General features: G+C 63.9%; 48 protein-coding genes (2 of these 48 cut by a window edge). 30 read left to right on the top strand and 18 right to left on the bottom strand.

All coding sequences use genetic code 11. The annotated features are described in order from the left end of the window. Positions 1 to 3,041: the 3' portion of a DNA polymerase III subunit alpha gene (gene dnaE, locus DL237_RS06955; RefSeq protein ID WP_119398334.1), read on the top strand. 466 nt of this gene lie to the left of the window's left edge; 3,041 of the gene's 3,507 nt are visible here — the last part of the coding sequence; the start codon falls outside the window, past its left edge; the stop codon is at positions 3,039 to 3,041. Positions 3,042 to 3,354: 313 nt separating this feature from the next. On the opposite strand, the gene DL237_RS06950 is transcribed toward dnaE, so the two are convergent. Next, positions 3,355 to 3,549: a SlyX family protein gene (locus DL237_RS06950; RefSeq protein ID WP_119398333.1), complete on the bottom strand. Its 195-nt coding sequence runs from the start codon at positions 3,547 to 3,549 to the stop codon at positions 3,355 to 3,357. 209 nt (positions 3,550 to 3,758) lie between these two features. On the opposite strand from DL237_RS06950, the gene hisS reads away from it, so the two are divergent. Genes hisS through hisG form a run of 3 tightly spaced genes read left to right on the top strand, consistent with a single transcriptional unit; the run spans position 3,759 to position 7,048 of the window. Further along, positions 3,759 to 5,243 (top strand): histidine--tRNA ligase, encoded by a 1,485-nt coding sequence (gene hisS, locus DL237_RS06945; protein ID WP_119398332.1) that lies wholly within the window; start codon positions 3,759 to 3,761, stop codon positions 5,241 to 5,243. A 3-nt stretch (positions 5,244 to 5,246) separates the two neighbouring features. Next, on the top strand, positions 5,247 to 6,356 hold the full coding sequence (locus tag DL237_RS06940) for an ATP phosphoribosyltransferase regulatory subunit (protein WP_119398331.1): 1,110 nt from the start codon (positions 5,247 to 5,249) through the stop codon (positions 6,354 to 6,356). Further along, entirely contained in the window at positions 6,353 to 7,048 is a 696-nt protein-coding gene (hisG, locus tag DL237_RS06935) for an ATP phosphoribosyltransferase (protein ID WP_119398330.1), read from the top strand. The genes DL237_RS06940 and hisG overlap by 4 nt, the downstream gene beginning before the upstream one ends. 323 nt (positions 7,049 to 7,371) lie before the next feature. Here hisG and DL237_RS06930 read toward each other — a convergent pair whose 3' ends face one another. After that, positions 7,372 to 7,800, bottom strand: coding sequence for a DUF1489 family protein (locus DL237_RS06930; RefSeq protein WP_119398329.1), 429 nt, complete (start codon positions 7,798 to 7,800; stop codon positions 7,372 to 7,374). 139 nt (positions 7,801 to 7,939) lie between these two features. On the opposite strand from DL237_RS06930, the gene DL237_RS06925 reads away from it, so the two are divergent. Further along, positions 7,940 to 10,228, top strand: coding sequence for an adenosylcobalamin-dependent ribonucleoside-diphosphate reductase (locus DL237_RS06925; RefSeq protein WP_119398328.1), 2,289 nt, complete (start codon positions 7,940 to 7,942; stop codon positions 10,226 to 10,228). A gap of 245 nt (positions 10,229 to 10,473) precedes the next feature. Here DL237_RS06925 and DL237_RS06920 read toward each other — a convergent pair whose 3' ends face one another. After that, positions 10,474 to 11,193, bottom strand: a complete 720-nt coding sequence (locus tag DL237_RS06920) for an SDR family NAD(P)-dependent oxidoreductase (RefSeq protein ID WP_119398327.1) — start codon at positions 11,191 to 11,193, stop codon at positions 10,474 to 10,476. 65 nt (positions 11,194 to 11,258) lie between these two features. On the opposite strand from DL237_RS06920, the gene DL237_RS06915 reads away from it, so the two are divergent. The 4 genes from DL237_RS06915 (at position 11,259) to DL237_RS06900 (ending at position 14,979) form a co-directional block, all read left to right on the top strand. Beyond that, positions 11,259 to 11,888, top strand: coding sequence for a TetR/AcrR family transcriptional regulator (locus tag DL237_RS06915; RefSeq protein WP_119398490.1), 630 nt, complete (start codon positions 11,259 to 11,261; stop codon positions 11,886 to 11,888). 111 nt (positions 11,889 to 11,999) lie between these two features. Beyond that, positions 12,000 to 12,524, top strand: coding sequence for a TetR/AcrR family transcriptional regulator (locus DL237_RS06910; protein ID WP_119398326.1), 525 nt, complete (start codon positions 12,000 to 12,002; stop codon positions 12,522 to 12,524). Further along, complete coding sequence (locus DL237_RS06905; protein ID WP_119398325.1) at positions 12,521 to 13,657, top strand: MFS transporter; 1,137 nt, start codon at positions 12,521 to 12,523, stop codon at positions 13,655 to 13,657. The genes DL237_RS06910 and DL237_RS06905 overlap by 4 nt, the downstream gene beginning before the upstream one ends. A 254-nt stretch (positions 13,658 to 13,911) precedes the next feature. Next, entirely contained in the window at positions 13,912 to 14,979 is a 1,068-nt protein-coding gene (locus tag DL237_RS06900; RefSeq protein WP_233544900.1) for a 50S ribosomal protein L11 methyltransferase, read from the top strand. Between the two features lie 754 nt (positions 14,980 to 15,733). On the opposite strand, the gene DL237_RS06895 is transcribed toward DL237_RS06900, so the two are convergent. The 3 genes from DL237_RS06895 to DL237_RS06885 form a co-directional block, all read right to left on the bottom strand. Then, positions 15,734 to 16,999 (bottom strand): MFS transporter, encoded by a 1,266-nt coding sequence (locus tag DL237_RS06895; RefSeq protein WP_119398323.1) that lies wholly within the window; start codon positions 16,997 to 16,999, stop codon positions 15,734 to 15,736. Between the two features lie 286 nt (positions 17,000 to 17,285). Beyond that, a complete protein-coding gene (locus tag DL237_RS06890; RefSeq protein ID WP_119398322.1) occupies positions 17,286 to 19,355 on the bottom strand; it encodes a methyl-accepting chemotaxis protein in 2,070 nt (689 codons plus the stop codon). A gap of 181 nt (positions 19,356 to 19,536) precedes the next feature. Continuing rightward, positions 19,537 to 20,400: a helix-turn-helix domain-containing protein gene (locus tag DL237_RS06885; protein WP_158585599.1), complete on the bottom strand. Its 864-nt coding sequence runs from the start codon at positions 20,398 to 20,400 to the stop codon at positions 19,537 to 19,539. A 181-nt stretch (positions 20,401 to 20,581) separates the two neighbouring features. Between DL237_RS06885 and DL237_RS06880 the strand changes: the two genes are divergently transcribed. From DL237_RS06880 to DL237_RS06835, 10 genes are all read left to right on the top strand, one after another. After that, positions 20,582 to 21,799, top strand: a complete 1,218-nt coding sequence (locus tag DL237_RS06880; protein WP_119398320.1) for an amino acid ABC transporter substrate-binding protein — start codon at positions 20,582 to 20,584, stop codon at positions 21,797 to 21,799. 65 nt (positions 21,800 to 21,864) lie between these two features. Beyond that, positions 21,865 to 22,734 carry a branched-chain amino acid ABC transporter permease gene (locus tag DL237_RS06875; protein ID WP_119398319.1) on the top strand — a complete coding sequence of 290 codons (870 nt, stop codon included), beginning with the start codon at positions 21,865 to 21,867 and terminating at the stop codon, positions 22,732 to 22,734. After that, positions 22,731 to 23,645 carry a branched-chain amino acid ABC transporter permease gene (locus tag DL237_RS06870; protein WP_119398318.1) on the top strand — a complete coding sequence of 305 codons (915 nt, stop codon included), beginning with the start codon at positions 22,731 to 22,733 and terminating at the stop codon, positions 23,643 to 23,645. Before DL237_RS06875 ends, DL237_RS06870 begins: the two co-directional genes overlap by 4 nt. Beyond that, positions 23,642 to 24,370: an ABC transporter ATP-binding protein gene (locus DL237_RS06865; protein WP_119398317.1), complete on the top strand. Its 729-nt coding sequence runs from the start codon at positions 23,642 to 23,644 to the stop codon at positions 24,368 to 24,370. Before DL237_RS06870 ends, DL237_RS06865 begins: the two co-directional genes overlap by 4 nt. Next, a complete protein-coding gene (locus DL237_RS06860) occupies positions 24,363 to 25,085 on the top strand; it encodes an ABC transporter ATP-binding protein (RefSeq protein ID WP_119398316.1) in 723 nt (240 codons plus the stop codon). Before DL237_RS06865 ends, DL237_RS06860 begins: the two co-directional genes overlap by 8 nt. Positions 25,086 to 25,097: 12 nt before the next feature. Beyond that, positions 25,098 to 26,546 carry an aldehyde dehydrogenase gene (locus DL237_RS06855; protein WP_119398315.1) on the top strand — a complete coding sequence of 483 codons (1,449 nt, stop codon included), beginning with the start codon at positions 25,098 to 25,100 and terminating at the stop codon, positions 26,544 to 26,546. Positions 26,547 to 27,538: 992 nt separating this feature from the next. Further along, a complete protein-coding gene (locus DL237_RS06850) occupies positions 27,539 to 28,864 on the top strand; it encodes a cytochrome c (RefSeq protein ID WP_199672009.1) in 1,326 nt (441 codons plus the stop codon). A gap of 19 nt (positions 28,865 to 28,883) precedes the next feature. Next, positions 28,884 to 29,357: a (2Fe-2S)-binding protein gene (locus DL237_RS06845; RefSeq protein ID WP_119398314.1), complete on the top strand. Its 474-nt coding sequence runs from the start codon at positions 28,884 to 28,886 to the stop codon at positions 29,355 to 29,357. After that, a complete protein-coding gene (locus DL237_RS06840) occupies positions 29,350 to 31,686 on the top strand; it encodes a xanthine dehydrogenase family protein molybdopterin-binding subunit (protein WP_233544891.1) in 2,337 nt (778 codons plus the stop codon). The genes DL237_RS06845 and DL237_RS06840 overlap by 8 nt, the downstream gene beginning before the upstream one ends. Positions 31,687 to 32,170: 484 nt before the next feature. Further along, on the top strand, positions 32,171 to 33,316 hold the full coding sequence (locus DL237_RS06835) for a diguanylate cyclase (protein WP_119398313.1): 1,146 nt from the start codon (positions 32,171 to 32,173) through the stop codon (positions 33,314 to 33,316). Between the two features lie 79 nt (positions 33,317 to 33,395). Here the strand turns inward: DL237_RS06835 and DL237_RS06830 are convergent, their stop codons facing one another. Then, positions 33,396 to 33,698, bottom strand: coding sequence for an ArsR/SmtB family transcription factor (locus DL237_RS06830; RefSeq protein ID WP_119398312.1), 303 nt, complete (start codon positions 33,696 to 33,698; stop codon positions 33,396 to 33,398). 198 nt (positions 33,699 to 33,896) lie between these two features. Here DL237_RS06830 and DL237_RS06825 point away from each other — a divergent pair, with 198 nt between their 5' ends. The 3 genes from DL237_RS06825 to DL237_RS06815 all read left to right on the top strand — a co-directional run bounded on the left by DL237_RS06825 (position 33,897) and on the right by DL237_RS06815 (position 38,009). Next, a complete protein-coding gene (locus tag DL237_RS06825) occupies positions 33,897 to 34,814 on the top strand; it encodes an MBL fold metallo-hydrolase (RefSeq protein ID WP_119398311.1) in 918 nt (305 codons plus the stop codon). Between the two features lie 180 nt (positions 34,815 to 34,994). Further along, positions 34,995 to 36,725: a SulP family inorganic anion transporter gene (locus DL237_RS06820; RefSeq protein WP_119398310.1), complete on the top strand. Its 1,731-nt coding sequence runs from the start codon at positions 34,995 to 34,997 to the stop codon at positions 36,723 to 36,725. A 162-nt stretch (positions 36,726 to 36,887) separates the two neighbouring features. Next, the gene (locus DL237_RS06815; RefSeq protein ID WP_199672007.1) at positions 36,888 to 38,009 is read left to right on the top strand and encodes an aromatic ring-hydroxylating oxygenase subunit alpha; all 1,122 of its coding nucleotides are present in this window, start codon (positions 36,888 to 36,890) and stop codon (positions 38,007 to 38,009) included. A 60-nt stretch (positions 38,010 to 38,069) separates the two neighbouring features. Here DL237_RS06815 and DL237_RS06810 read toward each other — a convergent pair whose 3' ends face one another. The 7 genes from DL237_RS06810 to DL237_RS06780 form a co-directional block, all read right to left on the bottom strand. Continuing rightward, complete coding sequence (locus DL237_RS06810; RefSeq protein WP_119398309.1) at positions 38,070 to 40,382, bottom strand: FdhF/YdeP family oxidoreductase; 2,313 nt, start codon at positions 40,380 to 40,382, stop codon at positions 38,070 to 38,072. A 315-nt stretch (positions 40,383 to 40,697) separates the two neighbouring features. After that, positions 40,698 to 42,002 (bottom strand): TRAP transporter large permease, encoded by a 1,305-nt coding sequence (locus DL237_RS06805; RefSeq protein WP_119398308.1) that lies wholly within the window; start codon positions 42,000 to 42,002, stop codon positions 40,698 to 40,700. Then, positions 41,999 to 42,514: a TRAP transporter small permease gene (locus tag DL237_RS06800; RefSeq protein ID WP_119398307.1), complete on the bottom strand. Its 516-nt coding sequence runs from the start codon at positions 42,512 to 42,514 to the stop codon at positions 41,999 to 42,001. The genes DL237_RS06805 and DL237_RS06800 overlap by 4 nt, the downstream gene beginning before the upstream one ends. Before the next feature lie 61 nt (positions 42,515 to 42,575). Further along, a complete protein-coding gene (locus DL237_RS06795) occupies positions 42,576 to 43,667 on the bottom strand; it encodes a C4-dicarboxylate TRAP transporter substrate-binding protein (RefSeq protein ID WP_119398306.1) in 1,092 nt (363 codons plus the stop codon). A gap of 26 nt (positions 43,668 to 43,693) precedes the next feature. After that, a complete protein-coding gene (locus DL237_RS06790) occupies positions 43,694 to 44,569 on the bottom strand; it encodes an amidohydrolase family protein (protein ID WP_119398305.1) in 876 nt (291 codons plus the stop codon). Continuing rightward, complete coding sequence (locus DL237_RS06785) at positions 44,566 to 45,063, bottom strand: MarR family winged helix-turn-helix transcriptional regulator (protein ID WP_158585598.1); 498 nt, start codon at positions 45,061 to 45,063, stop codon at positions 44,566 to 44,568. The genes DL237_RS06790 and DL237_RS06785 overlap by 4 nt, the downstream gene beginning before the upstream one ends. Positions 45,064 to 45,071: 8 nt before the next feature. After that, positions 45,072 to 45,866 (bottom strand): crotonase/enoyl-CoA hydratase family protein, encoded by a 795-nt coding sequence (locus tag DL237_RS06780; protein ID WP_233544890.1) that lies wholly within the window; start codon positions 45,864 to 45,866, stop codon positions 45,072 to 45,074. 100 nt (positions 45,867 to 45,966) lie between these two features. Between DL237_RS06780 and DL237_RS06775 the strand changes: the two genes are divergently transcribed. Next, the gene (locus tag DL237_RS06775) at positions 45,967 to 47,847 is read left to right on the top strand and encodes a feruloyl-CoA synthase (protein ID WP_119398302.1); all 1,881 of its coding nucleotides are present in this window, start codon (positions 45,967 to 45,969) and stop codon (positions 47,845 to 47,847) included. Further along, entirely contained in the window at positions 47,844 to 49,469 is a 1,626-nt protein-coding gene (locus DL237_RS06770; RefSeq protein WP_119398301.1) for an acyl-CoA dehydrogenase family protein, read from the top strand. The genes DL237_RS06775 and DL237_RS06770 overlap by 4 nt, the downstream gene beginning before the upstream one ends. Positions 49,470 to 49,577: 108 nt before the next feature. On the opposite strand, the gene DL237_RS06765 is transcribed toward DL237_RS06770, so the two are convergent. The 4 genes from DL237_RS06765 to DL237_RS06750 are packed head-to-tail and all read right to left on the bottom strand — an operon-like array spanning position 49,578 to position 51,796. After that, the gene (locus DL237_RS06765; RefSeq protein WP_119398300.1) at positions 49,578 to 49,901 is read right to left on the bottom strand and encodes a YciI family protein; all 324 of its coding nucleotides are present in this window, start codon (positions 49,899 to 49,901) and stop codon (positions 49,578 to 49,580) included. Further along, a complete protein-coding gene (locus tag DL237_RS06760) occupies positions 49,901 to 50,740 on the bottom strand; it encodes a class III extradiol dioxygenase family protein (protein ID WP_119398299.1) in 840 nt (279 codons plus the stop codon). The genes DL237_RS06765 and DL237_RS06760 overlap by 1 nt, the downstream gene beginning before the upstream one ends. Beyond that, positions 50,740 to 51,072, bottom strand: coding sequence for an extradiol ring-cleavage dioxygenase (locus DL237_RS06755; RefSeq protein ID WP_119398298.1), 333 nt, complete (start codon positions 51,070 to 51,072; stop codon positions 50,740 to 50,742). Before DL237_RS06755 ends, DL237_RS06760 begins: the two co-directional genes overlap by 1 nt. A 1-nt stretch (position 51,073) precedes the next feature. Beyond that, on the bottom strand, positions 51,074 to 51,796 hold the full coding sequence (locus DL237_RS06750; protein ID WP_119398297.1) for an alpha/beta fold hydrolase: 723 nt from the start codon (positions 51,794 to 51,796) through the stop codon (positions 51,074 to 51,076). Positions 51,797 to 52,024: 228 nt separating this feature from the next. On the opposite strand from DL237_RS06750, the gene DL237_RS06745 reads away from it, so the two are divergent. From DL237_RS06745 to DL237_RS06720, 6 genes are all read left to right on the top strand, one after another. Continuing rightward, a complete protein-coding gene (locus DL237_RS06745; protein WP_119398296.1) occupies positions 52,025 to 52,780 on the top strand; it encodes a GntR family transcriptional regulator in 756 nt (251 codons plus the stop codon). 254 nt (positions 52,781 to 53,034) lie between these two features. Further along, complete coding sequence (ligM, locus tag DL237_RS06740; RefSeq protein ID WP_119398295.1) at positions 53,035 to 54,441, top strand: vanillate/3-O-methylgallate O-demethylase; 1,407 nt, start codon at positions 53,035 to 53,037, stop codon at positions 54,439 to 54,441. Positions 54,442 to 54,710: 269 nt separating this feature from the next. Then, entirely contained in the window at positions 54,711 to 55,703 is a 993-nt protein-coding gene (locus DL237_RS06735; RefSeq protein WP_119398294.1) for a TRAP transporter substrate-binding protein, read from the top strand. A 9-nt stretch (positions 55,704 to 55,712) separates the two neighbouring features. Then, a complete protein-coding gene (locus DL237_RS06730) occupies positions 55,713 to 56,225 on the top strand; it encodes a TRAP transporter small permease (protein WP_119398293.1) in 513 nt (170 codons plus the stop codon). Then, entirely contained in the window at positions 56,222 to 57,526 is a 1,305-nt protein-coding gene (locus DL237_RS06725; RefSeq protein WP_119398292.1) for a TRAP transporter large permease, read from the top strand. The genes DL237_RS06730 and DL237_RS06725 overlap by 4 nt, the downstream gene beginning before the upstream one ends. A gap of 120 nt (positions 57,527 to 57,646) precedes the next feature. Then, a protein-coding gene (locus DL237_RS06720) for a methylenetetrahydrofolate reductase (protein ID WP_119398291.1) crosses the window boundary here: on the top strand, positions 57,647 to 57,671 show its 5' portion. Its footprint extends 884 nt past the window's final position; the window shows 25 of its 909 coding nt (coding positions 1-25); its start codon is at positions 57,647 to 57,649; its stop codon lies beyond the right edge, outside the window.

Here is a 57,671-nt window from a genome sequence, read left to right as displayed (position 1 = left end):
CGCAGGCCCTGATGCAGCGCCTTGCCGCGGCCTTTCCCGACCGCCTCTATATCGAACTTCAGCGCCACCCCGAGGAAAACGGCCAACCGGAAAAGGAACGCCTGACCGAACGCGGCTTTGTCGAGATGGCCTATGCGATGGACCTGCCCCTCGTCGCCACCAACGACGTCTACTTTCCGACCCCCGACATGTACGAAGCCCACGATGCCCTGATCTGCATCGCCGAAGGTGCCTATGTCGACCAGCAACAGCCGCGCCGCCGCCTGACCGCCCAGCACTACTTCAAGTCCCAGCAAGAGATGGTCACCCTCTTCGCAGACCTGCCCGAGGCCATCGAGAATACCGTCGAAATCGCCCGCCGCTGCGCCTTCATGGCCTACCGCCGCGATCCGATCCTGCCGAAATTCGCCGATGACGAGGTGCAGGAGCTGCGCCGTCAGGCCAACGAGGGGCTGCAACAGCGCCTCTCGGTGATCCCCCACGCCGTCACGGTGGAAGAGTACCAGAAGCGCCTCGACTTCGAGCTCGACATCATCGAAGGCATGGGCTTTCCCGGCTACTTCCTGATCGTTGCCGACTTCATCAAATGGGCCAAGGATCACGACATTCCCGTCGGCCCGGGCCGTGGCTCGGGGGCCGGCTCCCTCGTCGCCTATGCGCTGACCGTCACCGACCTCGATCCGCTGCGCTATTCCCTGCTGTTCGAACGCTTCCTCAACCCCGAACGGGTCTCCATGCCCGACTTCGACATCGACTTCTGCATGGACCGCCGAGAGGAAGTCATCCGCTACGTCCAGCAAAAGTACGGCCGCGACAAGGTCGGCCAGATCATCACCTTCGGTGCCCTGCTCTCCAAGGCCGCCGTGCGCGACATCGGGCGCGTTTTGCAGATGCCCTATGGCCAGGTCGACCGCCTGTCCAAGATGATCCCGGTCGAGGGCGTCAAACCCGTTTCCATCGAACAGGCCCTGATACAGGAGGACCGCCTGCGCGAAGAGGCCCGCAACGAAGAAGTTGTCGAACGCCTGCTGAACTATGGCATGAAGGTCGAGGGGCTGTTGCGCAACGCCTCCACGCACGCCGCCGGCGTGGTGATCGGGGATCGCCCCATCGACGAACTGGTGCCGCTCTACCAGGATCCGCGCTCGGACATGCCGGCGACCCAGTTCAACATGAAATGGGTGGAACAGGCCGGGCTGGTCAAATTCGACTTTCTCGGCCTGAAAACCCTGACCGTGATCCAGAACGCCATCAACCAGATCCACGCCGGGGGGCGCGATCTGCACACGGCCGCCGATGGCCGCCACCTCTACGACCCCGCGCCGGGCGGCGAGAACCAGATCAACCTGATCCCGCTGGATGACGAACGCACTTACGACCTCTATGCGCGTGCCAAGACGGTCGCGGTTTTCCAGGTGGAATCGACGGGCATGATGGATGCCCTGAAACAGATGAAACCGACCTGTATCGAGGATATCGTGGCCCTTGTGGCGCTCTATCGTCCCGGTCCCATGGAAAACATCCCGACCTATTGCGAGGTCAAGAACGGGCTGAAGGAAATCACCTCGGTCCACCCCACCATCGACTATATCCTGGCCGAAACGCAGGGCATCATCGTCTACCAGGAACAGGTGATGCAGATTGCGCAGGTCATGGCGGGCTACAGCCTCGGCGGCGCTGACCTGTTGCGCCGCGCCATGGGGAAAAAGATCAAGGAGGCGATGGACGCCGAACGCCCGAAATTCGAAAAGGGCGCGGCGGAAAACGGTGTCGACAAGAAGAAGGCGACCGAGGTCTTCGACCTTCTGGAAAAATTCGCCAACTACGGTTTCAACAAATCCCACGCCGCCGCCTATGCCGTCGTCAGCTACCAGACGGCCTGGCTGAAGGCGAACCACCCGGTTGAGTTCATGGCCGGGGTGATGAACTGCGATATCCACCTCACCGACAAGCTGACGATCTATTTCCAGGAGGTGAAGAAGGGCCTCAAGCTGCCTTATATCCCTCCTTGCGTGAACCGCTCGGATGCGACGTTCAAGGTCGTGGACGGGGCGCTGGTCTATGCCCTCGGCGCATTGAAAAACGTCGGTGTCGAGGCGATGAAGATGATCGTCGAGGGGCGCGCGGGCAAACCCTTTACCAACCTTTTCGACGTGGCCCGCCGGGTCGAGCTGAAAAAGGTCGGCAAGCGCCCGCTGGAAATGCTGGCCCGCGCCGGTGCCTTTGACGAGCTTGACCGAAACCGCCGCCGCGTCTTCGACAGTCTTGACGGGCTGGTGCAATATTCCGCCGCCTTCTGGGAACAAAAGACATCGTCGCAGGTGTCGCTGTTTGGCGAGGCGGGCGATGATCTGCCCGAACCGCGCCTGTCGCCCGTGCAGGATTGGCTGCCCGCCGAACGTCTGACCGAAGAGTTCAAGGCCATCGGCTTCTATCTCTCCGGTCACCCGCTGGATGATTACATGGGCGCGCTGAAACGCAAGGACGTGAAAACGCTGGACGAGGTCACGCGCCTTGCCGAAGGCGGGGCGATGGTCGCCAAGATGTGCGGCATCGTCACCGGCTGCCAGGAACGGAAATCGGCGCGCGGCAACCGCTTTGCCTTTGCGCAGCTTTCCGACCCGACGGGCGGGTATGAGATCACGATCTTCTCCGATACGCTTGAGGCCAGCCGCGATTTTCTCATCAACGGCTCAAAGGTCGTGCTGACGGTCGAGGCGACGCTGGAAAGTGACCAGCTCAAGCTGCTGGCGCGTGGCATCGTCCCGATGGACGGTGTCGTGGCCGATGCCGGGGCGATCGGGCTGAAGATCTACATGAACGAGACCCGTGAAATCCGTGCGGTGCATGACGTGCTGCTGCGCGCCTCCGAAACCATCCGCGGGGTGCGCAAGGGGCCGATCCAGTTCTGCCTGGTCAACTCATCCCTGCCCGGCGGGGGCGAGGTCGACGTCAAGATCAACGACGGCTTTCCGGTCACGCCCGAGATCAAGGGCGCGATCAAGAGCCTGCCTGGCGTGCTCTCGGTCGAGGAAATCTGACGGGCTGTCGCTGTCGCTGTTGCTGTCGCAATCACGGTCGCGATTACAGTGACAGTCGCGGACCAGCCGAGTCGCGGCCCTGCACGATCTGCCTCGGCGGCTCTGCCCGTGGCGCGCAACGCGCTGGCCTGTGCCGACGCGGTTGCGCAGGCCCGGCTGGCAGGGCGGCAAGGGCAGGGGACAGGACGGACCGGGCGGGCGCAGGACGGGCAAAAACCCTGAAGAAATAACCGTTCAGATACCGCTCGGATACCGTTCAGATACCGACGTGGGAATCTGGCGTTTTCAAAGGCTTAGGCGGGGTTCGGCGCGGTCAGTAATGCGGTGGCTTTTCCGACCCGGTAAAAATCGCCGCACCGCCCTCGGCCTCACGCGTCGCTTCGCGCTGCATCAGCATCTGCACCCGGCGCGTCAGCACCTCGATCTCGCCCTGCTGGCGCGCGACGGTATCGGACAGATCGTCGACCGCACGGATCAGATGCGCCAGCTTTTCTTCGATTTCCTGCATGGTCCGTCCTCCGGTTGGTGGCGCCGCAGCGGCGCAACGGGGCACATCTAGCATATGCGGGCCCGCCGTCGACCAGCCTTTGTGCTGCCCCGGCGACGCGGCGCCCGAGGGGGGTGGTTCGCAAGGGGCAGGGCGCTCTCAGCCACGCTTGCCCCCTTCGGCCCCATGGGCTATGCCCCGGGCGCACTCCAAAGGGCAAGGATCAAGCGATGGCCAAGGTGAAAAAAGCACCGCGTCCGAAGGCGGAGACCCCCAAGGGCTTCCGGGATTACTTCGGCACGCAGGTAACGGAACGCAGCGACATGCTGCGCACGATTGCCGGCGTCTACCATCGCTACGGCTTTGACGCGCTGGAAAGCTCCGCCGTGGAAACCGTTGAAGCACTTGGGAAATTCCTGCCCGACGTCGATCGCCCGAACGAAGGTGTCTTCGCCTGGCAAGAGGGCGAGGAAGAGGGCAACGGCGACTGGCTCGCCCTGCGCTACGACCTGACGGCCCCGCTTGCCCGTGTCTACGCCCAGCACCGCAACGATCTGCCCACCCCCTATCGCCGCTACGCGATGGGGCCGGTCTGGCGCAACGAGAAGCCGGGGCCGGGTCGATTCCGCCAGTTTTATCAATGTGATGCCGATACCGTCGGCGCGCCCTCCGTCGCCGCTGATTCCGAGATTTGCGCGATGCTCTCGGATTGTCTCGAAGAGGTCGGTATCCCGCGTGGTGACTACCTGATCCGGGTCAACAACCGCAAGGTGCTGAACGGCGTGTTGGAGGCCATGGGCCTGACCGATGACAGTCAGCGCGACGCCGTGCTGCGCACCATCGACAAGTTCGACAAGGTGGGTGAAAACGGCGTGCGCGCGCTGCTGGGCAAGGGTCGGCTCGATGCCTCCGGTGCGTATATCGATGGTGTCGGCCTGAGCCCGGAACAGGCCGAACCCGTGCTGGCCTTCCTGACCTCCAAGGGTGCTGATGCCTCTGAAACGCTGGATAATCTGCGGTCTGCCATCGGCACCTCTGAGGTCGGAGCGGAGGGTGTGGCCGAGCTGGCCGAGATGGCCGCGCTGCTGGCCGCCCAAGGCTACGGCACCGACCGGATCGAGATTGATCCGTCGGTCGTGCGTGGTCTGGGCTACTATACGGGGCCGGTTTTCGAAGCTGAACTGACCTTCGAAATGCTTGACGAGAAAGGCCGCAAGCGGCAGTTCGGGTCAGTCGCAGGCGGTGGCCGCTACGACGATCTGGTCAAGCGGTTCACGGGGCAATCCGTGCCCGCAACCGGGGTGTCCATCGGCGTCGATCGTCTGCTTGCCGCGCTGCATGCCAAGGGCCGCATCACTTCGGACGCGCAGGGGCCCGTCGTCGTCACCGTCATGGACCGCGAGCACATGGCGGACTATCAGTCGATCGTGGCCGAACTGCGCCAGGCAGGTATCCGGGCCGAGGTTTATCTGGGCAACCCGAAGAATTTCGGTAACCAGCTGAAATATGCGGATAAACGAGGATCTCCGGCGGCGGTGATCGCGGGAGGAGATGAGCGTGCGCGTGGCGTCGTGCAGGTCAAGGACTTGATTCTAGGTGCAAAAATCGCGGAAAACGCAACGCTGGAGGAATGGAAGGAACGCCCCTCGCAGTACGAGGTGCCGCGCGATCAGCTGGTCGCGAAGATCCGCGATATCCTGGCGGGGCAGGGCTGAGACATGGCCAACCGGACACCAGAAAAGGCGCAGGTGAAAGCCTGCGCGGCAGCCCTGCGCGAGGGCTTTGAAGCGGCGGGCGCCGTGCCGGTCGAGGCACCCGTGTTGCTGTCGGCCAGCGCGCTGCTGGATCTTTACGGCGAGGACATTCGTGCCCGCGCCTATACGACCTCCGATATTCTGCGGGGCGAGCAGATGCTGCGCCCGGATTTCACGGTGCCGGTGGTGCAGATGCACATGGCCCAAGGGGCCGAACCGGCGCGCTATACCTATGCGGGCGAAGTGTTCCGCCGTCAGGAAGAAGACGAGGCCCGCGCCAATGAATACCTCCAGGTTGGTTTCGAAATCTTTGACGGAACGGACCCTGCCGCGGCTGATGCCGAAGTTTTCGCCCGCGTGCAAAGCGCTGTTGCGCCGCTGAACCTGAAGGCGACGACCGGCGACATCGGCATACTGATGGCAGCGGTCGAGGGGCTGGAGACGTCGGAGGCGCGCAAGGCCGCGCTGTGGCGGCATATCTGGCGGCCCGCGCGCTTCAGGGCGCTGCTGGAACGCTATGCCGGGCGGCACCCGGTCCCCGTGGCGCGCAAGGTGCTGCTGACGTCTGATGATCCGTTCCGCAATGCGGGGCCTGAAATCGGCATGCGCAGCCGCGACGAGGTTGCCGCGCGGATCGAGGCATTGCGGGCCGATGCCGCGACGCCACCGATCCCGAACAGCGACGTGATGCTGATCGAGGCGATCCTGAAAGTGCGCGAAACACTGCCCTTTGCGTTGGAACAATTACGCGACATTGCCGTCGACATGCCCGCGATTTTGCAGGCGGTGGAACGGCTTGCGCGGCGAATGGACGCGATAGCAGCGCATGGGATCGACGTTCAGGCGCTGGAATTCGAGGCGGCCTTCGGGCGCACGCACATGGAATATTACGACGGCTTCGTCTTTGGTTTCGTGGTCGAGGGGCGGCCCGATCTGCCCCCCGTGGCGACCGGTGGGCGCTATGATGCGCTGACGCGGGTGCTGGGCCGTGCCGAGGGGCGCCCCGAAGGCATCCCCGCCGTGGGCGGCGTGATCCGCCCCGGCATGGTCGTGGAACTGGGGGGCTGGGCATGAGCATCAAGCTGGGCGTGCCGTCCAAGGGGCGGTTGATGGAGAAGACGTTCGACTGGTTCCGCGCCCGTGGCGTGGTGCTGGGGCGCGCCGGGTCCGACCGTGAGTACGCTGGAAAAGTCGAAGGTATCGAAGGGGTTGAGCTGGTTCTGCTGTCCGCCGGGGAGATTCCGCGCGAGTTGACGGAGGGTCGCATTCACCTGGGCGTCACCGGCACCGACCTGGTGCGCGAAAAGCTGGGGCACTGGGAACAGCGTGTCGAGGAAATGGCCGAGCTGGGCTTTGGCCATGCCGACCTGATCATCGCCGTGCCGCAGGCCTGGGTGGATGTCGATTGTCTGGATGATCTGGACGCGGCGGCAGCAGCCTTTCGGCGGCACCACGGGTTCCGTCTGCGAATTGCGACGAAATATCATAGGCTTGTGCGCGAGTTCCTGAAGGAAAATGGCGTCGCGGATTACCAGCTGGTCGACAGCCAGGGCGCGACCGAGGGCACCGTCAAGAACGAGACGGCGGAGGCCGTGGCCGATATCACCTCGACCGGCGAGACGCTGCGCGCCAACCATCTGAAGATCCTGTCCGACGGGCTGATGCTGAAAAGCCAGGCAACTCTGTTCCGGTCGCGTGCGGCAGCGATGGATGACGAGGAGCGTGCGGTGATGACGGCACTGGTGGCACGGCTGGGTCTGGACTGAGACCGCCAGCTTCGCAGGCCGCCGCCGTGGTTAAGCGTTCCTGCCGGTGGCGGACGGCGCGTCGGTGGGCCTGCGGTGCGACTCGGCTGATCAGCCTTGGTTAACAGGGAAAAGCGGTCGTTTTGAACGTCGGTATCCTGACGGTACATGGACGGCATGTGAGCGGTGCGAAAACACCGCATCCGGTAAATCCTAACGCACCGTGCGGTGCTCGCAGGGGCGGGAGGCGATAGAGGTTGGCGTCGTGGGTGCGAAGGGTCGGCCGGATCAATCGTGCAGCCGGGATCAGCCGCTACGGTGGCACGTTGTCGCCAGTGGCCGTGTCAGATGACGCCGATTTCCGCCAATGCCGCGTTCAGTTCGGGCGGCAGGGCGTCGTCGTCGGCGCGGGTGCCGGACAGATCGACAGGCGAATCCTCGGGCTTGAGATAGCGCCAGCCCTGAAACGGGCGCTTGGTCGAGGGCGCGACGCGGATCAAGTCCGGGTCCAGCACGATGGCGCAGCGGCGTATGCCGTCGCCCCGATCCGCCTCGTCCAGGCGCAAGATCCGCTGACGCGCCTGTATTTGCCCCTTGATCACCCAGTAAATGCTGCCACCATCAAGCAACTCCGCTTCGCGCTTGGGCCACATGCGGGTGACATGGCGGGGCAGGCCATCGGTGGTACGCGCCATTGCGGTGGTCTGCCACGCTGCAAGATCCTCGACGCTTTCGGTGCCGACGCTGAGCTTGATGAGGTTTGTATGAGACATGCGCATTTCTCTAGGGAAAGTATTGTTGTACACGGGGATGCGCAAAATGTGGTATGCTGCGTCTTGACCCGTGACCACATACGATACTAAACGCTGATCTTCGAATGCTCAACCCGCCCCTTCTGCCAAAGGAACTGCGATGACCCGCTTTGCCGCCCCGATTGCCGAACAAGTCTGGGATATGAAATACCGTTTCAAGGATGCGGACGGTGCGCCCATCGACCGCACCGTCGAGGACAGCTGGCGCCGCATCGCCCGCGCCCTTGCCGCCGTCGAGGAGGACAAGGAGACTTGGGAACAGCGATTCTATGGCGCGCTTGAGGATTTCAAATTCCTGCCTGCGGGGCGGATCACGGCGGGGGCGGGCACCGCGCGGCGCGTGACGTTGTTCAACTGCTTTGTCATGGGCACCGTGCCCGACAGCATGGGCGGCATCTTCGACATGCTGAAAGAGGCCGCGCTGACGATGCAGCAGGGCGGCGGTATCGGTTATGACTTCAGCACCATTCGTCCCAAGGGCGCGGATGTGAAGGGCGTGGCGGCGGATGCCAGCGGCCCGCTGAGCTTCATGGATGTCTGGGACGCGATGTGCCGCACGATCATGAGCGCGGGGTCGCGCCGGGGCGCGATGATGGCGACAATGCGTTGCGACCACCCCGATATCGAACAGTTCATCGCCGCCAAGAGCGACCCGGCCCGCCTGCGCATGTTCAACATGTCGGTGCTGGTGACCGACCCGTTCATGGATGCGGTCAAGGCCGATGGCCCGTGGGACCTGAAGTTCGGCGACAAGGTGTACCACACCCTGCAGGCGCGCGACCTGTGGAACACGATCATGCAGGCGACCTACGATTATGCCGAGCCGGGCGTGATCTTTATCGACCGCATCAACCAGGCCAACAACCTGGCCTATTGCGAGACGATTGCCGCGACGAACCCCTGCGGTGAACAGCCCCTGCCGCCCTATGGCGCCTGCCTGCTGGGATCGGTGAACCTGTCGCGGCTGGTCAGCGCCCCGTTTACCGAAAACGCCGCGCTGGATATCGAGGCGCTGGATGACCTGGTGCGCATGGCGATCCGCATGATGGACAACACCGTCGATGCCTCGGGTTTCCCGCTGGAGGCGCAGCGCCGCGAGGCCGAGGCAAAGCGCCGGATCGGTCTGGGTGTCACCGGCCTGGCCGATGCCCTGCTGATGCTGGGCCTGCGCTATGGCAGCGACGAAGCCGCGGCGCAGACCGAAGCCTGGTTGCGGGCGATCGCGCGTGCCAGCTACCTGGCCTCGGTCGATCTGGCCAGGGAAAAGGGTGCGTTTCCGCTGTTCGACAAGGACGCCTACCTGGCCTCCGGCACGATGCAGCAGATGGACGAGGACGTGCGCGACGCTGTCGCCGCCCATGGCATTCGCAACGCGCTGCTGACCAGCATCGCGCCGACCGGGACGATCAGCCTGTACGCGGGCAACGTGTCGTCGGGGATCGAGCCGGTGTTCGCCTATGAATACACCCGCAAGGTCCTGCAAAAGGACGGGTCGCGCACCGAGGAGAAGGTCGTCGATTACGCGGTGAAGATGTGGAAAGACCTCAAGGGCGACGCGCCCCTGCCGGATTACTTCGTCAACGCCCAGACGCTGGCCCCGCTGGAGCATGTCAAGATGCAGGCGGCGGCGCAGAAGTGGATCGATTCAAGCATTTCCAAGACGATCAACTGCCCCGAGGACATCGGTTTCGATGACTTCAAGGAGGTCTACATGGCCGCCTGGGATCAGGGCTGCAAAGGTTGCACCACCTATCGCCCGAACGATGTGACGGGATCGGTCCTGACGGTCAGCGAGACCAAGGAAGAGGCCAAGCCCGCCATGCCCGAAGAGGGGGGCGAGGTTGTCTACATGGACATGGCCGATCCGCTGGACCGTCCGCAGGCGCTGGAGGGCAACACCTACAAGCTGAAGTGGCCCGACAGCGAACATGCGATCTATATCACGATCAACGACATCGTGATCAGCGGCCATCGCCGTCCCTTCGAGGTGTTCATCAACTCCAAGAACATGGAGCATTACGCCTGGACCGTCGCGCTGACGCGGATGATCTCGGCCGTGTTCCGCCGGGGGGGCGATGTGTCCTTCGTGGTCGAGGAGCTGAAAGCGGTGTTCGATCCGCGCGGTGGTGCCTGGATCAAGGGCAAGTACATCCCGTCGATCCTGGCGGCGATCGGTGGCGTCATCGAGCGTCACATGATCGAGACGGGGTTCATCGCGGGCGAGGGGCTGGGCCTGAAGGCCGATCCGACCGCCTCGGTCGTCGGCCTGAACGCGGGCGGCACCAGCCACAACCGCGGCAAGGCCTGCCCGAGCTGCGGCCAGTACACCCTCCAGATGGTCGAGGGCTGCATGACCTGCACCTCCTGCGGTCACAGCAAGTGCGGCTGAAGATCTGGGGGGGGAGTCAGAGAAAGCAGATGAATGCGCAAACGGAAGCATAAGTCTGCGCAAGGGGTGTCAAGGGCGAAACGTACCACCTCGTGCCCTTCGGCTGCTCTCTGAAGGACGGTGATAGAGGCGCTGGAGCAGACGCTCCGGCGCCTTTTGTTTGCGTAGCGGCGCTCGGACCAGATGACGGACTGTCTGGTCGAGGTCGACAGCGCCTGCTTTGGGGCACTGTCAGTCGTGGGGGCTCACCACGGGGTCATGCCGTCCGGCTCGACGAACCGGCCGCTGTCTTCGCCGCCGAGCGCATATTGAACCGGCAGCCGCGCGCCTTCCTCGGGCGTCATGACGCCGAACCCGGTCAGGTCCGTCTTGACGAAGCCGGGGCTGACCGAATTTACCCTGATGCCGATTCCTTTCAATTCCTCGTGCAGTTGCACCGTCAGCATGTTCAGCGCGGCCTTGGAAGCGTTGTAACCGATGTACTGTTGCGAATAGTAGGTCGAGGTGGGATCGCCGTTCAAGTTCAGCGAGGCGAGCGAGGTCGAAATATTGACAATCCGCCCCTCGGGGGCGGCTTTGAGCAGGGGCAGCATGGCCTGGGTCACCGCCAGGGTGCCGATAAAGTTCACCTCCATCACCCGGCGGACCGCTTTGATCGAGGCCTTGCTGGGCACGGCATCGTCGAAATCGAAGATGCCCGCGTTGTTCACCAGCACGTCGAGCCGTCCGTGAACCGCCTGTAGCTGGGCGGCTGCTGCTGCGTGTGTTTCGGGGGTGTCGAGGTCGAGCGCCACGGTCGTCGCCGTCAGGCCGTGTTGCGCCAGCGCGGCCACGGCCCCGGCCCCTCGGGCGGCGTCGCGCGCGCCGATGACGACCTGCAAACCGGCCTCGGCCAGTTGTCGGGCGATCTGTAGTCCGATGCCCTTGTTGCCGCCTGTGACGAGGGCAATGCGTTGCTTTGTCATTTGTCTTTTCCTTTTCATCTGATGCCCTCAGGATATGAAGGAACCTTCAGCTTTTGGATTCGCATATGACCCGCGCCCCGAAGCCGGCCCTTAAGGCCCGCAAGACACCGATGCAGAGCCGTTCGCGGGTGACCGTGGACGCGATTTTCGAGGCGACCATTCAGGTTTTGCTGCGTGACGGGATGGGGGCGCTGACCACCACGCGGGTGGCCGAGCGGGCAGGGGTGTCGGTGGGAACGATGTACCAGTATTTTCCCAACAAGCAGGCGCTGGTCTACGCCCTGAACGAACGCTACCTCGACACGCTGGCGGGCCGGATCGAAGCAGTCTGCGCGCGGATGCAGGGTGCGCCGTTGGCCAAGATGGCGGAGGCGCTGGTCGACGCCTACTGGGCGGCAAAGACCGAGCGGGCAGAGGTGACGCGTGCGCTCTACCGTTCGGTGGTGGAGCTGGACAATGACGCGCTGCTCCATGCCTTTGCCGCGCGCGCCGATGCGGCCACCACGGCAATGTTCGCCACCGCCTGTGATGGCGCAGTCGAGGACGTGGACGCGCTGAACCTGACGCTGGCTTCGGTGATTTACGGAACGGTGCGCAATGCGTTCGAGCGGGGGCTGACGGACAGCGAGGCGCGCGTGCTTCGCGGCAATCTTGTCGCGATGTGCCGCGCCTATATCTGCACGTTCTCGGGCTGAGGCACGCGCGGTCCTGTCGCCGGGGCGGGGCATGAGATCTGCGGTCAGGGGTTGAAGTGTAAAATGATCATTTTACACTTGTTGGCAGGAAATGCTGACGGAGGCCGCACCATGAACCTGTCCACGAAACTGATCACCGCCGCCGAACGCCTGTTCGATCGGCATGGGTACACGGCGACCGGAATGGATCGGCTGATACAGGCTGCGGGCATGTCGAGCCGTACCCTCTACAAGCACGCGGGCAGCAAGGCGCAGCTGATGGCAGACGTATTGGGGGCACGCGATCGACGCTTCATGGCCCGGCTGGAGGTCGGCAGCGTGGATGCGCTGTTCGCGGCGCTGGAGGACTGGGTGCGCGTCGAGGGTACGCGTGGTTGCCTGTTCCTGCGAGCCTTGGCCGAGACCGGCGGCGACACGCCCGAGATCGCCGAGGCCGTGGCGGCCCACAAGGCGGCTTTTTCAGAGCGGATCGCGCAGGTCGTGGCGGCAGATCTCGGGCGTGAGAACCCGCGCCTGGCCGAACAGGTTCTGGTGCTGTTCGAGGGCGCCACCCACGCGGGGATCTATCGCGGGGCGGAGGCCGTCTCTGCCGCGCGTGAGGCGGCTGCGGTGCTGCTCGAGGGGGCGCGACGATGAGCCCGGCCATGCGCATCGGAGCCCTGGGTTTTGGCCTGATCGCGGTCTGCTACGGCCTTGCCCGATTTGCCCTCGGCCTGTTCCTGCCGCAGATCGACGCCGAGCTGGGGCTGGGACCGACGATAAGCGGCGTGATCTCGGGTGGATCGTTCGCGGGCTACTGCGTGGCGATCATCGCATCGGCGGCCCTGACAGAGTGGCTGGGCGCACGGGTCGTCGCAGCGGCCGCCGCCATGGTCGCGGCCATCGGCATGGCGGGTATCGCGCTGGCGCCAACACCGATCCTGCTGGCCGTTGCCGTGCTGGTGGCCGGATCAAGCACGGGCCTTGCCTCGCCGCCCATGGCAGCGGCGGTCGAGGCGGCTGTGCGCAAGGGCCGGCAGGACATCACCAACACCGCCATCAACGCCGGGACGAGCGCGGGGGTGGCCCTGTCGGGGCCGGTGGCGCTGGCTATGGCCGGGCAATGGCGGCTGGCCTTCGGTCTGTTTGCCGTGCTTGCCGCGCTGCTGGCGCTGGCGGCGGCCCGGGGGCTGCCGCCAGCGCGGCGGGCGCAGGGCGCGGGCGGCTTGCCTGCGGTCAGTTCACCGCTTCTTCGGCTGGTCGCGGCGTCCTTCCTGATGGGTGCGGCCAGCACCGCAGTCTGGTCGTTTGGCGGGCAGGTCGTGGCCGCGCGGCTGGGATGGGGGCCAGCCGGCACCGGCTGGCTCTGGAGCTGCATCGGTGCCGGCGGAATAGCGGGGGCCTGGGCGGGCACACTGATCCGGCGCTTCACGCTCGACCGGGTGCACCTGGCGTTCCTGGGGGTGATGTCGTTGGCCACCCTCGCGATGGGATCGGGCTTTGCCACACCTGCGATGGCGCTGGCGGGAGGGGCGCTTTTCGGGGCGGCCTACGTGACGTTGACGGGGGTCTACCTTGTCTGGGGCGTCGGGTTGTTGCCCGACCGCCCGGCAACTGGCCTGATGGTCGGATTCCTGACAATTGCCATCGGGCAGACGCTCGGGGCGCCGGTGTTCGGGCTGCTTTTGGCCGGACCCGGAGCCTCGTTGGCGATCACCTGTTTCGCTGTCCTGGCGTTGCTGGCCGGGCTGTTTCGTTATCGCGCGCAGGGCAAGACAGTGCCGGGATAAGACGTGAAAGTGAGCGCGGCAAGGGAACCCCGCCCGGGATCGCAAAATCCTGCACAGCCTCTTTCGCGGCGTCGCGTCCATAATTCGCGCGGTCTTTTACCATATTTTATCCGGGTGGCCGCTATTCCGGGGTCCACGCAATTCCTTAGAACGAGGACGATTGAACAGTGGTTACAAACCTTGCGGCCCCCCGTCATCACGAACACGATTTTCCGCAGCACGTTGGGCGCGCCGCCGAACGCGAGGCAGATCACCTGGTCGAGACTGCGAAGCTTGAGCCACTGACCGATGGCGGCCTGCGGACTGCTGAACTGCTTTCGCGCGCCCTGAGCAAGGACCCCCATCATCACGAAGCGCAGATCCTGCTTGAACGGCTCTACCAGATGTTCGTCCCTCGGTGGCATTTTCCGATGCTGGCGGATGAGGGTCGCAATCACGCCTATGCAGCGGCCATCAGGGCGAAGGTCAGGCCCGGTGATGTCGTGCTCGACATCGGCTGCGGGGCAGGGCTGACGGCGATGCTGGCGGCGCGCGCCGGTGCCAAACATGTCTACACCTGCGAACAACAGCCTCTGATCGCCCAGGCCGCCGTTCGGGTCATCGAGGCAAACGGATTGGCCGACCGCATCACGGTTATCCCAAAGATGTCGCACAACCTGATCGTGGGTCCTGACCTGCCGGAGCAGGCGGATGTCGTGATTTCCGAAATCGTCGATACCCTTCTGCTGGGGGAGGGGGCGCTCGCCACGCTTGAACATGCCATGCGGCACCTGGCCAAGCCCCATGCACGCGCCATTCCTGAACGCGGCACCCTGATGGCGCAATTGGTGGAAAGCGACAAACTGCTCAGCCTCTGGCGTCCTCGGTCAGCCGAGGGGTTCGATTTGTCCGAATTCCACCACTTCGCCACCGTTGCCAGGATCACGCCAAGCGACTTCGCAACCTGTGGGCTAACGCCCTTGGGCCCGGCGTCGGAGCTGTTTCGGTTTGACTTCATGCGCCCGGACACGAACCCGCAGTGCACGACGGAAGACCTGGCATGTTCTGTCGGGGGCACGATCCACGCCGTTTTTGTATCTTTCCAGATGGACCTTGCGCCGGGCATCCGGTTGACGAACAACCTGCGGTCTGGCGGGCATTGGGGAAGAACGGCCTTTTTGCTGGAAAATCCGATGCCTTCCACGCCGGGGGACCTGTTGCGAATAACGGCGCGACATGATGCGTCTCAGTTCAGCTTGTCAGCACGCAAGGGCCCCGCAGGCCCGGATGCGACATATTCAGATGGCAAGGATCGTACCGTGATCTGGATGGAACGTGCCTGAGATCGCTACACTTCTTTCGGTCACCGACGATGCGCCGCTGCATTGACCGGGGCGGTTGCGCAGGTCACGCCACCCGATCGGACTTTCGCAGGGGGCGACGTCACGGGTTTTCCAGTCGTCGGCGAATGCCCGGGATGAGCGGTATCGGCATTGAAAATCGTCGGCCCCTGTTCCGGATGTAAGAGCGCCGATCGGGCGCGCGGAACATCAGGCTGGCGATATGCACCAGCCACCACCTTTGAGCGGCGAGGCGCGTCAAGAGAGGCTGTATCTTGTCCGAAGTGATCTTGCAGGATTTGCCACATGTCCAGTTCCGGCGTGGCTGGCGCGAGGGTGTCGGGACCCTTGCCATCAGCGCTGCATCGGGCAGCGGACCAGTTGAAGCGCACCGATCTTGGGATGTGAAACTGTTTAGATCATGTTGCGCTGCAAGAAGCGGCTGTCGGTTCGGGCCCGGCACTGGCCGATGGGCGCGAGACTCGGGAAACGCGCGCAGAGATCGCATCGTTTCCGCCCGGCAGGCTTCGTCCCGCCGGTTGGCATGATCTGATCCGGTTAGTGCAGGCTTCGGGCCTGGTTTTGTGGGGCAGGTCGGCCCGGCCCTAAAGGGCTTGCTGCATTTTCGGGGCGAAGCCGTGTTGACGGACCCGACGTGCGCGGCGACCTGCAAGGGTACACCGGCCCGCCGCACCGGACCAGACATTGAAGGTTTGCGGTCTGCTTATCGGGGCGAGAGACGCAAGCTCCGTTTGGATCAGTCTTGGGACAGGTCTTGCGGGTCGCCCTCGGCATTTCCCACGGCCCAGGCACCTGCGGCCTCGACGACGACGGGGGAGCTGGTGGGCAGGACGTTCAGATAACTTTCCGTGTCCTCTACCGGCAACGCTGCGCGTTGCGTCATGCGGTAGAGCGCGTAGGCGGCGATCACGATGAATGTGGTCCCCAGGACGAGCCAGAAGGCGTGTGGCCCGAGGCTCTGCATGGCCCAGCCTGTGGTGAGGGGGCCGGCGATGGCCCCCAGGCCGAAGGTAAAGACGAGCCCCCCAGAGGCCGCTGGCATATCCTCTGCCGAGAGGGCATCGTTGGTAAAGGCCAGGAGCAGCGCATAGAGGGGAGTGGTGACCCCGCCCGCAAAGAACGCGGCGATCATCAACGGCCAGAGGCTGCCGGTCGCGATCCAGCCGATTGCACAGGAAAGGGCCCCCAGCACGGCCGCGCCAAAGATCAGCTTGCGCCGATCCATCTGGTCCGACAGCCAGCCAATAGGGTATTGCAAAACCAGCGCGCCGGCGAAAAGCATCGCGATGAACAGCGCGATCTGCGCGGGTGACATGCCAATCTGGGTGCCGAAGACCGCGCCCATGCCTGACTGTGTCGCGTATATGCTGCCCAGCAAAAAGATACCCACCGTGCCGAGGGGAGACCCGGAAAACAGCGCCTTCAGGGGCATCGGCCGGGTGACCTCTACGGTCGGGACGGGCGTGATGGACAACAGGATCGGCGCGAAGGAGATCGAAACAAGGATCGAGGCACCGATGAACAGAGCCGAAGTTGCCGCATCGCCCAACGTCAAAAGGCCCTGCGCACCAATGATCCCCAACGTCTGCGCGATCATGTATGCCGACAGGACCTTGCCGCGCGTGTCATTTGTCGCGGCGTTGTTCAGCCAGCTTTCAGCCGTGACATAGACCCCTGACATGCAGAACCCGACAAGCAGGCGAAGCACGGTCCAGGCAATCGGATCAGTCAGCAGCGGAAACGCGATCAGACCTGCCGACATGAAACTGCCAAGCGCGGCAAAGACCCGCACGTGGCCGACACGACGGATCAGCAATGGGGTCATCCGCGCGCCCGAGAGAAAGCCCATGAAATAACCGGAGGTGACAATGGCCAGCTGTGCGGCCGAAAACCCCTCGATCCCGCCGCGCAGACCAATCAGGGTAAAGTGCATGCCGTTGCCAAGCATGATCAGGACAATGCCCAGCAAAAGGGCCCAGACGCCGGACAGTACCTTGATCATTTGACTATGCTTTCGCGGGGTGCGGGGGGTTGCGTTGCCGCAGTCTAAGCACGGACCTTACGCGCCGCGCCGTACCACCTGCGTCGCAACTGGGGTCCTTTTCGACATGAGGCCAATGGGCCTGCGATGCGGCCGCCCTTCCAGGGGGGTGGCAGATTGCGCACGGGGCGGGCGTGTATCAGGAAAGCGGTGAATGCTCGACCGGCGTGTCGTCGATGCTCGGTGCGTGCAGAAAACTCGCGCTTTTGGGGGAGGAGGCCGTTTGGGCGACAGCGTCGTCGCGCGATCATGCCGAGAGAGGCATCTGGCCGGAGATTGCCGCGCCGCCGCGCGGCAGCGCCTTGGTGCGGAAAGCACTGGCGGAATTTTTCAAGGCATTCGCCTCGGCCTGAAGGGCGTAGACGGAGGCGTTGGTTTCTTCGAAGGCTGCGACATTGCGTTGGGATATGCGATCGAGATCCCTTGTCGCCTTGGAAATCTCCTCGATTCCGCTGGCCGTCTCATCGGAGGCTGTCACGATCTGGCGGATCTGTGTCGTCGCGACGTCGATGCCGCCTACGATGTCCTGAAATGCCTCGCCTGATGCCTTTACGAGGTCGACACCGCGTCCGATGTTTATGCCCGAGGTCTTGATCAGATCTGCGATTTCCCCCGCCGCGACCGCCGACCGCTGCGCGAGGGCGCGAACTTCGGTCGCAACCACGGAAAAGCCTCGACCGGCCTCGCCGGCGCGGGCGGCTTCGACCCCTGCATTCAATGCCAGTAGGTTGGTTTGAAAAGAAATTTCGTCAATCACGTGAAGGATTTTTCCGATAGCGTCCGAAGATGTCTGAATAGCATCCATCGCCGCGACGGCCCGTCTGACCACGTCGTGACCGGACTTCGCGCCCTCTGAAATGCCTTCGACCGAAACACAGGCCGTTTTGGCGAAGTCAGCGGCGGCCTGCACGGTTTCGGACATGTTGGCGAGACGCAGTGACGTGTTTTCCAGCATGGCGGCATTGTCTTCGGACCGCTTTGCAAGGTCGCTGGTGACCAGGGCAATTTCGCGCGACGAAGCGTCCACCGTTTCAGAAGACTCGGAAATGCCGGACAATGTCCGGCCCAAGGTCTCGGAGGCGGTGTTCATTTCGGTCGCGATCTCGGCGAAAATACCGGAGAAATTGTCGGGCATGTGCTGTGTCAGATCCCCTGCGGCCAGTTGCTGCAAACCTGTCAGCACGGCGCCCAGCCCCTTGTTCGCGGCTTCGCCCACCTTGTTGAGACCATCACAGACCTCGGCGAAGACGCCATCCTTGTCGTCCGTGCGCAGGGATTTGGAAAAATCGCCAGCAGCACAGGCGCGCACGACTTCGCCGATATCCTGTACGATCACGCGCTCACGTGCGCGTTGCTCTTGCAATTCGGCCTCCCTCCGGGTCGCCTCGCGGGCCTGCGCCTGAGCCTCTTCAAGGGCGGCCTGTTCCAGGGCATGACGTTCTTGCTGTTCCTGCAATTGTTGGTGCTCTTCCCGCTCCTTTGTGGCGCGGGTCTCGGCCAGGTTGTGACGAAAGGCATCGAGCGCGCGGGCCACGGGGCCGAGTTCATCCGATCTTTGCGGGTCGAGCTTGCCCTGGGTTTGCTGGGTGCCTTCGGTCATGATGGCGGTGATGTCGTCATCCAGATCGCGAAAGCTGTGCGAGAGATTGCGAAACAGAGCCAGGACGCCAACGGCCGTGGCGGTTGCGGCAAGCACGGTGAATATGACCAGTTGCCAAATAAGCCGCGTATTGGCGGCGGTGACATCTTCGGTGATCGAGTTCAGTTGCGTCGCAAGCATGATACGATGCTCTTCCATGACAGCGAGCAGGCCATCCATGGCGTTCCCCATGACCTCGGCCACCGTATCAAATTCTGACATCTGGGGGTTTCCCCCCTCAGGGCCGGAGGCGATATAGGCCTGCGCCATTTTCTTGCCACCCTCGTAAAAGGATGGGAACGCTTGGGAAATATTGTCCAGCGCGATGCCGACGTCGACAATTCCCAGGAAATTCGCGTACTGGCGCGCAAGGGCGACGTCGGTTTCGAAGGCATCGGCGAAGATCTGCGCCTCGGCAAAACCGTCATCGAAACCCGGTGCTGCGCGGGTTGCGGAAATGTCGGTCAACCATTGCTGGACCTGGATCACGTCGGTCTTGATGTCCTTTACAGCGGAAAAGAGCGGCATCAGGTTTTGCGTGATCGATTGCGACAGGTGCGCGCTTTGTTCCATCCGCGCGTTCTGCGCGACGAGCAACAGGATCGCGGTCAGGATCCCACCCCATGCCAGAACGGTTACCAGCGTGAAAACGCCAAATATCTTTCTTTTGATGGTCATGGCGGACTGGTCCCGACGTCAATGAAAAGGCTCCCGAGCTACAGCTGAATTTCATACATCGATTATTTTTCCGTGAACTGCCGCAGGACGCATCGCGGCCCCCTCGGTCGAAGCGCACGGGAACACAGGGTGGAGCGTCGCACGCGTGCAGGGCCGCGTCACAGGTCGTTCGGCTCGGCCGTCAGGGCCAGGCTGCGAAGGATTGCGGGGGCGCATCTTCGGAACGACGAAAGGCGCCGGGGTTTTGCCCGGTTTCGCGCTTGAAAAACCGTGTGAAATAGGCCGGATCGACAAAGCCCAGGCGAAAGGCCACCTGCGAGACAGGCATCCCCGTATTCGCCAGAAGCTCCATCGCTTCGCGGATCAGCAGTCGGTGCAGATAGGCCTGGGGCGGCAAACCCGTGGCCCGTTTTACGGCAGAACCGAGCCGGTCGCGGCTTACGTTCAGGTCGCGCGCATAGTCGTCGATGGGACGGTGATCGCGGACACGTTGTGCAGCCAGCAGGATGAAGCGTTCTGACAACCCCTGTGGCGCGCCCCCAAGGTTGACAAGGTCCCGCCGCGCCAGTCGCCAGAGCTGAAGGACCAGCAGTCCCAGGTAGTGTGAGGTCGCGATATCGGTGCCGTGTTCGCCGCTTTTGCGTTCGTGCACGAACCCTTCCAGCAGCCTGACCACGGAAGAAGAGGATTCCGCCGCGAGATCGAGATCCTGAGAGATCGTGCGTTGCATCTGTGCGCCGATCGGCGTGGTTGGAAGGGATTGGATCAGGGTTACCTGCGGGATCGACAGCAGCGTGCCACGGGCACCGATTTCCGCAATCAGTTCACGCCCCGCGCCGTCAGCCCACCACAACAGACGTGGTCCGTTACTCTCCAATGTCGTGTCGCCGTCGCCCTGTCGCAGGTGGACGGTGCCATGCCCAAGCCAGAGCAGATGCGACGTGCCGGAGGCCAGCCCGAAAGCGATGCGGGACAGTGGGCTCTTGATCTGGTGCAGCCCCGGTGTGGAGCGGCGCGGTCTGGCGGGGCGGAGCATGTGCGGCATGAGCATTCGTGCCAATCAATTGCGCTTCAATCAAGCAAAAGTACAAAAAATGGCCGCAAGAATACATTTATATGCGTGAGCGGGCAGATATACCTTTGACGTCAGCCCCGAAGACCCGCGCCAAGCGGCACCTCGGGGCGACAGCAGGTCGCCTTTGGTGGTGATCACAAGGGAGGAAATTATGACACGTATTTCGCGGCGCGCTGCCCTGCGCGCGCTCTCCATTTGCATGACATCGACTCTTGCGTTTGGTGCCGGTTCCGCGCTGGCGCAGGATGGGCCGGTGAAGATCGGATATGCAGTGGCCCGGACCGGCCCGAACGCCACGGGCGCGGGAATTACCACGATTCCCAACTACGAACTTTGGGTCGATACGGTGAACAAGGCCGGCGGGCTGACGATGCCTGACGGATCGCAGAGAATGATCGAAGTTGTGGAATACGACAACCGGTCAGCCAACGAAGACCTTGTCCGATCGATCGAAAGGCTCGCCACCCAGGACAAGGTCGATCTGATCCTGCCGCCCTGGGGAACGGGGGGCAACCTGGCGATTGCGCCGCTGATGGCGCGGTTCGGCTATCCGCAGCTTGCCGTCACGGCGGTGACGGACAAGGCGCCGGATTTTGCCGCGCGTTGGGACCGCAGTTTCTGGATGCTGGGGGGAGGACATGATTATGCCGGTGGCCTGGTTGACGTTTTGACCAAGGCGCGTGACGCGGGCACGATCAACAACAAGGTCGCCGTTGTCTCCGTCGCGGATGGCTTCGGGATCGACCTGATTACCGGCGCGCGTCCGGCCTTTGCCGAGGCGGGGTTCGAGCTGGTCTACGACAAGACATATCCACTGGGTACCTCGGACTTTGCCGCGATCATGAGCGAAGCTCAGGGATCTGGCGCGGATAGTTTCGTGGCATTTTCCTATCCCCCCGGTTCGTTCGGCATGACCAAGACGGCCCAGTCGATGAACTATAACCCGGCGGTCTTCTATATCTCGGTCGGCGGCGCGTTCCCGATCTATCCGGGGGTCGCGGACGGCAAGGCCGAAGGGGTCATGGCCATCGGCGGCGTCGACGCTGAAAGCCCGGCCATCCAGGAGTATTTCACCCGTCACACGGCGTTCGTCGGAAGCCCCCCCGACAGCTGGGCATCGGCCATCACCTATGCGTCGTTGGAGATGCTGGCGCAGGCGATCGAACGGGTCGGTCTGGACCATGCGGCCCTGGCCGAGGAGTTGTCAGGAGGGACGTTCGAAACTGTCGTGGGTGAGGTCAAGCTGGAGGACAACCAGTTGCGCGATCTCTGGTGGATCGGGCAATGGCAGGGCGATGCGTTTCGCGCAATCGGCCCGGCCGACAAGACAGGTGCAGCCACGCCGATCATCCCCAAACCGGAGTGGTGAGTTAACAATACCCGCGCCGCAATGGCGGCGCGGGTTGATATTGCTCCTGCCAATCGAGGTTACCAATGCTTTCCACGACACTGATCCTCGGCCTTGTGCTGGGGGGCACCTATGCGCTGCTGGCGCTTGGGCTGACCCTGCAATACGGGATCGCCCGCATCATGAACCTGGCCTATGGCGAATTCACCCTGATCGCCGCCTTTCTGGTGGTCGCGTCGTTTCAACATCTGGGGGTCCCGCCCTTGGTGGCCTTGCCGTTCGTCACCATCGCCGGATACGGGTTCGGCTGGCTGTTGTATCAGGTCATGATGCGACCGCTCGTGGCGCGTTCGGGTTCCAGTGGGCGGCTTGAGGTCGACAGTATCCTTGCCACGTTCGGTCTGCTGTTCCTGATACAGGGCGTGCTGCTGGTCGGGTTCGGCGCGAACTTTACCTCCATATCCTACCTGGATCGCGGCATCGACGTCCTCGGCGTCTCGGTTGCGCTGAACCGGCTGATCGCCTTTGCCATCTGCGTGCTGGCGGGTGGCGCGCTCGTGGTTGCGCTGCAAAAGACGCGGTGGGGCCTGATCATGCGCGCTGTGGCTCTGACGCCGGGGTCGGCGCCCCTGGTCGGGATCGATGTCAATCGGGTGGCCCGTCAGGGGTTCGCGATCGGTTCCGCTCTGGCCGCGACTGCAGGGGCGTCAATTTCGATGTACCAGACCTTTTCCGCGACAGGCGGCGTGGTTTTCACGATGAAAGCATTGGTCATCGTGATCATGGGCGGGGTCGGGAATGTCCCCGGCGCACTGGCGGCTGGTCTTGCCCTTGGCCTGCTTGAAACCTTCGTGGCCACGGCCATTGATCCGGGCCTGACACTTGCCGCGACCTTTGCGATCTTTCTGCTGGTCTTGCTGTGGCGACCGCAGGGCCTGTTCGGAGCGCGCACATGAGCAGGATCATCCTTCCACTGATCGGCCTTGCCCTGCTGGCAATCGTGCCCCTGATCGTGACGGACTATGGTCTCGGGCTGCTGATCGGGGCGGCCACCTATGTCACGCTGGCCTCGGCTTGGGCGCTGTTTTCAGGCCAGACGCATTATATCTCGCTGGCGACGGTCGCATTTTATGGCACCGGTGCATATACCGTCGCCGTACTGAACGAAACTCTCGGCTACGGCGCGGTGCTGCTGTGTGCCGCACTGATCGGCGGGACAATCGCGCTGGTCGTTGGCCTGGCCACGCTGAGGCTGCGTGGGGTCTATTTCGTCATCTTCAGCTTCGGTCTGGCCGAACTCGTCCGGCAGCTGATCACGTGGTACGAGGTCAATGTCACCGGAACGCTTGGCCGCTATATCTTTCTGGATATCACCACGCGCCAGATCTATTGGCAGATGCTCGGGCTTGCGGCGATCACGATTGCGCTGACTGCGTGGATCCATCGCTCAAGGCTGGGAATGGCGCTGAGGGTCATCGGGGACGACGAGACCGTGGCGGCCCATTCCGGTATCAACCTGGCCCGGGTCAAGCTGCTGGCCTTCGTGCTGTCCGCGGTCATCCTGACGCTGGCCGGGGCCATTACCTCGCCCAGGTATGTGTATGTGGAACCGTCGATCGTGTTCAACCCGACGATCAGCTTTCTGACGGTCATCATGGCTCTGCTCGGGGGGGCGAACCGACTGTGGGGGCCGACGCTGGGTGCGGTGCCGCTGTTCCTGATCTTTGAATGGCTGTCTTCGAACTTTCCCGATTCATACCCGATCCTGCTGGGCCTGCTGTTCATCGGCGTCGTCTTTCTGGTTCCGAATGGCCTGATCGCAAGCACCGAGCGGCTTTTGGGCAAGGCGAAAGGGGCAAGAGGATGAGCTTTCTTGAAATCGACAGGGCCGTAAAGCAATTCGGCGGATTGCGCGCGGTCAGCGACGTGTCATTCACCCTGGAAAAGGGAGAGGTCGTCGGATTGCTGGGGCCGAACGGATCTGGCAAGACGACCCTGATCAACCTGGTTTCGGGTGCCTTGCCCGCGACCAGTGGCGATATACGGCTGGATGGATTGCGCCTGACCGGCCTGAGCCGGGATCGGATTGCGCGCGCGGGCGTCGCAAGGACGTTCCAGCTGGTTCGGACCCTGCCATCGTTGAGCCTGGTCGAAAACGTCATGATCACGGCCGTTTTCGGGCGGCACGCGCATTGGGGCGCCGCAGCGCGTCGTGTCGCGCTCGGCGCGCTGGAAATGGTTGGTTTGTCCGACAGGGCCGGGGTCGCCGCAGCTGACCTGACCTATATCGACCAAAAGCGGCTGGAGCTTGCCCGGGCGCTTGCCGCAGAGCCGGAAATCCTGCTGCTTGATGAATGGTTGGCCGGGTTGAACCCGACCGAGCTTGCCGAAGGAGTCGCGCTTATCCGCACTCTGCATCAGGGCGGGCTGACGATCCTGATGGTCGAACATATCATCGACGCCGTGCGCGCGCTGTGCCCCCGTGTCGTGGTGATGAATTCCGGTGAATTGATCGCGGACGCCCCGACGGACATTGCGCTGGCCGATCCCATGGTGGTCAGCGCGTATCTTGGGGGAGAGGTCGATGCTTGAGATCAGAGACCTGACCATCGCCTACGGCAAGCATATCGCATTGGATCGTGCCACGCTGAACGTGGCGCAGGGCACCATGGTCGCAATCCTGGGCGCGAATGGTGCGGGCAAGTCATCTCTCCTCGGGGCGATCGGGGGACGGGTGCAACCCACGGCAGGTGAAATCGTGTATCGGGGCCAGTCGCTTCTGGGTCGTCCCGCGCATCTGCTTGTCGAGCAGGGGATCGCCCTGGTTCCCGAGGGGCGGGGCATCTTTCCGGGCTTGTCGGTGCTGGATAATTTGCGTCTGGGGGCCATTGCGAAACGGGCAGCGACAGGTGCGAATGCGCAGATGGAAGAGGTGTTCGCGCTATTTCCCAAGCTGGCACAGCGCCGGAGCCAGTTGGCCGGCACAATGTCAGGTGGCGAGCAGCAGATGGTGGCGATCGGCAGGGCGCTGATGTCGAAACCCGATTTGCTCTTGCTGGACGAGCCATCGCTGGGCCTCGCCCCGATTGTCGTCAAGGAAGTCTTTGCGGCGTTGTCGCGAATCCGGGAAACCGGACTGACCATCCTGATCGTCGAACAGAATGCCCGCGCCACGCTGGAGCTGGCCGACTTTGCCTACCTCATGGAGGTTGGGCGCATTTCAGGGGCCGGGCCCGCATCCCAGATCAAATCCGACCCTGCCGTGGTGCGCGCCTTTCTGGGCGGAACCCTGGCGAAAACAAGGTAACAGGAGACACTGATGGAAAAGCTGAACCTCTATATCAACGGAACTTACACCGCGGCCGAAGGCGACCGAAGCTTCACCCTGGCGAACCCGGTGACCGGCGATGTGGTGACCGAGGCGGCGGCGGCCTCTCTCGGCGATGTGGCGCGCGCGGTGGACGCGGCTGCAAGTGCCTTTGCCACCTGGTCTGTGACTTCTCCCGGAGAGCGGCGGCACACATTGCTGGCGGCGGCGAAAAATCTGACGGCGCGTGGTGATGATATCGTTCAGGCGATGAAGGAGGAAATCGGTGCGACCGAGGCCTGGGGCCGGTTCAACGTGATGCTGGCCTCCGAGATGCTGGTTGAGGCGGCATCGCTGACGACCCAGATCAAGGGGGAGGTCATTCCGTCGAACCGGCCCGGTTCAACGGCCATGGCGATCCGTCAGCCAGCCGGTGTCGTTCTGGCGATGGCGCCCTGGAACGCGCCTGTGATCCTTGGGGTGCGCGCCATCGCGACACCGCTGGCCTGCGGCAATACCGTGGTCATGAAAACGTCCGAGCTTTGCCCCAGGGTTCATTCGCTTATCGTCGAAGCGGTTGCGGAGGCCGGGTTGCCGGCGGGTGTGTTGAACGCCATTTCGAACGCCCCGGACGAGGCCCCGGAGATTGTCGCGGCGCTGATCGAACACCCGGCAATCCGCAGGATCAACTTCACCGGCTCGACTCGTGTCGGGCGGGTCATCAGCGGGCTGGCGGGGCGCAACCTGAAACCGGCCCTGCTGGAGCTTGGCGGCAAGGCCCCGATGATCGTTCTGGAAGATGCAGATGTCGATGCGGCGGTGGCGGCCGCGGCCTTTGGCGCCTTCATGAACCAGGGGCAGATCTGCATGTCGACCGAGCGGATCATCACCGTGGGCGAGGTCGGGGACCGTTTCGTCGAGGCCTTTTCGGCCAAGGTCCAGACGCTGACAGCGGGCGATCCCCGCGACGGCAATACCCCATTGGGATCGCTGGTCAATATGGCCGGTGCGGACCGTATCCGCGCCCTGACGGCCGATGCTGTCGACAAGGGCGCGACCCTGATTGCGGGAGGGGGGAAGGGCACGATCCTGAACGCCGCTGCATTGGATCACGTCACGCCGGAGATGCGGATTTATACCGAGGAAAGCTTTGGCCCGGTTGTTGCCATCATCCGCGCGGGTTCTGTCGACGAGGCCATCCGCATAGCGAATGAAAGCGAGTTTGGCCTGTCAGCGGCGGTGTTCAGCCGTGATACGATGGCGGCGCTGGCGGTGGCAAAGCGCATTGAAAGCGGCATCTGTCACATCAACGGCCCGACGGTCCATGACGAAGCGCAGATGCCCTTTGGGGGGGTGAAAGCCTCAGGATATGGTCGGTTCGGCGGGATTTGGGGGATAGACGAGTTTACCGAACTGCGCTGGATCACGATGCAGGACGGTGCGTTGAAATACCCGATCTGATCGGACACCGGTTTCGTTCGGGCAGCGGCGCAAAAGGCCGGACCTGCGGGCCGTGATCGAGTTCGGGGTTCGTGGCCATTCAGCATCGGGGCCACGGGTGTCGGCAACCGCGGGACAGGTGTGATCACGCGCGCTGGAATGCGTGACCGGAGGGCCCGCCGTTTTGCGCGAGGGGGCAGGGCCGTTGCTGGCCCGAGGTCGATGCGGCCTCGGGCCCCGGGGGATGTCGGGGCGTGGGACAGAGGCTGTTGGCGGAGGGTCGGTAAGGGGGTGTCGGTATTCGCGGGCTAAGTGACTGATATCGCTAGATTCGAACGTCGGTATTTGAACGGTATCAGAACGGTTTCCGAACGGTGTGAAAGTCCGGAATTTCGCGGGGCGGCGGCGGGGCGCGATGATGATGGGACCAGAGACACGAGGAGACCATTCGCGCAACGCGGCCTGCGATGAGAGGCCGAGAGACTGATCCTAGGATCGCGTCAGGATGATCTGGGTTGCGTCACGGGCGGGCAGGTGGCCAGGCGGAGCGACGCGACATGTGCGCGGGCCAGCTTGCCCAGGGTTGCCTATGCACGGCGCATCAGCGGTAGCGTAACGCCATGGCGGCAAGACAGAGCCATGCCATAATGCCATGCCATGCTGCCCGGCGCGTGGCATGGCCCTGTTTCGCTTGGCCTGGCGCTTCGTTGTGCGGAGTGAGTTGCCCAGAGCGAATTGCCCAGAGCGAGTTGGCAGGGGCGACTTGGCAGGCGTGACAGGACAGCGGCAACCAAGTCGGATGTTTCCAAAAAATTAACATAATCCGCAGAAGGATCGGAACTCTTCCCGCTGCCTCGCGTTGATTTATTCCGGCATAGAGTGCCTGTCACGCGTGACTCACCCCCGGACGTTTCCCGATGGCGGCGCACGACGCGCGGCCTCCCCGATGCCACGCAGCCAAGCGAAACCTTTCTGCCCCGCCAGTGACGATCCTTGGCGCGGCGGCCCCAGGAATGAAATCCAAGGACATCAGCTACATGCTAAAACGGTTCCTTCTAGGCATACTGGCAGTGGCGGTCATCGCTGCGGTCGGTTTCGGTGTCTATACCTACAAGCCAGCCATGGATCCCGTCGCACGGGATGACCAGCCCGCATTTGACGCCGACCTGGTGGAACAGGGCCGCATTCTGGCCGCCGCCGGATATTGCGCAACCTGCCATACGGCATCGGACGGCGCGCCCTATGCTGGGAATTACCCGATGGAGACGCAGTTCGGCACGATCTATTCGACCAATCTGACGCCGGACGTGGACACGGGCATCGGCACCTATTCGCAGGCGGCGTTCCGTCGCGCCATGCACGAAGGGGTCGACCGAGAGGGCAATCACCTGTTCCCGGCCTTTCCCTATGATCACTTTACCAAGATGAGCGATGCGGACGTCGACGCCATCTATGCCTATATCATGACCGAGGTTGCGCCGGTGCAAACTGTGCAGAAGGAAAACGAGCTGCCCTTTCCGCTGAACCTGCGGATGCTGCAATCGGGATGGAAGCTGCTGTTCGCGGATTTCGGCCGTTACGAGGCAGACGAGGCGCATTCGGACGAATGGAATCGGGGCGCCTATCTGGCCGAGGGTGTGACGCATTGTGGCGCCTGCCATACGCCACGCAACGCGCTGGGTGCGGAGCGTGAGGACGCCCAGTTCGCCGGTGCCGAGATCGACCGCTGGATCGCGCCGGCACTGACCGCCGGCAACCCGTCGCATGTCCCCTGGAGCGCGGCCGAGTTCAAATCCTATCTCGAGAGTGGCGTGGCGACGTACCACGGTGTCGCGGCGGGCCCGATGGGTCCGGTCGTTCATGCCGGTGTGCGCGCGCTGCCCGAAGCCGACATCGCCGCGCTGAGCATCTACCTGGCCGACAAGGTGGGCGCGCAGGACGATGACCCCGCAGGCAGTGCGGCGGTGATGGCCAGCCTGAAGGCCAACCGCCCCGATCCGCAATACCGCGGCGACCTGGGCGCGCGTCTGTATGCGACGGCCTGCGCATCGTGCCACTACAACGCGGAACAGATCGCGCAGGGCCGGCCCGACCTGGGCATCAACTCGGCCACCAACCTGGACGATCCGACCAACCTGATTCACGTCATGCTGGACGGTGTGAATGGCCCCGTGGGGATTGCGGGCGTGGTCATGCCCGGATTCCGCCAGGCGCTGAACGACGAAGAAATCACCGCGATTGCGGCCTATCTGCGCGACAAGCGTGCGGAAAAGCCTGCCTGGGCGAACCTGGCAACGACCGTGTCCGAAATCCGGGCGCAGGGCCGGGCAGCGCATTGATCATCAAGGGATACACACAATGATAGAGTTCACGATCAACGGGCGCGCTGTCAGCGTCGACGCAGATCCGCAGACCCCGCTGCTTTGGGCCATCCGGGATGAGATCGGGCTGACGGGGACAAAGTTCGGCTGTGGTATCGGCATGTGCGGCGCCTGCACGGTGCATGTGGGCGGGCGCGCGACCCGATCCTGCATCACGCTGCTGGGCGATGTCGCGGGCACCGAGATCACCACGATCGAGGGGCTGGACGAGGCGGGCAATCACCCGGTGCAGGAGGCCTGGCGCAATCTGCGGGTGCCGCAATGCGGCTATTGCCAGTCGGGTCAGATCATGCAGGCCGCCGCGCTGTTGCACGACATTCCGAACCCCAGCGACGACGATATCGACGCGGTCATGACGGGCAACCTGTGCCGCTGCATGACCTATCCGCGTATTCGCAAGGCGGTCCGCGAGGCCGCGACCGCACTGTCGGGAGCACAAGACAATGGGTAACAAACTGCTTTCACGCCTGGCGACGACGCCGTCGGGCAAGGCCCCGCACGCCGGGGCCATGACGCGGCGCGGCTTTCTGGTGTCTATGACCGCGGCGGGGGTTGCCTTTGGTTTTCCACGCCCTTCCGTTGCCGCGATGGACCCGGCCGCAGCCGATGGGGTGCCGATCACCCCGGATGGCGCGGCGTTCGAGCCGACGTTGTGGTACTGGATCGACGGTGACGGGCGGGTGAACGTGAATATCACGCGCGCCGAGATGGGGCAGCACGTCGGCACCGCCATCGCCCGTATCCTGGCGGACGAGCTGGAGGTCGCGTGGGAGTCGGTGCATATCACCCATGTCGACACGGCCGAGAAATGGGGCACCATGGTCACGGGCGGCAGCTGGTCCGTCTGGCAGAGCTGGCCGGTGTATCGACAGGCCGGTGCGGCGGGCCGCACGGCCCTGATCGAGGCGGCGGCGCAGAAATGGGGCGTCGAGGCCTCTGCCTGCAGCGTGCGCGACGGGGTCGTCAGCAATGGCGGCAACAGCATCAGCTATGCCGAGCTGGTGGCGGGCGGGCTGGAGCGGTCGTTCACCGAGGACGAGCTGAAGGCGCTGCCCCTGAAGCCACATTCGCAATTGCGGCTGGTGGGGCAGGACGTCACCGCGCTGGACATCGCGAACAAGACCGATGGCAAGACGATCTACGGTCTGGATGCCAAGGTCGAGGGCATGGTCTATGGGGTGCCGCTGTTGCCGCCGACGCGGCTGGGCGCCAGCGTTTCTTCGGTGGATGACAGCGGGGCCCGCGACGTGAAGGGGTACTTGCAGACGCTGACACTGGACGACCCCTCGGGCACCGTGCCCGGCTGGGTCGTGGTGCTGGGCGAGACGCTGATGGCGGCCAAGTGGGCGTCGGAGCGGATCGAGGTCGATTGGAGCGCGGGCGACACCGCCGCCGTTACCGAGGCCGATATCAACGATCGGTCGCGGGCCCTGATCGCGGATGAAACGGTGGGTGCGATCCTGCCGACCCAGACGCCGGATACGACAGGCGCCTTTGAGGGGGCGGCGGATATCCTGGAGGCCGAATATGTCACGCAGACGGTGCTGCATTTCCAGCTTGAGCCGCTGAACGCGACGGTGTTCCGCAATGACGATGGCATCTGGGAAATCCACACGGGCAACCAGTGGCAATCGCTGATCCTGCCGACACTGTCGAGCGCGCTGGATGTCCCGGCGGACAAGATCGTCATGCGCACCTACATGCTGGGCGGTGGGTTCGGCCGTCGCCTGAACGGCGACTATACGGTTCCGGCGGCCCTCGCCTCGAAGGCTTTGGATGGCAAGCCGGTCAAGCTGGTGTTCTTTCGCGAAGACGATGCCCAGTTCGACAGCCCGCGTTCGCCCAGCGTGCAAAAGCTGCGAATGGCGTTCGACGCCGACAACGGCGTTGTCGGGATGGAACACCATGCCGCCGCGGGCTGGCCGACGGGGGTGATGGTGCCGTCCTTCATGCCCAAGGGGGTGAACGACGAACCCTACGACCCCTTTGCCATCGACGGGGCCGACCATTGGTATTCGGTCGGCGCGCACCGGGTGCGGGCGATATCCAACGACCTGGCCAACAAGACGTTCCGCCCCGGCTGGCTGCGCTCGGTCGGGCCGGGCTGGACGAACTTTGCCGTCGAGAGCTTCATGGACGAGGCGGCCCTGAAACTGGGGGCCGATCCGCTGGAATTCCGGCTGCGCCACCTGAAGGCAGAAGGCCAGAATGCCGGGTCGGCGCCGAATGCCGTGGGCGGTGCATCGCGCCAGGCCAACGTGCTGGAACGGGTCGCGCAGATGTCGGGGTATGGCACGGCGGATCTGCCGGCGGACACGGCCATCGGCATCGCCACCACCTTTGGCCAGTCGCGCACCATGCCGACCTGGACCGCAGGTGCGGTGCAGGTGCGGGTGGATCGCGAGACTGGCCGCATCGAGGTGCAGAAGATCTGGCTGGCCTTCGATTGCGGCACGGTTGTCGATCCTGACAGCGCGCTGGCGCAATGCGAAGGGGCGGCCCTCTGGGGTCTGTCCATGGCGCTGTACGAAGGGACGACGTTCGAGGACGGCAATGTCAGCGACGTGAACCTTGGCACCTACACGCCGTTGCGGATGATCGACACGCCGCCGATGGAGATCGCCTTTGTCGACAGTACGGAGGTACCCGTAGGCCTGGGTGAACCGGGCACCACGGTCATTGCCCCGGCCATCGCCAACGCGATCCATTCGGCGGTGGGGGTGCGGCTGCGGCAGCTGCCGATCCGCCCCGCAGATGTGCTGAGCGCCCTCAAGGGCTGAAGACCCGCAGGCGCCCGCGACGACGGGCGCCTGCCGCCGTCTGCCTCTGGCGCGCAGAGGCTTTGACGACCTCTTCAGCAGCGCCCGATCCACCCGGAGGCATTCCGCCCCCTTGCCAGAGGCGCCGGCCTTTGCCGCGTGTCTGCCCCGCGGGTCAATGCCGTGGCGCGTGGAAGGACCCGGGCGGCAGACCCCGTTCAGATACTCCCCCCTCAAAGTCCGTTCGATTCCGTATGGTTTGCGCGTGCTCCGTGTGCGAGGCAGAGGCCATTCGCGATGGCAGTGCCGGGATTTGCCCCTGACACGCGGGAAATAGGGGGAAGAATGGCCCTGTCTGGCCCTGTCGGAAAGAGAATTGACCTAACGGCAAGACGGCAGGCGCCACAAGGGTTGCACAAATCGATATTATCATACTTTAATGCCGCATCACCCCCCGGCGGGCGCGAATTTCGCTCAGACAATTTGGTAATGAGTACCCCATTTCATGTCGCTCTATCTTTTATCGACGGCCAATTTTGCCGGTCTTATGGCGTTGGTTGCCATCAGTTACGGGATCGCAACGCGTAACCTGTCGCACCGCCTGGTACGCAATATCGTCCTGGGGCTGATCCTGGGGTTCGGTGCGGCCGCCGCATCGCTGCAACCTGTCATGCACATCAACGGCATCCAGATCGATCCGCGCAATCTGTTCGTGGGCTGCGCCGGGGCCTTTGTGGGGCCGTTGGCGGGGCTGATCAGTTTTGTCATGGCCGCCGTGACCCGATATTACGAAGACCAGCCGCTGGCGATCGTGTGCATCGTGTCGCTGTTCGTGGCGACCTGCGCCGGATTGGCATGGCGGCATTTCACGCGCAATCAGGAACGGACCAGTCGGAAGCTGCTGGTTGGTCTGGGGCTGACGATCAGCCTGTCCTATGTCTGTACGTTTCTGTTGCCGCGCAGTTACTGGGGGGCGGTCTTTTCGTCGGCCGTGCCGTTCCTGGTGGTGACCAATATCATCGGCACCACGGTTCTTGGCGGATTCCTGGAGCGCGAGAGGCGCCGGGCGCGACGGTGGAGGCGGCTACAGGCGCAGGCGTCGATCGACCCCCTGACCGGGCTGCTGAACCGGCGCGCCTTTGAGGCGGCCTATGCCACCGTGACCCGGACCGGCACATCGAAGGACATGGCCTTTCTGTTGGTCGACCTGGACAATTTCAAGAAGGTCAATGACGTGCTCGGCCATGCCGGGGGGGACAAGGTGCTGATCGCCGCCGCGCGCAAGCTGTCGACCTGCGTGCGCGATGGCGACCTGGTCGCCCGGTTCGGAGGTGAGGAATTCGCAGTTTGCCTGCCGTCGTCGACCCTGGAACAGGCCGCTGCCATTGCCCAGAGAATCCGCGCGGCAATTTCCGAGCTGGACATGGTGAAGGCCAGGAACGCGCCGCCGACCACGGCCAGCATCGGCGTCTGCTGGGGGGCGGCGACATTGCGGCTTGAGGATGCCTTCGAGATCGCGGACCGGGCGCTGTACCGGGCCAAGGTCGAGGGGCGCGACCAGGTTGTCTTTGGCGAACACGAGGCGGTGGTGGCGCGCCCGGCGATCGCCCCCTGGCCGTCGGGGATGGGGCCGCAGGCTGCGGGCTCCTGACGTGTTTGCGCCGCGCCGGTGCGACCCGCCGGCTGCGTATGGCGCGCGCTGATCGTGCCAGGGACGGGGCGGGCCGGTTTCAGCGGGCGCAGTAAAGGCCGTGCAGGGTTTTCAGGATCGCGGCGACCTCTCCTCCGCTGAGAGAATACCAGATGGTCTGGCCGTCGCGGCGTGCGACGACCAGCTCAGCGTCCTTCAGTTTCCTCAGGTGCTGCGACATGCTGGGCTGCGACAGGTCGCAGGCGCGGGCCAGGTCACCGACCGAGCGTTCAGCGTCGACCAGTCGGCACAGGATCTGCAATCGCGCCTCGGAGGCAAGCATCGCCATCAGTGTCGCCGCCCTGCGAATATCGCCGTCGCGAAGATCCATGCCTGCTTTCATATTCTTCCTCTTGAATATAAGTGATTCATAATATATCTGCATGACAGAGCCAGGCAAGGCCCGCACCCGCAAATATCGGCGGTGTGTGCGGCCATGCCGGGCAAGAGACAAGAGAGACCATGGCCCCCGAAAAAGGTGGCCCGGGGCGCGCGCGGTCGAGGCCGTGTTGCCCCGCATATCGAAGGAAAGAGGCCCAGCATGAGCGATCTACTGCGTACCCCGCTCGTCCGTCATTCCGCGTCGACGGGCGCGGGCAGCCCCGATGTCTGGGGGATCTACGAGCCTGACACAGGTTCGATCCAGTATATCTGTGCCGATCCGGTGACACGCCAGGCGGCGCTGATCGATGTGGTGTGGAACTTTGATCCGAAGAATTATCGCTTTTCCACGCAGAGCATGGACCAGGTTCTGGAGCTGGTGCGCGCGCAGGGGCTGACGGTGCAATGGGTGCTGGACACCCACCCCCATGCCGACCATGTCATGGCCTCGGCCCAGTTGAGGGCGCGCACGGGCGCGCCTGCGGCGATTGGCGCGCGGGTGCCCGAGATCGCGGGCCTCTGGGCCGATCTGTATAACCTGCCCGACGCGTTTGATCCGCATCGCGATTTCGACCGCCTATTCGAGGCGGAGGAGGTGTTTCGCATCGGAGATCTGGAGGTGCGGGTGATGCTGTCGCCGGGGCATACGCTGGGTTCGGTAAGCTATGTCTGCGGCGATGCGGCGTTTGTGCATGACACCCTGATGCAGCCCGATGCCGGGACGTCGCGGTCGGATTTCCCCGGTGGCGATACCTCGGCGCTGTGGCAATCGATCCAGCAGATCCTGTCGCTGCCGTCGCAGACGCGCCTGTTCGTCGGTCATGACTATGGCACCTCGACCCGCAAGACGCCGGAATGGGAAGCGACGGTCGCCGACCACAAGGCCCGCAACATCCATGTGCGCGACGGCACCCAGCGTACCGACTGGATCGCCCGTCGCCAGGCACGCGATGCCACGCTGTCGCTGCCGACCCGCATTCTGGCGGCCCTGCAGATCAACCTGCGCGGAGGGCGGCTGCCCCCGGTCGAGGCGGATGGCAACGCCTATCTGAAGCTGCCGGTGAACCGGTTCGAGTGAGATATGGGGCAGGGCGTGGCCGTCATGCGGACCACGCCCCGGCCTGTCGATATCCGCTGCCCGCCTCGCGGCGCCGGCCCGTGGCTGGCCCATGGCCGGCCTGTAGCTGGCCGGGCCTGACGCTGGCCATTCTGCACATACCCTGCCTGTTGCCCGATCAACCTGAATGGGACTGCCTAGATGAACCTGCACTCGATTGCGCGTTACCTGCCAATTCTCGATTGGGGGCGGCGCTATGACCGGTCGTCCTTTGGCGGAGATATCGTGGCCGCGCTGATCGTGACGATCATGCTGATCCCGCAATCGCTGGCCTATGCGCTGTTGGCGGGTCTGCCGCCCGAGGCCGGTATCTATGCGTCGATCGCACCGATCCTGTTGTACGCGGTGTTCGGCACCAGCCGGGCGCTGGCGGTGGGGCCGGTGGCGGTGGTGTCGCTGATGACGGCCGCGGCCGTGGGCAATATCGCTGCCAGCGGGACGGCGGGATACGCGGCGGCGGCGGTGACGCTGGCGCTGATGTCCGGGGCGATCCTGCTGGCCCTGGGTCTGTTCCGATTGGGCTTTGTCGCGAATTTCCTGTCGCACCCGGTGATTGCGGGGTTCATCACCGCCAGTGGAATCCTGATTGCGGCCAGCCAGTTGCGGCATCTGTTGGGGATCCAGGGCGAGGGCAATACGCTGATCGAGATCGTGTCCGCGTTGTGGCCCCATCTGGGCGAGATCAACCCGGTGACCCTGTGCCTGGGTCTGTCGGCGATGGTGTTCCTGTTCTGGGTGCGCAAGGGGCTGAAGCCGCTGTTGTGGCGGATCGGCCTGGGGCCGCGGATGGCCGATCTGGTTGCCAAGACCGGGCCGGTCCTGGCGATCGTGGCGACCACGCTGGTCACCTGGGGCCTTGATCTGGGGGCGCAGGGTGTCGCCATCGTGGGGGAGGTACCGCAGAGTCTGCCACCGCTGACGCTGCCATCGCTCAGGCCCGAGCTGGTGCGGGAATTGGCCCTGCCCGCGCTGCTGATCTCCATCATCGGTTTTGTCGAGAGCATTTCCGTGGCGCAGACGCTGGCCGCAAAAAAGCGTCAGCGGATCGACCCCGACCAGGAGCTTATCGGGCTGGGTGCGGCCAATATCGGGGCGGCGCTGACCGGTGGCTTTCCGGTGACGGGCGGGTTTTCGCGGTCCGTGGTGAACTATGATGCGGGGGCCGAAACCCCGGCTGCGGGGGCGTTTACTGCGGTTGGGCTGGCGCTGGCGGCGGTGTTCCTGACGCCGCTGATCCATTACCTGCCCAAGGCGACGCTGGCCGCCACCATCATCGTCGCGGTGCTGAGCCTGGTCGATTTTTCGATCCTGCGGCGCGCCTGGGCCTTTAGTCGGGCGGATTTCGCGGCGGTCAGCGTGACCATCCTGCTGACCCTGGTGATGGGGGTGGAGGTTGGCGTGACGGCGGGCGTCGTGACATCGGTTCTGGTGCACCTGTACAAGACGTCGCGGCCCCATATCGCCGTGGTTGGACGGATGCCGGGCAGTGAACATTATCGCAACGTGCTGCGCCATGATGTGGAAACGCAGCCGCAGGTTCTGTCGCTGCGTGTCGACGAGAGCCTGTATTTTCCCAACGCCCGCTTTCTGGAAGATCAACTGATGCGCCATGCCGCCGAAAAGCCCGGCCTGCGGGACGTGGTGCTGATGTTTGCCGCGGTGAACGATATCGACCTGTCGGCGCTGGAGTCACTGGAAGCGATCAACACCCGGCTGCGGGACGCGGGCGTGCGGCTGCACCTGAGCGAAGTGAAGGGCCCGGTGATGGACCGTCTGAAACGCAGTCATTTCCTGGACGAGATGACGGGCGAGGTGTTCCTGAGCCAGCACGCGGCCATCTGCGCGTTGAGCGCGCGCGAGACAGCCGCCTAATTGACGGACATTTTTTCGTGCGTGGTGGGGCAGGCGCCAAGATGACGCTTGCTTTCGTGGCACAAGGGCAGAACCTGTGGCTGTGGCCGCCTGAGGGAGGCGCGGCCTGTGCGTGCGAAGCTGGGAGCATTTCCCAAAGCGGCCGCCGATCAGGAGAAACTGATGAACATTCATGACCCCGCCGCCGAGCTGCGCGCCAATGTCGCCGTCGCTTTCGAACACGCCCATGCGATGCCGATATCCGTCTATACATCGCCCGAGTTCCAGGAACTGGAGGCGGCCCATGTGTTTGCGAAATCCTGGCTGTGTGCCGGGCGCGCCGATGCGCTGAAGCAGCCCGGCGATTACCTGACGATGCAGATCGCGGGCGAACCGGTGCTGATCCTGCGCGACCGCGAGGGGCAGCTGCGCGCCATGTCGAACGTCTGCCGCCATCGCATGTCGGTGCTGCTGGAGGGGCGCGGCAACACGCGCGTGATCACCTGCCCCTACCACGCGTGGACCTATTCGCTGGACGGCAGCCTGCGCGGCGCCCCGGCGATGGACATGAACGCGGGGTTCTGCAAGGAGGCCAACAGCCTGCCCGCGATCCGCTGTGTCAACTGGAACGGATGGATCATGGTGACGCTGGACGCGGATCTGCCCGAACCGCAGGCGCAGCTGAGCGAGGTCGACGATCTGGTCGGCTATCTCGACATGTCCAGCTATGTCGAAACCTTCCGAGAGGAGCACCACTGGAACACCAACTGGAAGATCCTGGCCGAGAACTTCATGGAGAGCTATCACCTGCCGGTGTGTCATGGGGCGACGATCGGCGGCGCGGTGGATCTGCGCCGCATGACCTGCCCCGAGGGTAAGGCCAATTTCAACTATCACCACATCCTGAAGGACGATTCCATCGCGCTGTCGATTGCCCACAAGGACAACACGACGTTGCAGGGCGATGATCGGTATCGGACCTGGCTGATGGCGATCTATCCGTCGCTGCTGATCACGCTGACACCGGGCTATTTCTGGTACCTCTGCCTGACGCCGAGCGCGCCGGGCGAGGTCGACATCGTCTATGGCGGCGGCCTGCATCCCGACTTTGCCGCCGATCCGCAGGCCGATGTGCATTTCGCCACGTTGAAAGGGCTGCTGGACCACGTCAATGACGAGGATCGCGGCTGTACCGAGCGGGTGTGGCGCGGCATGCAGGGACGGTTGGCGCGGCCCGGTTCGCTGAGCCATCTTGAGCGGCCAAATTACGAATTCGCCCGCTGGATTGCCAGCCGGATGCCCTGACCCCGCGACGGTGAATCTCCGCGCCGCCCGATGAGAGTGGCGCGGAGTTTTGCAGGAATGTCAGGCAGTTGGCCGGGTGGCCTGAATGCGCACGGGCACCCCCTTGGAGGCGGGGGTTTTTGACAGCTGGTCATGCAATCCGACCGGGATCAGCACGTTGCATTCGGGGTAGTAGGAACCGACGGTGCCGCGCGGCAGGTCGAAATGCACCACGCTGAGGCCGTCGAGCCGGCGGGGCAGGCCATCGGCGGCGTCCCCGACAAGCGAGACGATATCGCCGTGGGACAGGCCCGCCTCGGCCATATCCTCGGGGTTCATCAGAAGCACGTCGCGGGTGCCCTCGATACCGCGAAAGCGGTCGGAATAGCCATAGATCGTCGTGTTGAACTGGTCGTTGGAGCGCATGGTCAGCAAGCGAAAGCGGCCCGGAGCATCGTCGAAATCCAGCGCGTTCAGTTTGTCCGGCACGGTGAATTCGGCCTTGCCGCTGTCGGTTTTCCAGACGCGTTCATGCGCCGGATTGCCGCGCCAAAAGCCGCCGGGCTGGTTCATGCGGGCGTTCATGTCCTTGAAATCATCGGGATATGTTGCCTCGATCAGATCACGCACCCGGGCGTAGTCGGCCTGCCAGGCCTCCCAGGTCAGCGCCGGGTTCGCCGGGGTGATGGCGCGGGCGATGCCGCAGGTGATGGCGAGTTCGGATTTCAGGTCCGGCGAGGCGGGCTTGCGGTGCCCGCGTGAGCCGTGGATCATCGAAAAGCTGTCCTCGATCGTGATCCACTGGTTGCCGCTTTCCTGGTCGTCGACCTCGGATCGGGTGAGACAGGGCAGGATATAGGCGGATTGGCCGGGGTAGAGGTGTGAACGGTTGAGCTTGGTCGAGATCATCACGCTGAGACGCTGACGCGGCCAGGCCTGTTCAAGGCGGTCGGTGTCGGGCAGGGCGCGCATGAGATTGCCGCCGAGGCAGACCATTGCCTTTACCGTGCCGTCGATAAGCCCTTGGGCTGCATCGACAATATGCAGGCCGTCCTGCTGCGGAGGTTCAAAGCCGAACAGGTTGCGCAGCTTGTCCATCGGGATCAGCTTGGTTTTTTCCGCAATGCCGACGGTGCGCTGGCCCTGCACGTTGGAATGGCCGCGCACGGGGCAGATGCCCGCCCCGGGGCGGCCGATATTTCCACGTAACATCAACAGGTTGGTCAGCATCCCGATGTTCCAGGAGCCATGGGTCTGCTGGGTCAGGCCCATGCCGTAGACGCCGATGACACGTTCGGCCTGCATATAGACCCGGGCGGCGTCGCGCAGGTCGGATTCAGGCAGACCGCATTCGGCGCAGATCGCCTGCCACGGGGTTGTACGGGCAAAGTCGATAAAATCTTCGAAACCCTGCGTGTGTTCGTTAATGAAGGCCCAGTCGATGACGCCGCCGATGGCATCGTCGGCCTCGATCACCGCCTTGCAGATACCGAGGATCGCGGCGATGTCGGAGCCGCCGCGCAGCTGGTGGTACTGGTCCGAGATCACCGTCGCCTCGCCCGTGGTCATGGCGTGCAGATCCTGCGGATCGACGAAGGAGATCAGGCCCTGTTCACGCACCGGATTGAAGGTGACGATTTTCGCACCACGGTCCTTGGCGGCCTTGAGCGGATGCAGGAAACGCGGGCTGTTGGTGCCGGGGTTCTGGCCGAAGAAAAAGAAGCAATCGGTCTGCTCCAGATCCTCCCAGATGACCGTGCCGACGGGCGAGCCGATGACCTTGGTCAGGCCGACGCTGGTCGTCTCGTGACACATGTTCGAGGATTGCGGCAGGTTGTTGTTGCCATAGGCGCGCGCCATCAATGCCCAGAGATAGGCGGCCTCAAGCCCGGCATGACCCGAGGAATAGAAGACCACCTCTTCGGGCGGCAAGCCCTTGAGAATGGTGCCGATTTCGGAAAATGCCTCGTCCCACGAAACCTTGACATAACGGTCGGTGTCGGCGTCGTAGCGCATGGGGGCGGTCAGGCGACCGGTGCTTTCGAGGTCATGATCGGCCCAGTCGCGCAGTGCCGAAACGGTATGATCATCCCAGAAATCGGGGGTGCAGCGGGCCGAGGTCGATTCCCAGATCGTCGCCTTGGCACCGTTTTCGCAGAATTCGAACGCGTGGTAATTCGCGGGCTTTGGCCAGGCGCAGGAGGCGCACATGGTGCCACCGGGTTTGTTCAGGCGGCGCAACGTGTCGGTGACGGTGGGGCTGGGCCACTGGTCGCCAAAGATGCGCGCAATGCCCTTGAGCGATCCCCAGCCGCCGGCTGGGCCGCTGTCGTGCGGCAGGTCGGAAACGTCGTCGGGCTTTGTCTGGTCGGAGGGGGGGTCTTGGGGGCTCATCGCGGTCTCCTCAGCCGATGTGGAGGGGCGCCTCTGACGATTGAAGAGTCAAATGAACGGCCCGACCAAAGGTTAACAGTGTGACCTGCGGCCCTGTTCCGTAAACCTGGGCGCGACATTCTGGCGCGGCTGTCGGGCCGTTGTCGCGGCATGTCGGTGCCCTTTGTCGGTATCTGCGGGTCAAGTCATTGATATCGCAGAATTCGAACGTCGGTATCTGGACGGTATCCGAGCGGTAACTGAACGGTGTTTTTTTGCCACGACTTCAGTCCGCCCTTATCCACGCGCCCCGGCGGCGAGGCCGGGGCGCGTGGATCATTTCATCAGGTCGGGCAGGAACATCACGATACCGGGCAGGGCAATGACCAGGAAGATGATGATCAGGTCCATCAGGATGAAGGGGATCACCCCGGCAAAGACCTGCGTGATGGTGACGTATTTGCCCGCGACGTTCTTGATGACAAAGACGTTCATGCCGACGGGCGGGGTGATCATGCCGATTTCCAGCAGCTTGACCACCAGAACCCCGAACCAGACCAGGCTGATGCCTTCGGCGCGCAGGATCGGCAGGAAGATGGGCAGGGTGATCAGCATCGCCCCGAAGGGTTCCATGAAGGTGCCGAGGATGAGGTAGATCAGCACGATCACCAGCAGCAGCCCGGCATAGGAGAGGTCGGCGTTGGCGACGAAGGAGGAAATGAAGCTCGACAGCCCCGAGATGCCGAGGAAGCGGGTGAACATCGCCGCGCCGACGCCGATGATGAACAGCGAACCGGTCGATGTCACGGTTTCGATCAGCGAACGGGACAGGGCATGGCGGCTCATCCGGCCGGTGATGGTGGCGAGGATGATCGTGCCGAGCGCCCCGACGGCCCCGGCCTCGGTCGCGGTGATGACGCCCGAGAACAGGCCGCCGAACACCAGCAGCACCAGCACCGTGATCGGCAGCACATGCAGCACCGCCGACCAGTCGGGGGGCACGTCGCCGTCTGCGGTGCGGGCGGGGATCAGATCGGGGCGCAGCCAGCAGATCACCATGATCGTGATGCAATAGCCGATGGCGGTCAGCACACCGATACCGATGCCGCCGACAAAGACCTGGGTGACGGAGGTTTCGGCAAAGACGCCGTAGATGATCATCAGGATCGAGGGCGGGATCAGCGCGCCGATGGTGCCGCCGGCGGCAATGCAGCCCGCCGCGATGGAGGGCCGATAGCCGGCCTTGACCATTTCGGGGATGGCGATGCGCCCCATTGCGGCAGCGCAGGCCAGGGAGGAGCCGGAGACGGCGGCAAACCCCGAGCAGGCGAAGACGGACGAGATCGCGAGGCCGCCGGGCAGGCGGCGCAGCAGCACCTTTGCGGCCTCGAACAGGCCGCCGGTCAGGCCGGTGTGAAAGGCGATGAAGCCCATCAGCAGGAACATCGGCACCGCGCTCATCGTCCAGGAGGCGACGAAGGAATAAGGGGTGTTGGACAGCACGCCGAGGGCAGGCCCCGCACCGATCATCGCAGTGATCCCGGCAAAGGACACGGCGATCAGCGCCATGGCGACAGGCACGCGCAGGATCAGAAGGATGGTCAGGGCAAGGATGCCGTAAAAGCCAGCTTCGACGCTCATGCGGTGAATTCCTGTGTGGAGGCGGTGCCGTTTCGGGCGAAATCCCAGGCCATGATCAGGCAGGCCAGGGCGGCGAGGCTGAAGCCGATGGGGGGCAGGAAGAAGCTGTGCCAGACGGGCAGCTTGAAGCTGACCAGTTCGACATAGGTGCCACTGCGGTAGTTGGAAAAGGCCGCGCCCCAGGTGGTATAGGCAAGGACGGAATAGACGCCTGCCGAAATCAGGCAGACCAGCACATCGGAGGCGCGCAGCAGGATCGGGGGCAGGGCAAAGTCGATCAGTTCGACCGAGACCATGTCGCGGCGCAGCTCAAGCCAGGCCAGCGGCAGGAAGGCGGTCAGCACCATGTAGTAGCGCGACACCAGTTCGGCGGTGACGCTGATCGAGACGCGGAACAGGTTGCGCGCGATGACATCGGCGCAGATGTGCAGCATCATGACCAGCACACCCGTCGCGCCGATCAGGGCAAGACCGCGGCTGATGGTCATGGCCAGCCGGACAAGTCGGGACATGTCGGGGCTCTCCGTGAAAGGGGTGGTCCCCCGCCCGGTGTGGGGCGGGGGTGTGGTCTGATCACATGCCGTAGGTGGTCAGGTCGATCTTGTCCCAGACTTCGCTGACCATACGTTCGGACAGCGCGTCGGGGTCGTCACCGACCTCAGCCGCGATGGCGGTCCACTTTTCCACCAGCTTGGTAAAGACCTCGGCCTGCGGGCCGGACATGGCGACGCGGTCGGCGGCATCCTGGGCTGCGAAGGCCTCGGAAGCGGCAAGGAAATCGGCATCGGGCTCGATCAGCTCGATCTTGGTTTCCTCGATCGCGGACATCGCAGCGGCGGGCAGTTGGAACGCCCAGCGGTCGGTCAGGTCGAAGTTTGCCCGCGCGGCGGATTTGGCGATCTGGATGCGCTCTTCCTGGCTGAGCGATTTCCACAGGTTCAGCCCGACGGTAAAGTTCGACGTGACGTGGTAGGTGCCGATCGGGATCAGCGTGACGTATTTGGCGATGTCGATCAGGCGGAACGACAGCAGGTCGACCGTGGAGGCCATGGTGCCGTCGATGGTGCCCTGGGACATTGCCTCGAACGTGTCACCGACGCCCATGGTGACGGGGGTCGCGCCGAAGTTTTCGGCCCAGCGGGAGTAGGGGGCGCCGCCGGTGCGCAGGCGCAGGCCCTTCATGTCATCGGCGCTGCGCACGGGCTTGGTCGTCAGCAGGTTGTAGACGTTGGACGAACCGGCACCGAGGAAGACCATGCCGAGGCTCTTGAATTCTTCCTGGCAGGGGGCGCAGGTCAGGCCGAATTCGGTCATCGCCATGGCCATCGCATGGGGGTTGCGCCCCAGCAGCGCCAGGTCGCCCGCGATGCCGGTCACGGGCATGTCGGCGGGGAAATAGAGCGGCAGGGCGTTGCCGATTTCGGCCAGCCCGGTTTGCAGGGCGTCCTTCATCTGCGGCAGGGCCACGACCTCCGGCCCGAGAATGGTGCCGGTCAGCGCGCCGCCGGAATTCTCGGACAGGTAGTCCTTGAAGTGTTCGTACATGTAGTTGGCCGGATGCGCCGGGGGCGCAGCAGGGGCCAGACGCAGATCGCGTGCCTGAACGGCCCCGGACCCGGCCATCAGACCGGCAATCGCAAGGGCGATAAGTTTCCTTGTCAGCATTGTGAGCTCCTCCCTAGAGTCTCTGGTTAAGCGGCCAGTAGCTTCCTCGCGTTTTCTTTCAGAAGCAGTGGCCGGACGTCCTCCTTGATTTCGATCTTCTCGAAATCCGCCAGCCAACGATCCGGCGTGATCGCCGGCCAGTCGGATCCAAACAGCAATTTGTCCTTCAGCAGCGAATTCGCGTACTTCACCAGGATCGGGGGGAAGTACTTTGGCGACCATCCGCTGAGGTCGATGTATACATTCGGCTTGTGCTGCGCGACCGCCAGCGCCTCCTCCTGCCAGGGAAAGGAGGGGTGGGCGGCGATGATCTTCATCGCGGGGAAATCGACCGCGACATCATCGAGGTACATCGGGTTGGAATATTTCAGCCGCATCCCCATGCCCCCGGGCATCCCCGATCCGACGCCGGTCTGGCCGGTGTGAAACAGCGCAATCGCGCCTTCTTTGGCAATCGCTTCGTACAGCGGATAGGCCATGCGGTCGTTGGGAAAGAAGCCCTGGTAGGTGGGGTGGAACTTGAACCCCTTGACCCCGTAGTCGCGCATCAGGCGGCGGGCCTCGCGCACGCCCATCTTGCCCTTGGCGGGGTCGATGGAGGCAAAGGGCACCATGATGTCCTTGTTGTCGGCGGCGATTTCGGCAACTTCCTCGTTCTTGTAGCGGCGAAAGCCGGTTTCGCGTTCGGCATCGACGGGAAAGATGACAAAGCCGATCTTGCGTTCGCGAAAGTAGTCGGCGGTCTGCTGGACCGTGGGCAGCATCCCCTCAACCCCGGCGGGGTTGCGGAAATACTTGGCCATACCCGCCTGGAATTCGTTGTAGCCATCGTCGCGCGCGGCACAGCAGGGCTCTTCGGCGTGGACATGGAAATCGAAGGCGACGAGATCGTCGAAATTCATCGGGCGGCCCTTTCTGGTTCGCAGTCTGGCAGGCCGCAGAAACGGCGCAGCAGGTGCGCCAGCGTCGCGGCCTCTTCCTCGGTCAGGGAATGGGTGTTGTAGGCGGTCGGGCCAAAGAAGTTGTGGCTGTTCGCCGTCACGAAATCCGTGCCGCGCAGGGTCAGGCTGAGCTGGACCGAGCGACGGTCGTCTTCGGGAATGACCCGGTGCAGCAGCCCCCGCGCAGCGCAGCGGCGCACGGTTTTCGTCATATGGGCGGGTTTGATGGCCAGGGTCTGGGCCAGCACGCCCTGTTTGATCCCGGGGTTCTGGGAAATCACCCAGAGCAGGGAAAATTCGCCCGGTCGCAGGTCTGAATCCCCGAGGCGTTCGTAAAACTGGTCATACAGGCGCACCTGGCAGACCCGCAGCAGAAAGCCGATGGAGTGGCGGAGCGCGCCCAACCTGACCCCCGCTGCCGCATCGGCGGAGGGTTTGGGAGCGAGTTTGCCCACGGCCCCCATCACGCCAGCCCCGGGTCGGTGACCTTGGGCGCGCGCTTTTCCAGAAAGGCGGTCAGGCGGGCCTCGGCCTCGGGGCTGGTGGCGGTGAACGAGGAAATGAAGCTTTCGACGAACAGGCCGTCGGCGTGGCTCATCTCGGAAATGCGGGGCAGGGCATTGATGACGCTGTAGTTGGACAGTTCGGCATTGGTGGCGGCGCGGGCGGCAAGTTCCAGCGCCTTTTCCACGGCCTGACCTGCCGGGACGACATATTGCACGAGGTTCCATGACTCGGCCTGCCGGGCGTCGACAGAGCGGCCCGTCAGCATCATGTCGGTCATCCGGGCGACCCCCATCAGGCGGGCGGCGCGCACCGATCCGCCGCCGCCGACAAAGATGCCGCGTTGCCCCTCGGGCAGGGCGAAAAAGGCGGTTTCGTCGGCCACGCGCACCTGCGCTGAGGCCGCCAGTTCCAGCCCGCCGCCGACGACGGCACCATGCAGGGCAGTGAACCAGGGAATCGGGCCAAATTCGATTCGTCCGAAGATCTCGTGCCAGCGGCGCGATCCGTGCACGCCCTCGATCGGTGATTTGCGCACATGTTCGGCCAGATCCAGCCCGGCGCAGAAATGCTTGCCATGACCATGCAGGACGGCGGCCTTTGCCTGTGTGCGGGCACGTTCGACAGCGCGGCCGATCTCTTCGACAAAACGGTCGCTGATGGCGTTGCGCTTGTCCGGTCGGTTGAGGCCGATGAGGGCGACGTCGCCGCGCATCTCGTAGGTGACGAAAGCCGCCGTGCTGGTGTCGGTCACTCTGTGAATCTCCCCTCGCTGTCCCGGTTTTAATGTATACATTTTTTAATTTCCTTGTAAACTATCTTCGAGGAGACATTGGATTTCGGGAGGGGGGACAATGACCACTACAGGCAAGATGCGCGCCGCGCGCGTCTGGGCACCGCGTATCCGCGAGGAGCTGCGCGAGGATGGTACACGGCTGATCTGGCAGGAGGAGGAGCTGGGCGCGTACCCGGCCCGTCTGTCGGACCGGATCGTGCATTGGGCCGAGGTCGCGCCGGATCGCACCTGGATGGCGGAACGTGACGCCAGCGGTGCCTGGGCGAGGGTCAGTTATGGCGAATTGCACGATCTGATGCAGCGGGTCGGCAGCTGGCTGATGGCGCTGGATCTGTCGGTCGAGCGACCGCTGATGATCCTGTCGGGCAACAGCGTGGCCCATGCTGTCGTGGCCCTTGCGGCGCAGTACATCGGTGTACCGTCCGCGGCGGTGGCCCCGGCCTATTCGCTGCTGGGCGAGGGGCATGGCAAGCTGCGCGATATCGTGGGGCAGGTGACGCCCGGGGCGGTCTTTGCCGACGATGGCGCGCGCTTTGCCCCGGCCATCGCGGATGTCTTTGACCCTGACGTTCGGGTGATCGTGGTAGAGGGGGATGTGCCGGGATTTGCCTGTACGCGCTGGTCTGAGGTGATCGCGACGCAGGCGAACCCCGCGGTCGAACAGGCCCGGCTGGCCGTTGGCCCGGACACGATTGCCAAGTTCCTGTTCACCTCTGGCACGACGGGATCGCCCAAGGCGGTGATCCAGACGCAGGGCATGATGTGTTCCAACATGGAGATGGTGCTGGATTGCTATCGCTTTCTGGGCGATGCGCCCCCGGTCCTGGTGGACTGGGCGCCATGGAACCACGTGGCAAGCGGCAGCAAGGTGTTCAACATCGCCATCTACAACGGTGGCACTTTCTACATCGATGCGGGCAAACCGACGCCGCAGGGCATGGCCGAGACGATCCGCAACCTGGCCGAGGTGTCACCCACCTGGTATTTCAACGTCCCGTCCGGTTTCGAGATGCTCTGCGAGGCGATGCAGGAAAGCGCCGCCCTGCGGGAGAGCTTTTTCGCGCGCCTGCAACTGATCATGTATGCCGGGGCCGGCATGGGCAGCCATACCTGGCGGCAGCTGAACGAGCTGTCGGAGGCAACGGTGGGGGCGCGTACGCTGATGGGGTCGGGGCTGGGCGCGACCGAGACGGCGCCCTTTGCCATGTTCGGTACGGCCCCCCAGGACGAGCCGGGAAATGTCGGCGTACCGGCGCGCGGCGTGGTTCTGAAGCTGGTGCCGGTCGAGGGCAAGCTGGAGGCGCGTTTCAAGGGGCCGAACGTGACGCCGGGATATTGGCGCAGCCCCGATCTGACGGCGCGAGCCTTTGACGAGGAGGGCTTCTACAACATGGGGGATGCCCTGCGCTATGCCGTGCCGGGCGATGCGGCTGCGGGATTTCTGTTCGACGGGCGCACGGCCGAGAACTTCAAGTTGCAGACGGGCACATGGGTCGCCGTGGGCGCGATGCGGGCCAAGCTGGTCGATGCGATGCAGGGGCTGGTGCGCGATGCGGTCATCGCCGGCGAGAACCAGCATGAACTGGGCGCGCTGCTGGTGCCCTTCCGCCCGGCGCTGGAGCGGCTGGTCGAAGGGGGCGCGCAGATGGACGATGCCACGTTGTTCGCCCATCCGCAGGTGCGGGCGCGGATCGAGGCATTGCTGGGCGATCTTGCACGCAGCGCCACCGGATCGTCGGGGCGGATTGCGCGGGCGTTGCTGCTGGACGTGCCGCTGGAAATGAGCCGGGGCGAGGTGACCGACAAGGGGTCCGTCAACCAGCGCGCAGTCTTGGCCAACCGTTCGGATCTGGTGCGGCAATTGTATGACGGGGGGCCGAAGGTGCTGTTTCCGGCAGCTGCGGCGCGGACAACCGAGCCTGCGGGAGAGCGGGCATGAAGGATTTCGCAACACGCCGCTCGGCCGACCAGCAGCGCCGCACCCTGGCGGCGCTGGCGGCCACGCCGGGCTGGGCGGCGGTTTGTGCGGCGCGCGACGATATCGACGATCACGTGGTCGCGGCGATCCTGGAGGCGGCGGGCGCGCTGACCGATGAGGTTCTGGCGCCGCTGGACCGGGTGGCGGACCAGCAGGGATGCCGGATCGGGGCGGGCCGGGTGCAGGTGCCGCAGGCCTACCACGCGGCGTTCCGGGCCGTGGCCGAGGGCGGCTGGATGGGGCTGGACCTGCCGCAGGATTTCGGCGGCAGCGGTTTGCCGATCACGGTGCAGGCGGCGGCGGGGCAGATTTTCGACGGCGGGTGCCCGGCCTTCAACATGGTCACGGGGGCCAGTCGGGCGGGCGCGGTGCTGCTGGCCGAGCGCGCGCCGGCGGATGTTGCCGCCCTGTGGGTGCCGGATCTGATCGCGGGCAGACGCAGCACGACCATCTGCATTTCCGAACCCGGCGCAGGGTCGGACGTGGGGCGCATCAGCACACGGGCCGTGCAGGGCGAGGATGGAGTCTGGCGCGTCACCGGGCAGAAGATCTGGATTTCCTTTGGCGATCACGACCTGACGCCGGTGATCGGGCATTGCCTGCTGGCGCGCACCGGAGAGGGGGCGGGCACGCGCGGTCTGAGCCTGTTCCTGGTGCCGTCGCGGCGCGAGGATGGCTCGGAGAACGGCGTTACTGCGTTGCGGTTAGAGGAAAAGATGGGCCTGCACGGTTCGCCCACCTGCGTCATGGAATTCGCCGGGGCCGAGGCGGTGCTGCTGGGAGAACCGGAGCGCGGGCTGGTGCAATTGTTCACGATGATCGAACTGATGCGCCTGCAGACCGGCTGTCAGGGGTTGGGCGCGGCCAGCCGGGCCTGTGATATCGCCGAGAGCTATGCCGAGGAACGGTTGCAGGGCGGCGCGCCGACTGAACCGCCGGTGGCCATCGCGCGGCACCCGGATGTGCGCCGCCAGTTGGGTGCGATGCGCGGCGCGACCGAGGTGCTGCGGGTCGCGGTGCTGGAGATTGCCTGCGCCATGGACCTGGCGCGGCAACCGGCGGAGGACGACGCGGCGGCACTGGTCGCCTATCTTTTGCCGCTGATCAAGGCGTTCGGGGCCGAGACCGGCTTTGATGTGGTGAATGCGGGTATCCAGGTGCTGGGCGGGGCGGGCTATACCGCCGAATGGCCGCTGGAACAGATGCTGCGCGATAGCCGCGTTCTGGCGATCTACGAAGGCACGACAGGGATGCAGGGGATTGATTTCCTTGAGCGGCAATTGATCCGCAATCGCGCGGGGTTCGACGCCTTTATCCGCCGGGCAGGGGCCGGGGGGGAGGGCGACGGTGCGGTCGTGATCGCGCGGTTCGCGGCACTGGCCGATGTGCTGCTGTCCTGCCCGGATGCGGACAAGCGGTTGATGGCGGCGGATGACTGGTTGCGGGCTGGCTGGCTGGCGCTGACCTGCTGGCTGGCGCCGCGCGTGGCCAGTTACGATGCGCCCGCGCGCGATCATGCGATGGCGCAGATGAAAGCGCGTTTCGCGGTGCATGAGGCGGCCGTGCACGCGGCCCTTGCCTGACGGACCCTTGCCTGACGGACAGGCCCCTTGCGTTCAGGGCGGGGCGCTTGCCTTAAGGACAGGGCGCGGAGCCGGTAGCGACGCGCCCTGTTTCAGCAAGGCGGAAGGTTACAGGCGCGGGCTCATCGGGTCGGTGATGCGCTGTGCCTGAAAGCTGTCGGGCAGGGGCGTGATGTCGATGTCAGCCACTATGCCTGCCCGCGCGAAGGGGTCGCCTTCGGCAAAGCGGCGGGCGTCGTCGGGCGTTGCGGCCTCAAGAATCCCGAAGTTGCCGATGGAACCGCCCGTCGCATCGGTCAGGGCCGATCCGATCAGGACCGAGACCAGACCATCGCCCCCGGACGTCACCCATACGCGGTGATCCGGACGCAGCGTATCCCGGGCGGCGTCCTGATCCGGGTGGTGCAGGCAGCGCATGAGGAAGAAGGCCATCAGGCGTTTTCCAGCACGACCATGCCAGCGCCGGTCATCGAGGCGGGGGCGTGGTAGTGGCGATGTTTCAGCGTGACCTTGTCGTTCATCGCAGCGCGCATCACCAGCCACATGATCAGCTCTGCCCCTTCGGAGCCGAACTCTTCGACATAGTCTTCCCGGGTCATGTCGCGGTAATGTTCGTAGTTGTCGGCGATGCCGTTCAGCCATGCCTCGTCCGCGGCGCGGTTGATGAAGCCGGCGCGGCTGCCCTGAAGTTGGTGCGACAAGCCGCCGGTGCCCATGATGACGACGCGGTCGTCGCCGGGAAAGCTCTCGATGGCGTCACGCAGGACCTTGCCCATGTCCCAGCAGCGCTGCGGCGTCGGGATCGGGAACTGGATCGTATTGACCCAGATCGGCAGTACCTTGACCGGCCAGGCGTCGGGATGGCCGAAGAACAGCTCCATCGGGACCTGAAGGCCATGGTCGACGTCGATCTCGCGGCAGACCAGCGGGTCGAAATGGCGTTCGACCAGCTGGTCGACGAAATGCCACGACATGTCCTGCGCGCCCTTGAAATCAGGCACATTGCGCGGCCCCCAGCCCTCGTCCACCGGGCGATAGGTCTCTGCTACGCCCACGGCAAAGGTCGGCACCCGGTCGAGAAAGAAGGAATTGCCGTGGTCGTTGAAGATGACGACGGCCACGTCGGGTTTCATGTCGGCCATCCACTGCTTTCCAGGGATGTACCCGTCGAAGAAGGGTTTCCAGTCGGGGGTATCCGCAAGGCCCTTGTCGAGCGCCGCGCCGATCGAGGGCACGTGGCTGGTGCCGACTCCGCCAATGATTTTTGCCATCAGATTTTTCCCAGACGTTGTTGCAGGAACAGATCATGGTCCATGCCGGCCTGCGCCGCGCCAATGCGCGTCATCGGTGTCGGGTCGATGGCCGAGATCTTGAGAATGAAGAACAGGTTGCCGCCGAGCGCGACCATCTCGTGCCAGTCGCGCGCCATGACGGCGGCTTTTTCAGCCTCGCTGAGGCCGTGGCTGTCGAGAAAGGCCGATTCGTCGGCCTTGAAGGCCTCTCGGTTGGCGGGGATGCCCAGCGACATGGCCATCTTGTTCATGCGGTAGCCGCGGATCGAACCGGCGCGGTCGTAGAGCGGGGTTTCGGGGATGTCGGACATGTCAGGCCTCCTGCGGGGTGGCGGTTGCCAGGCCCTGACGGCTGAGCCAGTCAAGCACGAGGGCGGCGGTTTCATCGGGGCGTTCGACGGGCATGAAGTGCCCGGCGTTGTCGATCACGCGCAACTCTGACTGCGGTAGCAGGTCTGCAATCACCTGATGCTGGGCCACGGGTGACCACAGATCCTGTGCGCCGGTCAGCAGCAGCACGGGACAGGTGATGTCGGGCAGGTAGGTCGCGGCATCGGGGCGCGCAAGAAGGGCGCGGATCTGGCGTTCGTGCACGTCAGCGCCGGCGGCGAGGACCATCTCGGTCAGGTCGGACACCAGGGCGATGTCGCCAGTACGGGCGGGGTCGAGCATACCGGGGAGCCAGTCTGCGGCCAGCGCCTGCATGTCGCGGTGGCCCAGGTCGATCTTGGCCTGACGCTTGGCGTCTTCGCCGGGTGTGCGGGCGTTGTGGCCGGTATTGGCCAGGACGAGGGCCTGCACGCGTTCCGGGGCCTGGTGGGCGATTTCCATCGCCACGCGACCGCCCAGGGAATGGCCGACCGCGATGAAGGGGCCCGACACCTCGTGCAGCAGGCGCGCGGCCATGGCGGGAATCGTCGCATCACGCGTCACATCCGCGTCGTGAAATGTCGTCCCGTCGGTCGCCTGATCACGCAGGCATTTCCACACGCGGGCGTCGGACACCAGGCCGGGTATCAGCAACAATGTGGTCATAAAGGCCCTCCCCAGCCGAGATATGAATACATTTGATACTGAGTTAGGCTCGAAATCCGCGAATTTCAAGAAAATTCTCGGATAAATGAATACATAACCCGGGAAAATGCTATGCTCGGGGCACAGTCGCCAGTGTATTGGAGTTGCCGCACAGTTGCGTGTATACACGGGCGGACACGGCATGGATACCCCGGGCGCAGACGCCAGCGGGGCGAAACGGAGCGGTAAATGGTCGAGAACACTGGCGCGAATACCCATACCAAGCGCGCGTTGGAGGAGTTGCGCCAGAGGATTCTGAGCGGAGCCTTTCCCGGCGGTACGCGCCTGTTCGAGGTGGCACTGGCCGAGGATTTGCAGGTCTCGCGGACACCTGTCCGCGAGGCGATGTCGCGGCTGACCGAAGAAGGTCTGTTGGAGCGTGCGCGCAATGGCGGTTTCCTGGTGCGCAGTTTCGATTTCGCCGATGTGCTGGACGCGATCGAGCTGCGCGGCGTGCTGGAGGGGACAGCGGCGCGCCTGGCGGCGGAACGGGGCGTCAGCGATGCGCGGCTGAAGGAAATCTCGGAAATCGTGCGCCAGTTGGATACCTGTTTCGGCAATGGCCCGGATGACGTGGATTTCGATGCCTATTCCGAACTGAATGGCCAATATCACCTGGTGCTGGCGGCCCTGCCGGGCAGTGCGACACTGGAGCGGGAGATCGCGCGCGCGACCCGGCTGCCCTTTGCCTCCCCTTCGGCCTTTCTGCCGGACCGGCGCCAGTTGTCGGCGTTTCGCAGGTCGCTGGGGCTGGCGCAGGATCAGCACCATCAGATCATCCATGCGATTGTGCGTCGAGAGGGTGCGCGCGCCGAGGCGCTGGCGCGGGAACATGCCTGCGCGGCGCGGCGCAACGTCGAATACATTTTTTCCGCCGACAGCAGTGTCGCCCAGACGGTTCCGGCGCTGGCGCTGGTGGGGCAGGGCAACCGCAACGACGACTGACGCCGCCACGACTGACGCCGCGACGACTGGCAGCGGGGCGGGCCATCGGCCCGCAGGCGCGACGTGGCGCAGATATCGCCATCAATCCGAATACCGTGACGCAGCGTGGCATGGCCGCGCGCGGGATGTGGCGTGGCCTGTGCGGACCACCTGAAAGCGGCCAATTTTCGCGGAATGATTTTTTTCGCTTGCTTTTTGTCCGCCGATTCACGACTTCATGTATACATTGGATTTGAAAATGGGAGGAGCCAGTCATGGCTGGAGAGAGTTTTTCGGAGCTTCTAAAGGGATATGCCAACCCTGTGGAACTGCTGCGCAATTCCAAGAGCGGTATCTATGTATACCCAGTCGTCGCGCCTGAGTTTTCCAACTGGCGCAGCGAGCAAGAGGCATGGCGTCACACCGCCGTGCTGTTCGATCAGACGCACCACATGGACGAACTGATCGTTGAAGGCCCGGACGCAGAGGCGTTCCTGGCCTATGTCGGCATCAACGCCTTCGGCAATTTCGACCTGAACCGCGCCAAGCACTTTGTTCCCGTGACGCCTGCTGGCGATGTCATTGGCGACATGATCATTTTCCGCGAGCGTGAGGACAAGTTCGTGCTGGTGGGTCGTCAACCGACCGCCAACTGGACCAAGTTCCAGGCCGCCATCGGCAAATGGAAAGTGCGCCTGACGCATGATCCGCGTTCCGACAGCCGCCCCGACGGCGAGCGTATCCTGCGCCAGCACTATCGCTTTCAGATCCAGGGGCCTGACGCCAACAAGATCTTTGAAAAGATCAATGGCGGCCCGGTGCCGGATGTGCCGTTCTTTCACGTCGACTGGATCAATGTCGGGTCGAAAAAGGTGCAGGCATTGCGCCACGGCATGGCCGGCGCACCGGGTCTGGAAATCTGGGGCCCCTATTCCGACAAGGCCTATATCCTGTCCGTCATTCTTGAAGCGGCCAAGGACACGGGCGTCGATCTTCGCCGTGTCGGCGCGCGCGCCTATTCGACCAACACGCTGGAATCGGGCTGGATTCCCTCGCCTCTGCCGGGCATCTACACCGGTGATGGCATGATGGAGGAATATCGCGACTGGCTGGGTGCAGATGCCTACGAGGCCGTCGGGTCGATCGGTGGCAGCTTTGTGACCGATGACATTTCCAAGTATTATGTCAATCCGTTCGAGCTGGGCTATGGTTTCTACATCGGCTGGAAAAAGGACGACTTCATCGGCAAGGATGCCCTGACCAAGCTGAAGGGCGCCCCGACCAACCGCAAGAAGGTGACGTTCGAGTGGAACCGCGAAGACGTGATGAAGGTGATCGCATCCGGATTTGAAGAAGGTCTGCCCTACAAGTGGATCGATTTCCCGCAGCCGAACTATGCGTCCTCCAGCGCCGACATGATCCTTCAGGGCGACAAGATGGTGGGTATGTCGATGTTCAACGGGTATTCCTACAACGAGCGCAGCATGCTGTCGTTGGGTGTGGTGAATGCGGACGTGAAGATCGGTGACGTTCTGACGCTGAAGTGGGGCGAGCCGGACGACACGCAGAAAACCTCGACCGAGAAGCACCGCCAGGCGGACATTCGGGTACGGATCGCGCCCACGCCCTACGCCAAGGAAGCGCGCGAAAACTACGCCGACAGCTGGCGCACCAAGAGCTGATCACAGGCGGCGCGAATTGCGCCCCTGCAAAGCGATGAATGGGAGCGGCGATCAGCCGCTCCTGTTTCGCGTTGCGGAAAGTGAATTCTCGAAACGTTTATAGTATGGATTTTCATGAGTTAAGAGCGGCGACTTGCGTAATCCGTTGCTTAAATCTTATAATCTGTACGGCAATCGAATTTGAGTGCGCGGCTCTCCCGGCGCTAGGCTTGTCCGGTATGCGGTGCGCCCCCTCGGGTGGTTGCCTCGTATGTTTCAGGGAGGAAACCATGATCTACAAAACACTCAGCAGCTTTGCTGTGTCCACCGCCGTCGTGCTGGGCGGCCTGACCGCGGCTGCGGCCGAAGAACTGTCTTTTGCGCACTTTGTGCCGCCGGCGCATACGCTGACCGCATCGGTGGTCGAGCCGCTGGCCGACTCGCTCGCGGCCGACACCAACGGCGAGCTGACCGTGCGCGTCTATCCCGGCGGCGAACTGGGCAAGGGCCCGCTGGAGCAATACGTTCGCGTGGTGCAGGGCGTTGCCGATATCGTCTGGGGGCTGCCGGGCTACACCTCTTCGCAGTTTGAAAAGACCATGATCGCGGAAATGCCAGGGGCGATTCCGGCGGGCGAGCCGGGCTATGCCGCCATTTGGCGCGCGTATCCGATGCTCAAGAGCGAGTTTCCGGGGACCAAGCCGCTGGCATTGTGGACGTCCGAGCCGAACGTTTTCATCATGAAGGATCATGATGTGCGTACGCCCGCCGATGTGGCTGGCCTCAAGATCCGCGTCGCGGGATCGACATCGGCCGCCGTGGTCGAGGCGCTTGGCGGGACACCGGTGCAAATGCCTGCGGGCGATATCTACAACGCGCTGCAAACCGGGTTGATCGACGGTGTGATCACCGGGTCCAGCGCGATCGGCGATTTCAAGCTGGACGAGGTTGCCAATTCGTACACGCTGGGCGCCCCGCTGGGCACCTTGACGTTCTACGTGGTCATGAACCAGGCGCGCTATGACGGTCTGAGTGACGCGGAGAAGGCGGCGATCGACAAGGTGGCCGGTGAAGTCCTGTCAAAAAGCGCCGAAGATGCGTGGAACGCCCGGGCGGATCAGGTGATCGAAGGGTTGCGGGCCGATTCCAACGTGACCGTGATCGACCTGGACGACGCCCAGGCGGCTGCGTTCGGCGATCTGACCCTGCCGGTGACCGAAGCGTCGCTGAAAAATATCGACGGTGGCGACGAAGTGCTGGCGGCGATGCGCGGCGGCGAATGAGGACACTGAATGTATTCCTCGCTTAAGCGTCTGGCGGACGGGTTGATCAACCTGTCCTCCTTTCTCGGCACGCTGGGCCTGATCTTTGTGACATCGACCGTTCTGGTCGATGTCATTGGTCGGTTCTTCGGTGCCCCGCTGCGCGGTGCGCAGGATTTCACGCAGATGGGCATGGTGATCATCGTCTTCGGGGGGATGGCCCTGTGTGACCGGCTGGGAGGCCACGTGGCCGTCGATATATTCGAGAGCAAGTTCAGCAGGGGCATGAACCATGCCTTTGATATCTTTGCCGCCCTTCTGGGCGCCGTGATCTTTCTGGCGATCGCCTACACGGTTTACGACAGTTCCAAGCTGTCGCAGATGCTGAACCTGGCAACCAATATCGTTCGGTTGCCGAAATGGTACTTTCAATGGGCGCTGTCGCTGCTGGCGGTCATTACCGCGCTTGGCATGGTGTTGCGCGCGGTCGAGCTGATGCTGGCCGGCCCGCATGCCCGGGCGCAGCGGGAGATTCGGGAATGAGTGGCGGATTAATCGGCCTGACCGGCGTGATCATCCTGTTCGTGATGCTGATCATCCGCATTCCGGTGGCCTTTGCGATGTTCGCCGTCGGCTTTACCGGCATCTGGGTGCTGCGCGACCTGAATTCGGCCATGAGCCTTTTGGCGTCGGAGAGTTTCACCATTGCCTCGTCGGCGGAACTGGTGGTGGTGCCGCTGTTCATCCTGATGGGCAACGTCGCCTCGGTCACGGGGATGAGCGCGCGCCTGTATGACGCGGCCTATGCCATCATCGGGCAGATCCGGGGCGGTCTGGCGCTGGCCACCGTGCTGGGGTGCGCAGGGTTCGCCGCCTTGTCGGGATCGTCCGTCGCCTCGGCGCTGACCATGGGCAAGGTCTCGATGGATCAGATGAACCGCTTTGAATACGACAACCGCCTGTCGACGGGCGTCGTGGCGGCTGGCGGCACCCTGGGCATCCTGATCCCGCCCTCGACCGGGTTCGTGATCTACGCGATCCTGACGCAGCAGAGCATCGGGCGGCTGTTCCTTGCGGGCATCCTGCCGGGGTTGCTGTTGCTGTCGATGTTCATGCTGACCGTCGTGCTGTTGTGCTGGCTGATGCCCGGCTTCGGGCCACGCGGCCCCAAGTCCTCGATGCGCGAAAAAGGTCGCAAGCTGGCCGGGGCGTTGCCGGTGCTGCTGGTGGTCATCCTGACCATCGGCGGGATCTATGGCGGGCTGTTTTCGCCGGTCGAGGCATCTGCCGTCGGGGCGGGCCTGGTGATCCTCATCGGGATGATCGAGGGACGGTTGGACTTTGCCCGGTTCTGGGAGGCGGCAAAAAGCTCGATCGTGACGTCGGCCACGGTGATGCTGATCCTGATTTCGGCGCATCTGATCAACCCGTTCCTGGCGCTGACGCACATCCCGTCGCTGATCGGGGATTTCCTGGCGGGGCTGGATGTTGCGCCGCTGGTGGTGCTGGGGTTGATCCTGCTGACCTACCTTGTTCTGGGGTGTTTCCTGGAAGGGTTCGCCATGCTGGTGCTGACGATGCCGATCTTCTTTCCGGTGATCACGCAACTGGGGATGGACCCCATCTGGTTCGGCGTTCTCTGTGTGCTGACACTGGAAATGGGGCTGATCTCTCCGCCGGTCGGGGTGAACGTATTCGTCGTCAAGTCAGTGGCGCAGGACGTGCCGCTGGGCCGGATCTTTGCGGGGGTGATGCCGTTCTGGATCGCCATGCTGGTGACGCTGGCCATCCTTGTCGCCTTTCCGCAGATCGCGCTGATCCTGCCGAACACGATGATCGAATGACGACCTCCTCCCTCACCGCTGCGTGAATACATTTGTCGCCAATTGAGGCGAGTGGCGGCCAATTAAGTTGATATTGGCCGCCGCAGTGTATACATTGAGCGGAGAGGGAGGAGTTCTATCATGGTCAGTCTATTTGGCAAGCGAC

The sequence above is a fragment of the Pseudooceanicola sediminis genome (assembly GCF_003575965.1).
Lineage (GTDB): Bacteria > Pseudomonadota > Alphaproteobacteria > Rhodobacterales > Rhodobacteraceae > Pseudooceanicola > Pseudooceanicola sediminis.
The sequence above is the reverse complement of the archived record's forward strand: the minus strand, read 5'-3'. Positions and strand labels throughout refer to the sequence as shown.

Coding starts and splice junctions, on each gene's coding strand:
- DL237_RS06950 (WP_119398333.1), bottom strand. CDS start 3,549: ATGCAGGAAATCGAAGAAAAGCTGGCGCATCTGATCCGTGCGGTCGAC.
- hisS (WP_119398332.1), top strand. CDS start 3,759: ATGGCCAAGGTGAAAAAAGCACCGCGTCCGAAGGCGGAGACCCCCAAG.
- DL237_RS06940 (WP_119398331.1), top strand. CDS start 5,247: ATGGCCAACCGGACACCAGAAAAGGCGCAGGTGAAAGCCTGCGCGGCA.
- hisG (WP_119398330.1), top strand. CDS start 6,353: ATGAGCATCAAGCTGGGCGTGCCGTCCAAGGGGCGGTTGATGGAGAAG.
- DL237_RS06930 (WP_119398329.1), bottom strand. CDS start 7,800: ATGTCTCATACAAACCTCATCAAGCTCAGCGTCGGCACCGAAAGCGTC.
- DL237_RS06925 (WP_119398328.1), top strand. CDS start 7,940: ATGACCCGCTTTGCCGCCCCGATTGCCGAACAAGTCTGGGATATGAAA.
- DL237_RS06920 (WP_119398327.1), bottom strand. CDS start 11,193: ATGACAAAGCAACGCATTGCCCTCGTCACAGGCGGCAACAAGGGCATC.
- DL237_RS06915 (WP_119398490.1), top strand. CDS start 11,259: ATGACCCGCGCCCCGAAGCCGGCCCTTAAGGCCCGCAAGACACCGATG.
- DL237_RS06910 (WP_119398326.1), top strand. CDS start 12,000: ATGAACCTGTCCACGAAACTGATCACCGCCGCCGAACGCCTGTTCGAT.
- DL237_RS06905 (WP_119398325.1), top strand. CDS start 12,521: ATGAGCCCGGCCATGCGCATCGGAGCCCTGGGTTTTGGCCTGATCGCG.
- DL237_RS06895 (WP_119398323.1), bottom strand. CDS start 16,999: ATGATCAAGGTACTGTCCGGCGTCTGGGCCCTTTTGCTGGGCATTGTC.
- DL237_RS06890 (WP_119398322.1), bottom strand. CDS start 19,355: ATGACCATCAAAAGAAAGATATTTGGCGTTTTCACGCTGGTAACCGTT.
- DL237_RS06885 (WP_158585599.1), bottom strand. CDS start 20,400: ATGCCGCACATGCTCCGCCCCGCCAGACCGCGCCGCTCCACACCGGGG.
- DL237_RS06880 (WP_119398320.1), top strand. CDS start 20,582: ATGACACGTATTTCGCGGCGCGCTGCCCTGCGCGCGCTCTCCATTTGC.
- DL237_RS06875 (WP_119398319.1), top strand. CDS start 21,865: ATGCTTTCCACGACACTGATCCTCGGCCTTGTGCTGGGGGGCACCTAT.
- DL237_RS06870 (WP_119398318.1), top strand. CDS start 22,731: ATGAGCAGGATCATCCTTCCACTGATCGGCCTTGCCCTGCTGGCAATC.
- DL237_RS06865 (WP_119398317.1), top strand. CDS start 23,642: ATGAGCTTTCTTGAAATCGACAGGGCCGTAAAGCAATTCGGCGGATTG.
- DL237_RS06860 (WP_119398316.1), top strand. CDS start 24,363: ATGCTTGAGATCAGAGACCTGACCATCGCCTACGGCAAGCATATCGCA.
- DL237_RS06855 (WP_119398315.1), top strand. CDS start 25,098: ATGGAAAAGCTGAACCTCTATATCAACGGAACTTACACCGCGGCCGAA.
- DL237_RS06850 (WP_199672009.1), top strand. CDS start 27,539: ATGAAATCCAAGGACATCAGCTACATGCTAAAACGGTTCCTTCTAGGC.
- DL237_RS06845 (WP_119398314.1), top strand. CDS start 28,884: ATGATAGAGTTCACGATCAACGGGCGCGCTGTCAGCGTCGACGCAGAT.
- DL237_RS06840 (WP_233544891.1), top strand. CDS start 29,350: ATGGGTAACAAACTGCTTTCACGCCTGGCGACGACGCCGTCGGGCAAG.
- DL237_RS06835 (WP_119398313.1), top strand. CDS start 32,171: ATGTCGCTCTATCTTTTATCGACGGCCAATTTTGCCGGTCTTATGGCG.
- DL237_RS06830 (WP_119398312.1), bottom strand. CDS start 33,698: ATGAAAGCAGGCATGGATCTTCGCGACGGCGATATTCGCAGGGCGGCG.
- DL237_RS06825 (WP_119398311.1), top strand. CDS start 33,897: ATGAGCGATCTACTGCGTACCCCGCTCGTCCGTCATTCCGCGTCGACG.
- DL237_RS06820 (WP_119398310.1), top strand. CDS start 34,995: ATGAACCTGCACTCGATTGCGCGTTACCTGCCAATTCTCGATTGGGGG.
- DL237_RS06815 (WP_199672007.1), top strand. CDS start 36,888: ATGAACATTCATGACCCCGCCGCCGAGCTGCGCGCCAATGTCGCCGTC.
- DL237_RS06810 (WP_119398309.1), bottom strand. CDS start 40,382: ATGAGCCCCCAAGACCCCCCCTCCGACCAGACAAAGCCCGACGACGTT.
- DL237_RS06805 (WP_119398308.1), bottom strand. CDS start 42,002: ATGAGCGTCGAAGCTGGCTTTTACGGCATCCTTGCCCTGACCATCCTT.
- DL237_RS06800 (WP_119398307.1), bottom strand. CDS start 42,514: ATGTCCCGACTTGTCCGGCTGGCCATGACCATCAGCCGCGGTCTTGCC.
- DL237_RS06795 (WP_119398306.1), bottom strand. CDS start 43,667: ATGCTGACAAGGAAACTTATCGCCCTTGCGATTGCCGGTCTGATGGCC.
- DL237_RS06790 (WP_119398305.1), bottom strand. CDS start 44,569: ATGAATTTCGACGATCTCGTCGCCTTCGATTTCCATGTCCACGCCGAA.
- DL237_RS06775 (WP_119398302.1), top strand. CDS start 45,967: ATGACCACTACAGGCAAGATGCGCGCCGCGCGCGTCTGGGCACCGCGT.
- DL237_RS06770 (WP_119398301.1), top strand. CDS start 47,844: ATGAAGGATTTCGCAACACGCCGCTCGGCCGACCAGCAGCGCCGCACC.
- DL237_RS06765 (WP_119398300.1), bottom strand. CDS start 49,901: ATGGCCTTCTTCCTCATGCGCTGCCTGCACCACCCGGATCAGGACGCC.
- DL237_RS06760 (WP_119398299.1), bottom strand. CDS start 50,740: ATGGCAAAAATCATTGGCGGAGTCGGCACCAGCCACGTGCCCTCGATC.
- DL237_RS06755 (WP_119398298.1), bottom strand. CDS start 51,072: ATGTCCGACATCCCCGAAACCCCGCTCTACGACCGCGCCGGTTCGATC.
- DL237_RS06750 (WP_119398297.1), bottom strand. CDS start 51,796: ATGACCACATTGTTGCTGATACCCGGCCTGGTGTCCGACGCCCGCGTG.
- DL237_RS06745 (WP_119398296.1), top strand. CDS start 52,025: ATGGTCGAGAACACTGGCGCGAATACCCATACCAAGCGCGCGTTGGAG.
- ligM (WP_119398295.1), top strand. CDS start 53,035: ATGGCTGGAGAGAGTTTTTCGGAGCTTCTAAAGGGATATGCCAACCCT.
- DL237_RS06735 (WP_119398294.1), top strand. CDS start 54,711: ATGATCTACAAAACACTCAGCAGCTTTGCTGTGTCCACCGCCGTCGTG.
- DL237_RS06730 (WP_119398293.1), top strand. CDS start 55,713: ATGTATTCCTCGCTTAAGCGTCTGGCGGACGGGTTGATCAACCTGTCC.
- DL237_RS06725 (WP_119398292.1), top strand. CDS start 56,222: ATGAGTGGCGGATTAATCGGCCTGACCGGCGTGATCATCCTGTTCGTG.